Origin of the sequence: Corynebacterium sp. LK2590 (assembly GCF_040946105.1) — a bacterium.
In the GTDB taxonomy this organism is placed as follows: Bacteria; Actinomycetota; Actinomycetes; order Mycobacteriales; family Mycobacteriaceae; genus Corynebacterium.
This window is the reverse complement of record NZ_JAYWMH010000008.1, coordinates 1-57,311: the sequence shown is the minus strand read 5'-3', so window position 1 is coordinate 57,311 and position 57,311 is coordinate 1. Positions and strand designations below refer to the sequence as shown.

At 65.2% G+C, this 57,311-nt stretch carries 47 protein-coding genes, 4 tRNA genes, 1 CRISPR repeat array and 1 riboswitch; of the genes, 21 read left to right on the top strand and 30 right to left on the bottom strand.

The window, feature by feature from the left end; all coding sequences use genetic code 11:
- Positions 1–410 precede the first annotated feature (410 nt).
- The 6 genes from VVR85_RS10165 to amaP are packed head-to-tail and all read left to right on the top strand — an operon-like array spanning position 411 to position 3,496.
- The gene (locus VVR85_RS10165; RefSeq protein ID WP_368520843.1) at positions 411–824 is read left to right on the top strand and encodes an Asp23/Gls24 family envelope stress response protein; all 414 of its coding nucleotides are present in this window, start codon (positions 411–413) and stop codon (positions 822–824) included.
- Between the two features lie 6 nt (positions 825–830).
- Entirely contained in the window at positions 831–1,214 is a 384-nt protein-coding gene (locus tag VVR85_RS10160; protein WP_368520777.1) for a hypothetical protein, read from the top strand.
- A gap of 46 nt (positions 1,215–1,260) precedes the next feature.
- Complete coding sequence (locus tag VVR85_RS10155; protein ID WP_368520776.1) at positions 1,261–1,458, top strand: hypothetical protein; 198 nt, start codon at positions 1,261–1,263, stop codon at positions 1,456–1,458.
- Positions 1,458–2,378: an Asp23/Gls24 family envelope stress response protein gene (locus tag VVR85_RS10150; protein WP_368520775.1), complete on the top strand. Its 921-nt coding sequence runs from the start codon at positions 1,458–1,460 to the stop codon at positions 2,376–2,378. The genes VVR85_RS10155 and VVR85_RS10150 overlap by 1 nt, the downstream gene beginning before the upstream one ends.
- Positions 2,368–2,943 carry a DUF6286 domain-containing protein gene (locus tag VVR85_RS10145; RefSeq protein ID WP_368520774.1) on the top strand — a complete coding sequence of 192 codons (576 nt, stop codon included), beginning with the start codon at positions 2,368–2,370 and terminating at the stop codon, positions 2,941–2,943. The genes VVR85_RS10150 and VVR85_RS10145 overlap by 11 nt, the downstream gene beginning before the upstream one ends.
- On the top strand, positions 2,936–3,496 hold the full coding sequence (gene amaP, locus VVR85_RS10140) for an alkaline shock response membrane anchor protein AmaP (protein ID WP_368520773.1): 561 nt from the start codon (positions 2,936–2,938) through the stop codon (positions 3,494–3,496). The genes VVR85_RS10145 and amaP overlap by 8 nt, the downstream gene beginning before the upstream one ends.
- A 33-nt stretch (positions 3,497–3,529) precedes the next feature.
- Here amaP and VVR85_RS10135 read toward each other — a convergent pair whose 3' ends face one another.
- The 5 genes from VVR85_RS10135 to rpsL form a co-directional block, all read right to left on the bottom strand.
- Positions 3,530–4,267: a hypothetical protein gene (locus VVR85_RS10135; protein WP_368520772.1), complete on the bottom strand. Its 738-nt coding sequence runs from the start codon at positions 4,265–4,267 to the stop codon at positions 3,530–3,532.
- A 150-nt stretch (positions 4,268–4,417) separates the two neighbouring features.
- Entirely contained in the window at positions 4,418–5,608 is a 1,191-nt protein-coding gene (gene tuf / locus VVR85_RS10130) for an elongation factor Tu (protein WP_368520771.1), read from the bottom strand.
- Positions 5,609–6,034: 426 nt separating this feature from the next.
- Positions 6,035–8,164 carry an elongation factor G gene (fusA, locus tag VVR85_RS10125; protein WP_368520770.1) on the bottom strand — a complete coding sequence of 710 codons (2,130 nt, stop codon included), beginning with the start codon at positions 8,162–8,164 and terminating at the stop codon, positions 6,035–6,037.
- Between the two features lie 211 nt (positions 8,165–8,375).
- Positions 8,376–8,843, bottom strand: a complete 468-nt coding sequence (gene rpsG, locus VVR85_RS10120) for a 30S ribosomal protein S7 (protein WP_070768185.1) — start codon at positions 8,841–8,843, stop codon at positions 8,376–8,378.
- A 6-nt stretch (positions 8,844–8,849) separates the two neighbouring features.
- Complete coding sequence (rpsL, locus tag VVR85_RS10115; RefSeq protein WP_290224662.1) at positions 8,850–9,221, bottom strand: 30S ribosomal protein S12; 372 nt, start codon at positions 9,219–9,221, stop codon at positions 8,850–8,852.
- A gap of 556 nt (positions 9,222–9,777) precedes the next feature.
- Between rpsL and VVR85_RS10110 the strand changes: the two genes are divergently transcribed.
- Both VVR85_RS10110 and VVR85_RS10105 read left to right on the top strand, forming a co-directional pair.
- A complete protein-coding gene (locus tag VVR85_RS10110; RefSeq protein WP_368520769.1) occupies positions 9,778–11,601 on the top strand; it encodes a ribonucleoside triphosphate reductase in 1,824 nt (607 codons plus the stop codon).
- On the top strand, positions 11,582–12,271 hold the full coding sequence (locus VVR85_RS10105; protein WP_368520768.1) for an anaerobic ribonucleoside-triphosphate reductase activating protein: 690 nt from the start codon (positions 11,582–11,584) through the stop codon (positions 12,269–12,271). Before VVR85_RS10110 ends, VVR85_RS10105 begins: the two co-directional genes overlap by 20 nt.
- A gap of 30 nt (positions 12,272–12,301) precedes the next feature.
- On the opposite strand, the gene VVR85_RS10100 is transcribed toward VVR85_RS10105, so the two are convergent.
- The 4 genes from VVR85_RS10100 to VVR85_RS10085 all read right to left on the bottom strand — a co-directional run bounded on the left by VVR85_RS10100 (position 12,302) and on the right by VVR85_RS10085 (position 15,776).
- Positions 12,302–12,952 (bottom strand): hypothetical protein, encoded by a 651-nt coding sequence (locus tag VVR85_RS10100; protein ID WP_368520767.1) that lies wholly within the window; start codon positions 12,950–12,952, stop codon positions 12,302–12,304.
- 8 nt (positions 12,953–12,960) lie between these two features.
- Positions 12,961–13,731 (bottom strand): energy-coupling factor transporter transmembrane protein EcfT, encoded by a 771-nt coding sequence (locus VVR85_RS10095; RefSeq protein WP_368520766.1) that lies wholly within the window; start codon positions 13,729–13,731, stop codon positions 12,961–12,963.
- Positions 13,724–15,199 (bottom strand): ABC transporter ATP-binding protein, encoded by a 1,476-nt coding sequence (locus VVR85_RS10090; protein WP_368520765.1) that lies wholly within the window; start codon positions 15,197–15,199, stop codon positions 13,724–13,726. The genes VVR85_RS10095 and VVR85_RS10090 overlap by 8 nt, the downstream gene beginning before the upstream one ends.
- A complete protein-coding gene (locus VVR85_RS10085; protein WP_368520764.1) occupies positions 15,192–15,776 on the bottom strand; it encodes an ECF transporter S component in 585 nt (194 codons plus the stop codon). The genes VVR85_RS10090 and VVR85_RS10085 overlap by 8 nt, the downstream gene beginning before the upstream one ends.
- A riboswitch (TPP riboswitch) is annotated at positions 15,766–15,881 on the bottom strand. It overlaps the preceding gene by 11 nt.
- A 149-nt stretch (positions 15,882–16,030) precedes the next feature.
- On the opposite strand from VVR85_RS10085, the gene VVR85_RS10080 reads away from it, so the two are divergent.
- The 4 genes from VVR85_RS10080 to VVR85_RS10065 are packed head-to-tail and all read left to right on the top strand — an operon-like array spanning position 16,031 to position 19,382.
- On the top strand, positions 16,031–16,867 hold the full coding sequence (locus VVR85_RS10080; RefSeq protein ID WP_368520763.1) for an ABC transporter ATP-binding protein: 837 nt from the start codon (positions 16,031–16,033) through the stop codon (positions 16,865–16,867).
- A 15-nt stretch (positions 16,868–16,882) separates the two neighbouring features.
- A complete protein-coding gene (locus VVR85_RS10075) occupies positions 16,883–17,671 on the top strand; it encodes an ABC transporter permease (RefSeq protein ID WP_368520762.1) in 789 nt (262 codons plus the stop codon).
- An 8-nt stretch (positions 17,672–17,679) separates the two neighbouring features.
- Positions 17,680–18,741: a sensor histidine kinase gene (locus VVR85_RS10070; RefSeq protein ID WP_368520761.1), complete on the top strand. Its 1,062-nt coding sequence runs from the start codon at positions 17,680–17,682 to the stop codon at positions 18,739–18,741.
- Positions 18,738–19,382 (top strand): response regulator, encoded by a 645-nt coding sequence (locus VVR85_RS10065; protein ID WP_368520760.1) that lies wholly within the window; start codon positions 18,738–18,740, stop codon positions 19,380–19,382. The genes VVR85_RS10070 and VVR85_RS10065 overlap by 4 nt, the downstream gene beginning before the upstream one ends.
- Before the next feature lie 145 nt (positions 19,383–19,527).
- Here VVR85_RS10065 and VVR85_RS10060 read toward each other — a convergent pair whose 3' ends face one another.
- The 5 genes from VVR85_RS10060 to rplJ all read right to left on the bottom strand — a co-directional run bounded on the left by VVR85_RS10060 (position 19,528) and on the right by rplJ (position 29,582).
- The gene (locus tag VVR85_RS10060) at positions 19,528–23,520 is read right to left on the bottom strand and encodes a DNA-directed RNA polymerase subunit beta' (RefSeq protein WP_368520759.1); all 3,993 of its coding nucleotides are present in this window, start codon (positions 23,518–23,520) and stop codon (positions 19,528–19,530) included.
- A gap of 111 nt (positions 23,521–23,631) precedes the next feature.
- On the bottom strand, positions 23,632–27,129 hold the full coding sequence (locus tag VVR85_RS10055) for a DNA-directed RNA polymerase subunit beta (protein ID WP_368520758.1): 3,498 nt from the start codon (positions 27,127–27,129) through the stop codon (positions 23,632–23,634).
- Positions 27,130–27,420: 291 nt separating this feature from the next.
- Positions 27,421–28,404 (bottom strand): DUF3068 domain-containing protein, encoded by a 984-nt coding sequence (locus VVR85_RS10050; protein ID WP_368520757.1) that lies wholly within the window; start codon positions 28,402–28,404, stop codon positions 27,421–27,423.
- Between the two features lie 190 nt (positions 28,405–28,594).
- Positions 28,595–28,984, bottom strand: coding sequence for a 50S ribosomal protein L7/L12 (rplL, locus tag VVR85_RS10045; RefSeq protein ID WP_368520756.1), 390 nt, complete (start codon positions 28,982–28,984; stop codon positions 28,595–28,597).
- 76 nt (positions 28,985–29,060) lie between these two features.
- Complete coding sequence (gene rplJ / locus VVR85_RS10040) at positions 29,061–29,582, bottom strand: 50S ribosomal protein L10 (RefSeq protein WP_368520755.1); 522 nt, start codon at positions 29,580–29,582, stop codon at positions 29,061–29,063.
- Between the two features lie 361 nt (positions 29,583–29,943).
- Between rplJ and VVR85_RS10035 the strand changes: the two genes are divergently transcribed.
- The 4 genes from VVR85_RS10035 to VVR85_RS10020 are packed head-to-tail and all read left to right on the top strand — an operon-like array spanning position 29,944 to position 34,957.
- Positions 29,944–31,266 (top strand): deoxyribodipyrimidine photo-lyase, encoded by a 1,323-nt coding sequence (locus VVR85_RS10035; protein ID WP_368520754.1) that lies wholly within the window; start codon positions 29,944–29,946, stop codon positions 31,264–31,266.
- A 10-nt stretch (positions 31,267–31,276) separates the two neighbouring features.
- Positions 31,277–32,278 (top strand): pyridoxal-phosphate dependent enzyme, encoded by a 1,002-nt coding sequence (locus VVR85_RS10030; RefSeq protein ID WP_368520753.1) that lies wholly within the window; start codon positions 31,277–31,279, stop codon positions 32,276–32,278.
- Positions 32,271–33,593 (top strand): FAD/NAD(P)-binding protein, encoded by a 1,323-nt coding sequence (locus VVR85_RS10025; protein WP_368520752.1) that lies wholly within the window; start codon positions 32,271–32,273, stop codon positions 33,591–33,593. Before VVR85_RS10030 ends, VVR85_RS10025 begins: the two co-directional genes overlap by 8 nt.
- Positions 33,590–34,957 carry a Y4yA family PLP-dependent enzyme gene (locus VVR85_RS10020; RefSeq protein WP_368520751.1) on the top strand — a complete coding sequence of 456 codons (1,368 nt, stop codon included), beginning with the start codon at positions 33,590–33,592 and terminating at the stop codon, positions 34,955–34,957. Before VVR85_RS10025 ends, VVR85_RS10020 begins: the two co-directional genes overlap by 4 nt.
- Before the next feature lie 126 nt (positions 34,958–35,083).
- Here the strand turns inward: VVR85_RS10020 and rplA are convergent, their stop codons facing one another.
- The 7 genes from rplA to VVR85_RS09985 form a co-directional block, all read right to left on the bottom strand.
- Positions 35,084–35,791 carry a 50S ribosomal protein L1 gene (gene rplA / locus VVR85_RS10015; protein WP_368520750.1) on the bottom strand — a complete coding sequence of 236 codons (708 nt, stop codon included), beginning with the start codon at positions 35,789–35,791 and terminating at the stop codon, positions 35,084–35,086.
- A gap of 80 nt (positions 35,792–35,871) precedes the next feature.
- On the bottom strand, positions 35,872–36,309 hold the full coding sequence (rplK, locus tag VVR85_RS10010) for a 50S ribosomal protein L11 (RefSeq protein ID WP_290224617.1): 438 nt from the start codon (positions 36,307–36,309) through the stop codon (positions 35,872–35,874).
- Between the two features lie 235 nt (positions 36,310–36,544).
- The gene (gene nusG, locus VVR85_RS10005) at positions 36,545–37,474 is read right to left on the bottom strand and encodes a transcription termination/antitermination protein NusG (protein WP_368520749.1); all 930 of its coding nucleotides are present in this window, start codon (positions 37,472–37,474) and stop codon (positions 36,545–36,547) included.
- A gap of 129 nt (positions 37,475–37,603) precedes the next feature.
- Entirely contained in the window at positions 37,604–37,936 is a 333-nt protein-coding gene (gene secE / locus VVR85_RS10000; RefSeq protein ID WP_368520748.1) for a preprotein translocase subunit SecE, read from the bottom strand.
- 31 nt (positions 37,937–37,967) lie between these two features.
- Positions 37,968–38,043, bottom strand: a tRNA-Trp gene (locus VVR85_RS09995).
- A gap of 124 nt (positions 38,044–38,167) precedes the next feature.
- A tRNA-Met gene (locus VVR85_RS09990) sits at positions 38,168–38,239 on the bottom strand.
- Positions 38,240–38,292: 53 nt separating this feature from the next.
- Positions 38,293–38,365 (bottom strand) — tRNA-Thr (locus tag VVR85_RS09985).
- A 508-nt stretch (positions 38,366–38,873) separates the two neighbouring features.
- On the opposite strand from VVR85_RS09985, the gene VVR85_RS09980 reads away from it, so the two are divergent.
- A complete protein-coding gene (locus VVR85_RS09980) occupies positions 38,874–40,880 on the top strand; it encodes a M3 family metallopeptidase (RefSeq protein WP_368520842.1) in 2,007 nt (668 codons plus the stop codon).
- A gap of 72 nt (positions 40,881–40,952) precedes the next feature.
- Here VVR85_RS09980 and VVR85_RS09975 read toward each other — a convergent pair.
- Positions 40,953–41,037, bottom strand: a tRNA-Tyr gene (locus tag VVR85_RS09975).
- 98 nt (positions 41,038–41,135) lie between these two features.
- Positions 41,136–42,152, bottom strand: coding sequence for a polyprenyl synthetase family protein (locus VVR85_RS09970; RefSeq protein ID WP_368520747.1), 1,017 nt, complete (start codon positions 42,150–42,152; stop codon positions 41,136–41,138).
- A 115-nt stretch (positions 42,153–42,267) separates the two neighbouring features.
- On the opposite strand from VVR85_RS09970, the gene VVR85_RS09965 reads away from it, so the two are divergent.
- Entirely contained in the window at positions 42,268–43,530 is a 1,263-nt protein-coding gene (locus VVR85_RS09965) for a geranylgeranyl reductase family protein (protein WP_368520746.1), read from the top strand.
- Positions 43,531–43,535: 5 nt separating this feature from the next.
- Here the strand turns inward: VVR85_RS09965 and VVR85_RS09960 are convergent, their stop codons facing one another.
- The 7 genes from VVR85_RS09960 to VVR85_RS09930 form a co-directional block, all read right to left on the bottom strand.
- A complete protein-coding gene (locus tag VVR85_RS09960) occupies positions 43,536–44,228 on the bottom strand; it encodes a demethylmenaquinone methyltransferase (RefSeq protein ID WP_368520745.1) in 693 nt (230 codons plus the stop codon).
- Between the two features lie 11 nt (positions 44,229–44,239).
- Positions 44,240–45,439, bottom strand: coding sequence for a glycosyltransferase family 4 protein (locus VVR85_RS09955; RefSeq protein WP_368520744.1), 1,200 nt, complete (start codon positions 45,437–45,439; stop codon positions 44,240–44,242).
- A 56-nt stretch (positions 45,440–45,495) separates the two neighbouring features.
- Positions 45,496–45,939: a DUF3592 domain-containing protein gene (locus VVR85_RS09950; RefSeq protein ID WP_368520743.1), complete on the bottom strand. Its 444-nt coding sequence runs from the start codon at positions 45,937–45,939 to the stop codon at positions 45,496–45,498.
- Positions 45,940–45,952: 13 nt separating this feature from the next.
- Positions 45,953–47,614 carry a 2-succinyl-5-enolpyruvyl-6-hydroxy-3-cyclohexene-1-carboxylic-acid synthase gene (gene menD, locus VVR85_RS09945; protein WP_368520742.1) on the bottom strand — a complete coding sequence of 554 codons (1,662 nt, stop codon included), beginning with the start codon at positions 47,612–47,614 and terminating at the stop codon, positions 45,953–45,955.
- A gap of 21 nt (positions 47,615–47,635) precedes the next feature.
- Positions 47,636–48,286, bottom strand: coding sequence for a hypothetical protein (locus tag VVR85_RS09940; protein WP_368520741.1), 651 nt, complete (start codon positions 48,284–48,286; stop codon positions 47,636–47,638).
- 63 nt (positions 48,287–48,349) lie between these two features.
- A complete protein-coding gene (locus tag VVR85_RS09935; RefSeq protein ID WP_368520740.1) occupies positions 48,350–50,764 on the bottom strand; it encodes an excinuclease ABC subunit A in 2,415 nt (804 codons plus the stop codon).
- A 57-nt stretch (positions 50,765–50,821) separates the two neighbouring features.
- A complete protein-coding gene (locus VVR85_RS09930) occupies positions 50,822–51,847 on the bottom strand; it encodes an o-succinylbenzoate synthase (RefSeq protein ID WP_368520739.1) in 1,026 nt (341 codons plus the stop codon).
- A 238-nt stretch (positions 51,848–52,085) separates the two neighbouring features.
- Here VVR85_RS09930 and cas9 point away from each other — a divergent pair, with 238 nt between their 5' ends.
- The 3 genes from cas9 to cas2 are packed head-to-tail and all read left to right on the top strand — an operon-like array spanning position 52,086 to position 56,642.
- Entirely contained in the window at positions 52,086–55,409 is a 3,324-nt protein-coding gene (gene cas9, locus VVR85_RS09925; RefSeq protein ID WP_368520738.1) for a type II CRISPR RNA-guided endonuclease Cas9, read from the top strand.
- 2 nt (positions 55,410–55,411) lie between these two features.
- Complete coding sequence (cas1, locus tag VVR85_RS09920) at positions 55,412–56,332, top strand: type II CRISPR-associated endonuclease Cas1 (protein ID WP_368520737.1); 921 nt, start codon at positions 55,412–55,414, stop codon at positions 56,330–56,332.
- Complete coding sequence (gene cas2, locus VVR85_RS09915) at positions 56,313–56,642, top strand: CRISPR-associated endonuclease Cas2 (protein WP_368520736.1); 330 nt, start codon at positions 56,313–56,315, stop codon at positions 56,640–56,642. The genes cas1 and cas2 overlap by 20 nt, the downstream gene beginning before the upstream one ends.
- Before the next feature lie 51 nt (positions 56,643–56,693).
- A CRISPR array of direct repeats spans positions 56,694–57,241; the repeat unit is 36 nt; unit sequence GAAGTCTATCAGGGCTTTTGAGAACTGAACCCCAGC.
- Between the last annotated feature and the right edge of the window lie 70 nt (positions 57,242–57,311).

Below are 57,311 nucleotides of genomic sequence, written 5' to 3'. Positions count from 1 at the left end.
CGTCTTCCTCCTTCCCTGTGGGAACCCCGCCGTAGCTAAGTACTGCGGCCCTCCCGTCAGTCCGAAGGACACGCTGCCGTGTTAAAGCAACCCTTGTATTAAAGCACGTAGATTCGCTTTTTCCAAACCACTGCCCAAACAGTGCCAAAAATCACCTTTAAATAAAGATTTGTCTATCCCCGCATTAATAACGAGCCGGTTCCGCTAAATCTCCGTATACTTTGGGGCGTAAATAAAAGCCCATTATTGAAAGGGAAATAGCTGTGGCTAACAACACCGCAAACTCCGGCAAGAACTCCAACAACAACTCGGCTAACGAGACCAAGACTGACGTGACCAAGGTCCAGGATTCCGCTTCCCAGAACGCCCCGGCCCAGAAGGTCGGCGGCGAGGAGGTCTCCCAGCGCAAGGTGAACTCCAACCTGGAGACCGAGTACGGCACCACCACCATCGATGACGACGTGGTGGCCAAGATCTCCGGCATCGCCGCCCGCGAGGTCTCCGGCGTTTCCGCCCTGGGTGGCGGCGGCGCCCGCATGCTGGGCTCCATCCGCGAGTCCTTCGGCGCTTCCGAGGACGTCCGCCAGGGCGTGTCCGTTGAGGTTTCCGAGGGCACCGCTTCCGTCGAGGTCGCCATCATCGCCGAGTACGGCGTGGCCATCCACGAGCTGGCCGAGGCCATCCGCCGCAACATCATGAACGCTGTGGAGCGCATGACTGGTCTGAACGTTGACCGCGTCGACGTCATCGTCCACGACGTGAAGCTGCCGGAGGAAGACAACGACGACAACGAGCAGCAGGCCATCGCCGGCAACCAGGCGTAGTAACTCATGCCCAGCCCCCGTTCTCGCTTCCTCTTAGAGGCAGACCAGGCCCAAGGGCTAGCTGCAGCACTGGAAGGACTTCCCGGCGTCGCCGAGCTTTTCGGCGGACGCTTCGGGGAAGTCTCTCTGTATTTCCCGGGTCAACGCATCCCGGGCATCCGTCAACTGCACCAGCGCGACGACACGCAGATCGAAATCCAGGTGGTCGCGGATCTTTCCCGCACTAAGGATCTCCACGATCTGGCCGACCGCGTGCGCGACAAGGCCCGGGAAACCGTTCCCGAGCTGCAACGCGTCGACGTCCGGATCGCTGATGCTGTCCCGAACGCCTCCGCTGTAGCGAACGCGGATTCTTCCGCTGCCCCGTCGGCTACTGGCCCGACCTCGTAGACGAGCAAACAGCCCGACTTCTACTTTCCCAACGAAGGGTAAACCTATGAACAACTACACCACTTACGGCATCGTCGCCGGTGTTGTTTTGGCCTTCGCCATCATTCTGGGCAACCTGCCCCTGGTGCTGCTCGCGATCTTGTTCGGCGCCATCGGCGGCGTCATCGGCGCACACTTTGATGGCCGCATTAACCTGTCCGAAATCTGGTACAACATCATCGGCAAAGACAAGGGCCAAGGCTAATGACCGACACCCCGAACAACCCCACTGGGGCCGGGGCGGATAACGCTGGCGCGACGGATATCTCCATCCGCACTTTCGACAAGTTGGTCACGGCAGCCATCCGTTCCGTGCCCGGAACCTGCGACGTGGACTCGAAGCTCGCCGGTATCGCCGGCCGCGGCTTCCCGCGCGTGCAAACCCAGGTAGATTCCTACCGCCGCGTCCTCGCGGTGGAGGCTTCCATCGCGGTCACGTGGCCCGCGCCCGTAACCCAGGTGGCCGAGCAGGTTCGTGCCGCCATCGCGGAGGCCGCGCGCACCTACACGGACTACGAGACCACCCGGGTCAACGTCTCCGTGGGCACCGTGGTCCCGGGCGAGCGCATCGCGCCGACCAGCGTGGCCGCCCGCCCGCACGCCGCGGCGTTTAGCCCGCAGGTCAACCCGCACCGCATCTGGCAGCCGGAGACGGTACGCGGCATCGACAAGCTCGCGGAGATCCACTCCCCGGAGCCGGTCCGCCTGCGGTCCATCGACGCCGGCCGCGAGCCGGAGGTGCGTTCCGTGTCCGCGGACGCCTCCCCGTTCCGCCCGCGCCAGATTGCACAGCCGCGCGAGGCTCAGGTCACCAGCCCGGTGACCCCGGAGCCGGTTACCCCGCGCTCGGTGCAGTCCCCTGCCCCGGCACGCTTGCGCGCCCACGGCGAGGCCTTCGAGCACGAACCGCGCCCGGTGCGCACCGCGTCCAGCCAGCCGCTGCGCCGAATCGAGATCCGGCCCGCCAATCCGTCGCCGGCGCACGTCTACGCGCCCCGCCCGGAGCCGCTGCGCCAGATCGAGGTCACGCCGCTGCAGGTCCGCAGCCCCGAAATCGTCCCGTTCCATAAGCGCCGGAAGGCGCCTCAGCCGCAACCGCCGAAGGGAGGCTACGATGTCCGCTAATTCCGACAACCAGGAAATCGTCGGTCTGGGCCAGCAGCCCAAGGCCTCCCCCGCCGCGCGCGGCTGGGCCATCTTCCTGGGCCTGTTGTTGCTCGCGCTGGCCGTCATGGCCGGCCGGGAGACCTGGCTCGTGGCCACCGACGCCAACGCCAGCTCCTGGGTCACCCCGGTCACCGACCTGGTGGCGCGGGAGAACCTGGAGACCTGGATGATCTGGGCCGGCGTGGCCGCGGTCGTGGTGGGCCTTATCTTCCTCATCGTGGCCTTCAAGCCGCGCCGGAAGACCCACATGCGCCTCGAGTCCGAGCGGTCCTCGGTCTGGCTGCGCGCCGTGGACGTGGCCCGCCGCTCCAGCGCGGTGGCCCGCCAGGTCCCCGGCGTTGCGGCCGCCCGCACCCAGGCCACGGACAAGAACGTCAAGATCACCGTCAACGGCGACACCGAAGACCCGGCGCTGGCCCCGCGCGTGGAGGAAGCCGTCAGCCAAGCACTGCAGACGCTGGAGTCCACCCCGCGGGTCAGCGTGACCGTCGAGCCGGTCCAGGAGGTCGAAACCAATGTCTAGAGCACTAGCAACCGTTGACCGCCTGCTGTTCTTCCTGCTGGGCGTTATCCTCGTCGTGCTGGGCCTGTGGCCCATCCTGATGCACTTTGACGTCAGCTTCGCCAACCAGGCCGCCGAGTGGGTCAACCACGACGTCTGGGGCAGCCTCAGCGAACAGTCCTGGTGGGTCTACGTCTTGGCCGGCACGGCCGTCGTGGCCTTCATCCTGGGCCTGTGGATCATCGTGGCGAACTCGCGGCCGCACCGCTTCAACAAGCTGACCTCTTCGGCTTCCAACGACGAGGGCCAGGTGACCATGTCGATGAACCCGATTGCCGGGGGTATCGCCAGCGCCCTGGAAAACCTCGACGGCGTGGAGACCGTGGACCGGCGCGTGACCTACGACCGCAAGCGGCCGACCATCGCCTACACCGTCATCAGCAGCGCGGAAAAGCCCCTGGCGGACCTGCGCGCAGAGATCGAGCAGTGCGAGAGCGACTTCCGCCTGGCGTTCCCGGAGATGGACGTGGACACCACGTACAAGCTCCACTACTCCAAGCTGAAGGCGCGCTAGAAAGCCGCCGGGTCTAGGGCCGGCAAACTGGCCCTAGCACTCCGCGACGAGCACGTCCTCGATGGCGCCGAAGCGCGCCACCTCGCCGCCCGGCAGGCAGACAACCATCTGTCCGCCCGGGCGGCATTGTTCTATCTTCTCCCACTTCAGGCTCCGCTGCTGCAGGTCCCGGCGGCCGGCGGAATAGACCCGCAGACCGTGGCCGAGCACCAGCGTCTGGTCCTGGTCGGTCTTTATCACCCAGACGGTATCTCCCACCTCCCGGCGCCGCAGGGGCTTCTCCCGCGTGGCCGAGGCCAGCATCTCCTGCGCGTGGGCGATCTCTTCGTTCGCGACGCGCTGGAGGGACTCGCACACGCCCAGGCGGTGCTCTATCCCGTCCGCGTCCGCCACCACCAGCGGGCGCGCCGGCCCGGTCGGGCGCAGGCGCGAATAGTCCCAGACCACCGGCTGCAGGGCGCGGACCTGCCCGCCGTCTTCCCGGAAGGAGCGCACGACAATTCGTTCCGGATAGACCATCACGCGCGCGGTAGGCGCTTGCGTGGTCACCAGCCAGCTGCCCTGGGCCACCCCGCCCTCGGTAGGCAGCAGCGCCGGGCGCTCCCGCGCCATCTGCTCCAGAGCGGCGACCAGGTCCGCATCCGCAGTACCCCAGCCAATCCCCCGTTCTGCCAGCTGCGCGAAGATAGTGGCCAGGGACTCCTCCGGCCGGCCCTCCCAGGCCTCCTGGAGGGCGGCTAGCGTCTTTTCATTACGGGTTGGATCATGCACCCGTCCAACTCTATTACACCGCGCCTGGGAGCCTCCCCGCCCACCCTGAGCGGCGGCGCGCCACAGCCTGAAGACGCGAAAAAGCCGCCTCCCCTTTAGGGGAAGCGGCTTAATCTATTACGCCTTAGCGCGGCCCGTTAGGGGTATCGATTACTCGACAACCTTGGTAACGCGGCCAGCGCCGACGGTGCGGGAGCCCTCGCGGATAGCGAAGCGCAGGCCCTCGTCCATAGCGACCGGCTGGATCAGCTCAACGCTCATCTCAACGTTGTCGCCCGGCATAACCATCTCGGTGCCTTCCGGCAGCTTGATGACGCCGGTAACGTCGGTGGTGCGGAAGTAGAACTGCGGACGGTAGTTGTCCATGAACGGGGTGTGGCGGCCGCCCTCTTCCTTCTTCAGGACGTAGACGGAACCCTCGAACTTGGTGTGCGGGGTGTAAGCGCCCGGTTTGATGACAACCTGGCCACGCTCGACCTCTTCGCGCTTGGTACCACGCAGCAGCAGACCACAGTTGTCGCCAGCCTCGGTGTAGTCCATCATCTTGCGGAACATCTCGATACCGGTGACGGTGGTGGACATGGACTTGTCCCTGATACCGATGATCTCGACGTCCTCGTTGACCTCGAGACGGCCACGCTCAACACGGCCGGTCACGACGGTGCCGCGGCCGGTAATGGTGAAGATGTCCTCGATCGGCATCAGGAACGGCTTGTCGGTCTCGCGCTCCGGATCCGGGATGGACTCGTCGCAGGCATCCATCAGTTCAACGATGGACTTAACCCACTTCTCGTCGCCCTCGAGAGCCTTCAGAGCGGAGATGTGAACGATCGGAGCTTCCTCGTCGAAGTCCTGCTCGCCCAGCAGCTCGCGGATCTCCATCTCGACCAGCTCGATGATTTCCTCATCATCGACCATGTCGCACTTGTTCAGTGCAACGAGGATGTACGGAACGCCAACCTGGCGAGCCAGCAGAACGTGCTCGCGGGTCTGCGGCATCGGGCCGTCGGTAGCGGCGACGACCAGGATAGCACCGTCCATCTGAGCAGCGCCGGTAATCATGTTCTTGATGTAGTCGGCGTGGCCCGGGGCGTCCACGTGTGCGTAGTGGCGCTTCGGGGTGGAGTACTCAACGTGGGAGATGTTGATGGTAATACCGCGCTCCTTCTCCTCCGGAGCCTTATCGATCATGTCGAAAGCGAAAGCGGTGTTCTCTTCCGGGTACTCGTCAGCCAGCACCTTGGTGATCGCTGCGGTAGTGGTGGTCTTGCCGTGGTCGACGTGTCCGATGGTGCCGATGTTAACGTGCGGCTTCGAACGCTCGAACTTCTCCTTTGCCACTGTATGTCCTCCTGGACTATATGGTGGCTACGACCTTCGCAGCCACGTGGTTGACAGTTGCCATAGGCACGTGGGTTGTTACCGCGTGCTTATGACGCTTTCTTTACGTGCCAGTTACACGATCCTAGATTTATGCCGCGGATATTTCAAACTGCCCTCGCGGGAAGTCTGTCCGCGGAAGTTAGTGCGGACGTTATCTCTCGACAAGAATCTTTGCGGATCCTAGGTGAGCGGTAACGGCCGGCTCAGCCTGCAATATCGCGATGTTAACACTGCGATTCTACGAGGCTCAGCCCGACCGCTACCGGCCCGACCTAGTTCCTAGGAAGGGTCTGGCATTCCCTAGCGCAGAATACCAAACGCGCAAGCTTCCTAGGTTCTCGGGGTCGCTAAAACCCCAAGTGGTTGCCGGGGTGGGTACTACCCCTAGCTGGCGTTGCCGGTGCGCTCAGCGATGATCTCCTGGGCCACGCTGGAGGGAACCTCAGCGTAGGAGTCGAAGACCATGGTGAAGTTCGCACGGCCGGCGGTCGAGGAACGCAGGTCGCCGATGTAGCCGAACATCTCGGACAGCGGGACCTTGGCCTTGACGACCTTGGCGCCAGCGCGGTCTTCCATAGCGAAGACCTGGCCACGGCGGGAGCTGATGTCACCGTTAACGGTGCCCATGTATTCCTCCGGGGTGACGACCTCGACGGCCATCAGCGGCTCGAGCAGGGTCGGCTTTGCCTTGGCGACAGCTTCCTTCAGGACCTGGGAGCCGGCCAGCTTGAAGGCCATCTCCGAGGAGTCGACGTCGTGGTAAGCGCCGTCTTCCAGGGTGGCCTTGATGTTGACCAGCGGGAAGCCTGCCAGGTAGCCGTACTGCATGGCGTCCTGAATACCGGCGTCGACGGACGGGATGTACTCCTTCGGAACGCGGCCACCGGTGACCTCGTTGACGAACTTGTACTGCGGGTTCTCGCCCTCTTCCAAGGTCTCCGGATCCGGGTTGTACGGCTCGATGGAGACGATGACCTTTGCGAACTGGCCGGAACCACCGGTCTGCTTCTTGTGGGTGTAGTCCAGGGACTTCACCGGCTTCTTAATGGTCTCGCGGTAAGCAACCTGCGGGTTACCAATGTTGGCCTCGACCTTGAACTCGCGCTTCATGCGGTCAACCAGGACGTCCAGGTGGAGCTCGCCCATGCCGCCGATGACGGTCTGGCCGGTCTCTTCGTCCAGCTCGACGGTGAAGGTCGGGTCCTCGTCCGCCAGCTTCTGGATGGCGGTACCCAGCTTCTCCTGGTCGGCCTTGGTCTTCGGCTCGATGGAGACCTTGATAACCGGATCCGGGAAGTCCATGGACTCCAGGATGATCGGGGCGTCCTTGGCGCAGAGGGTGTCACCGGTGGTGATGTCCTTCAGGCCAATGATGGCGTAGATGTTGCCGGCCACGGCCTCATCCACCGGGTTCTCCTTGTTGGCGTGCATCTGGAAGATCTTGCCGATGCGCTCCTTCTTGCCCTTGGTGGAGTTGATAACCTCGTCACCGGGCTGCACGCGGCCGGAGTAGACGCGCACGAAGGTCAGCTGACCGAAGAACGGGTGAGCAGCGATCTTGAAGGCCAGACCGGAGAACGGCTCGTCCTTGGACGGCTTACGAGTCATGTCCTCGTCTTCATTGCCCACAGCGTGGCCGTGCACCTCGCCGACGTCCATCGGGGTCGGCAGGTAATCGACGACGGCGTCCAGCAGCGGCTGGACACCCTTGTTGCGGTAAGCGGTACCACACAGGACCGGGTAGATCTCGGAGTTGATGGTCAGCTTGCGGATGCCGGCCTTGAGCTCCTCGATGGTCAGCTCTTCGCCGCCGAAGTACTTCTCCATCAGCTCTTCGTCGGACTCGGCGACAGCCTCAACCAGCTTCTCGCGGTACTCGGCGGCCTTGTCCTTGAGGTCCTCCGGGATCTCCTCGATGGTCGGCTCAGCACCGGTCTCGACCTTGCCGCGCCAGGTGATGGCCTTCATCTCGAGCAGGTCGACGACGCCGTCGAAGTCATCCTCAGCGCCGATCGGCAGCTGCATAACCAACGGCTTAGCGCCCAGGCGGTCGATGATGGTCTGCACGGTGAAGTAGAAGTCAGCGCCCAGCTTGTCCATCTTGTTGACAAAGCAGATACGCGGAACGTCGTACTTAGCAGCCTGACGCCACACCTGCTCGGACTGGGGCTCGACACCTTCCTTACCGTCGAAGACGGCGACGGCACCGTCCAGAACACGCAGGGAGCGCTCCACCTCAACGGTGAAGTCCACGTGGCCCGGGGTGTCGATGATGTTGATCTGGTTGCCTTCCCAGAAACAGGTCACGGCGGCGGACGTAATGGTGATGCCGCGCTCCTTCTCCTGCTCCATCCAGTCAGTCGTGGAGGCACCATCGTGGGTCTCGCCTACCTTGCGGTTAATACCGGTGTAGAACAAGATACGTTCGGTCGTGGTGGTCTTACCAGCATCGATGTGGGCCATGATGCCGATGTTGCGGACCTTCTTCAGATCCTTAAGCACTTCTTGTGCCACAGTCTTTACCCCAACTCATAGTCGTTAAACGGATAGTTCTCGGTCAATTGTGCCACTATTAAGCCGCTTTAGCAGCACATGGGCGTCTAAAACACCCAAAGTGGCCTGCTAGACAAATGCCCGAGCAACGATTATCAAGTTATGGGCGCCGTGCGACGGCGCGAAAACTAGGTTGTCGTTACTCGGGCATATGTGTGCAGTCTGCTGGAAATTACCAGCGGTAGTGGGCGAAGGCGCGGTTGGCCTCGGCCATCTTGTGGGTGTCTTCGCGACGCTTCACGGAAGCACCCAGACCATTGGAGGCGTCCAGGATCTCATTGGCCAGACGCTCAATCATGGTGTTCTCACGACGCTGGCGGGTGAAGGTCACCAGCCAACGCAGGGCCAGGGTGTTGGCGCGGCCCGGACGGACCTCCACCGGCACTTGGTAGGTAGCGCCACCGACACGGCGGGAGCGAACCTCAAGATCCGGGCGGATGTTGCCCAGAGCCTTTTCCAGCGTGTCAACCGGCTCGGTACCGGTCTTCTCGCGGCACATTTCCAGCGCACCGTAGACGATACGCTCTGCGGTCGACTTCTTACCGTCCTTAAGGACCTTGTTGACCAGCTGAGTAACCTGCTCAGACTGGTAAACGGGATCCTTTACAACCGGACGCTTCGGAGCAGCATTCTTACGCATTTTTTATTACTGTCCCTTCTTCGCGCCGTAACGGGAACGAGCTTGCTTGCGGTCCTTGACGCCCTGGGTATCCAGCGCGCCACGGATGATCTTGTAACGGACACCCGGAAGGTCCTTCACACGACCACCGCGCACCAGCACCATGGAGTGCTCCTGCAGGTTGTGGCCCTCACCCGGGATGTAGGCGGAAACCTCGATGCCGGAGGTCAGACGAACACGGGCGACCTTACGCAGTGCCGAGTTCGGCTTCTTCGGCGTGGTGGTGTACACGCGGGTGCACACGCCACGACGCTGCGGGGAGCCCTTCAGCGCAGCAGTGGACACCTCGCTGCGCTTGCTGTGGCGGCCCTTGCGGACCAGCTGTTGAATAGTTGGCATATTTTCAGTCTTTCTGTTGACTTCTACGTCCGGCCGCCAGATAAGAGGACTAAACATGCAAAAATGAGGGCTCTTTTCCGGGGCCCTGCCGCACGTCCAGAACCTTTAACCCTAGCCGCGGCCAGTTTAAGGATCAGACTTCTTCGCCGCACATATACGACGAGACCTTTGGAACCTTACCGGATAACATCCCGAAAAGAAAAATCACCGCCGCGCCGAAACTCTGCCACACCGAAACGCCGCCGACCCGAAACCCTAGTGACAAAGTCCACGGAACTTTCCCCTCCCCGCCGAAGGGGTAGGCCGAACGGCGGACTGGGGCGGACGTCACGGCCACTACATGGCCCCCGGTTCGCGCAGCGAACTCTGAGCCCGAACCACAACATGTTGGGGTTGTGAGCTATCACTCCGGCATATATGGAGTTTTGGCTAACTCACACCGCCGAAATTACAGCTATGTTGTCCATCGAAAGCGCTTTTAAATGGCCCGCCCCGGGCACGCGGCACCGGCCCTGCCGCGACGGCATCACCGCTTCCCCTAACCGAAAGGACAGCCATGACTTCCCAGCGCCCCGCGCGCCCTGCGCAGCACACGAGAATCGACGTGCAGTCCACCCTGGACGAGTACCTCGAGCGCGCCGACTGGCGCATCCACGCCAACGCCAACCAGGACTACTCCCTAGGCGGGATGGTGCTCAACACCTCCGGCAAGGTCACCGCTAACTACTGGCTCAACCACGTCTTTTCCCCCGCGGCCGGTCAAGCGCACCGGGCCGGCGATCTCCACATCCACGACCTGGACATGCTCTCCGGCTATTGCGCCGGCTGGTCGCTGCGCCAGCTGCTAGAGGAAGGCTTCGGCGGCGTGCCCGCCACGGTCAGCTCCGCCCCGCCCAAGCACCTGTCTGCCGCGTGCGGCCAGGCCGTGAACTTCCTGGGCACGCTGCAAAATGAATGGGCGGGTGCGCAGGCCTTCTCCAGCTTCGACACCTACATGGCCCCCTTCGTGCGGTTTGACAACTTGAGCTACGAGCAGGTGAAGCAGACCCTGCAGGAGTTCGTCTTCAACCTCAACGTTCCCTCGCGCTGGGGCACGCAGACGCCCTTTACCAACCTCACCTTCGACTGGACCTGCCCGGCCGACCTGGCGGATATCACCCCGCTCATCGGCGGCGAGCCCGTCGACTTCCGCTACGGGGACCTGCAGGCGGAGATGGACCTTATCAACCGCGCCTTCCTGGAGGTCATGTCCGCCGGGGACGCCGACGGCCGGCCGTTTACCTTCCCCATCCCTACCTACAACATCACCGAGGACTTCGACTGGGACAGCCCGAACGCCCAGGCCCTGTTCACCATGACCGCGCGCTACGGGCTGCCCTATTTCCAGAACTTCCTCAACTCGGATCTGGATCCCGGCATGGTGCGCTCCATGTGCTGCCGGCTGCAGCTCGACCTGACGGAGCTGCTCAAGCGCGGCAACGGCTTGTTCGGCTCGGCGGAACTGACCGGCTCCATCGGGGTGGTCACCCTCAACTGCGCGCGGCTGGGCTACCTCTACCGCGGCGACGAGGAGGCGCTGCTGGCCCGCGTGACCGAGCTGGTCGACCTCGCCGTGGATACCCTGGAACGCCGCCGCGCCTTCGTCCAGGAAAACCTGGACCGCGGCCTCTACCCGTACACGCGGCGCTGGCTGCCCAGCCTGGACAACCACTTCTCCACCATCGGCGTCAACGGCTGCAACGAGATGATCCGCAACTTCACCCAGGACGCCTACGACCTCACCGATCCGCAGGGCCACGACCAGGTCGCGCGCCTGCTGGACCACGTCAACGCCCTGCTGACCCGGGCCCAGGAGCGCACCGGGCACCTCTACAACCTGGAGGCCTCCCCGGCCGAGGGCGCCACCTACCGCTTTGCCCGTGAGGACAAGGAGCGCTTCCCGGGCATCCTGCAGGCCGGCACCGCGGCGCAGCCCTACTACACCAACTCCTCCCAGCTGCCGGTGGCGCATACCCCGGATCCCTTCGCCGCCCTGGCCGCCCAGGAGGATCTGCAGTCCAAGTACACCGGCGGTACCGTCCTGCACCTGTACATGGGCTCGGCCATGTCCTCCGGCGCCGCCTGCGCCAAGCTGGTCAAGCGGGCGCTGAGCACCTTCCGTCTGCCGTACATCACCATCACGCCGACGTTTTCCATCTGCGCCTCGCACGGCTATATCTCCGGCGAGCACCCACAGTGCCCGGAGTGCGGCGAGGCTACGGAGATGTGGACCCGCGTGATGGGCTATTTCCGGCCCGTGTCCAGCTTCAACACCGGCAAGCAGGGCGAGTTCCACGAGCGCGAGTACTTCGCGGAGTCTTATGTCGGCCAAGGCAATTAATCCCCCGGGCGCCTCCGCCGGGCCGGCCAACCCCTCGCTGCCCGTCGCGGGGGTCATCCCCTTTTCCACCTGTGACTGGCCGGGCAAGCTTACGATCACGGCCTTCGTGCAGGGCTGCCCGCTGCGCTGCCGCTACTGCCACAACCCGGCGCTCCAGCCGCTCGGCGGCAGCGGCGGCGACCAGGGCTTCGAGGAGGTGCTCGACCTCCTGCACGCGCGCAGGGGGCTTATCGATGCCCTGGTCATCTCCGGCGGGGAGCCGCTGGCCGTACCGGGGCTGGCCGATGCCATCCGCCGCACCCACGCCGCCGGTTTCCCGGTGGGGCTGCACACCAGTGGCTATAGCCCGGCGCGGCTGCGGCGCCTGCTGGCGGATCCGGACACCCGGCCGGACTGGATAGGCCTGGACGTCAAGGGCCTGCCCGGGGACTTGCCCGCCGTGGCCGGGGTAACACCCGCGGTAGCTCACCGGATGTGGCAGAGCCTGGATATCGCCGCGGACGCCGCCCACGCCCACGGCATGGGGCTGCAGCTGCGCACCACCTCCTGGCCCGGCTCCGCGGTAGAAGGCCATCTGCCGGAGCTTAAGGCCGCGGCGCGGGCGCGGGGAAGCGAGCTGGTGGTCCAGGCCGCCCGCGGCTGCGATGCCGAGGGCTATTACCGCGGTTAGGCGGCTAGCGCGGCGGGCTTTCTGCCTCCGCTAGTCTTGCGCCGGGGTCCAGTCCCAGTGGACGTCGAATTCGATTCCGGCGGCCTCGAGTTCTGCGAAGTGTTCCTTTTCTTGGTCCTCCCAGACCTCGAACCACTCGGCGTAATACGGATCGCGGCCCAGCGCGCGCTCTTTGCGCTCTTCGCGCGGCCCGGTGACCCAGACCGCCACGACGCTGCCGCGCTCGCGGGCGGTGGCCAGGGATTCCGGGGTTACCGAGCCCACGCCCTCGACGATGAGGTCGTCGCGTGCGTCTAGGCTCATCCATTCGCCGGGGGCGTTGGCTTCCCAGTCCCAGCGCCAGTAGCCGGGGTTCATCTGGCGCAGGACGTGCTCGTAGACCATCTCCGAACCACGGTCCAGGCCGTGCCAGCCCGGGTAGAACTCGTCCAGGTGTACGACCTGGCAGTTATCGCGCTCGGCCAGGCGGGCCGACAGCCAGGTCTTTCCCGCCCCCGACGGGCCGTCGATGAGCACGGTGACGGGCTTCATCGGCCGCTTGGTCTCAGCGGCGAGCTGCAAAACCCGCGCGACCACGTGGGCCTGCTGCCGGTCGATGCTCAAGTGTTTTAGCGCCGCCGCGGACGGGAAGGGCTCGTCCACGACGCCACTAGCAGGTTGCTCGGGCTGGTCAGAGGGCATAGAAGCTATCACAATCCAAAAAATCGCCAAGAGTTCGTGATTACCGAAACTACCACCGGGACGGCCGCGAGTACTACGGCACCGGCCATGACCAGCCAGTCTTGGGTGCGCAGGCGGGATTCGCGGGCCCAGGTCCGGCTCCTGCCGTGCGGCGGGGTGCGGCCGAAACCGCGGGCCTCCATCGCCGTGGCGAGCTTGCCGCCGCGCCGCAGGGCCACGACCAGCAGGCCGAAGGACATCGAGGCCATGTGCGCAATCCGGCCGCGGTCGGTCAGCCCCCGAGCCCGGCGGGCCCGTTCCATGGACGCCCAGTCGTCTTTGAAGAGGGTGGCCATGCGCACGCCGGCCACCGCGCCGATGACAAAGCGCGCGGGCAGCCGCAGCACCTGGGCCAGGCCGTCGCCCAGCTCCGTCGGGTCGATGTCGCGGGCCAGCACCACCACGGGCAGGGCCACGGCCAGGACACGGATCATCACCGCGATGGCCAGCTCGACCGAGTTCTCCGTGACCACCGCCAGCCAGACGGAGAAGTACTCCTTCCCGCCCGGCCGGCCGTAGAGCAGCATGGAGATGCCCGACAGCGGGGCGATAATCAGCAGGGGCCAGGCCAGCCGGATCAGCCGGGGCCAGGGCACCCCGCACAGCGGGGCGAGCAGCACCGTCAGGCCCAGGGAGACGGTCGCGCTGACCCAGTCCAGGCTGAGCAGCAGCGGCGTGGTGATGATGACCATCAGCGCCAGCCGGGTCACCGGGTTGACAGTCGCCAGGATATTAGGCATTCCGCCCCTCCCCTCGCCGGCGGCCGCGGGCGCGACTGGCTGGCACGCTGGGCGCGGCCTCGGGGGCCGTGACGCGGATGCGGGCATCGCCCAGCGCCGCGATGAACATCTCGTCGTGGGTGATGGAGGCGATCGTGGTGCCGGCGTCGACGAGCTCGCGCAGCATGACGACTAGCTCGGCGAAGGTAGACGGATCCTGGCCGAAGGTGGGTTCGTCGAGGAGGACCACCGCCGGCGCGGTCACCAGGGCGGTGGCCACGGACAGGCGGCGCTTCTCCCCGCCGGAGAGCGTGAACGGGTTGGCCTCCAGCAGGTGCCCGAGCCGGAGGCGCTCCACCAGCTCGTCGATGCGCGCGGTCGGCACCTCCTCGCCCATCACCGTTGGGCCCACGCGCAGCTCCTCGGCCACGCTGCGGGCCACGAATTGGTGTTCCGGGTTCTGGAAGACGTAGCCAATGCGGTGCGCCAGCTGCCGCGACTTCCACTTGCGCGGGGTGGGCGGCAGCCCGCGGGCGACCACCTCCGACATGCCGATCTGGCCGCTGACCGGGGCGAGCAGGCCGGCCATGGTCATCAGCCAGGTGGTCTTGCCGGAGCCGTTCGGCCCGGTAATCACGGTGGAGGCCCCGGCCGGGATCTCGTAGCTGCGCGGCGGGCCGAAGCGGGTGACCAGCTCGCGCGAGAACATCGCGGCCGGCGCGTGCGGGGCAACCGGCCGGGCTTCCGGCAGACCAGTCACCGCCCGGGCGGCGGCCACGTCCGCGACGGTGGAATCCGCGCTCACGCGCCCGTCGCTGAGCATAATCGCGCGGTCCAGCAGGTCTTCCCAGCCGGAGTAGTTGTGCTCAACCACGACGAGCGTCGCGCCGGTGGCCTCGACGGTCTCGCGCACCGCGGCGATGACGTCCCGGGCACCCTGCGGGTCCAGGTTGGCCGTGGGCTCGTCGAGCAGGATGAGACCCGCGCCCATGGCAATGATCCCGGCCAGCGCCAGGCGCTGCTTCTGCCCGCCGGACAGGCGCTGCGTCGGGTGGTCCAGGCCGACGTCCAGGCCCACCACGTCCAAGGCGTGGCGCACCCGGCGCCAGATCTCTTCCCTTTCCACGCCGAGGTTCTCGCACCCGAAGGCGACGTCATCGCCCACGCGGGAGGCGATCACCTGCGCGTCCGGGTCCTGGAGCACCAGCCCCACCGGGACGGTGCGCCCGGGCGCCTCGCGGTGGCCGGCGGCGTCGTAGAGCGTCAGCTCGCCGGTCTGCTCGCCCTCGTCATCGCCGCCCAGCACGCCCGCGAAGGCGGCCAGCAGCGTCGACTTGCCGGAGCCGGAGTCCCCGCACAGCAGGACCCGCTCGCCCGGTGCGATATCGAGCTCAATATCTTTGAGCGCCGCCCGGTTGCGCCCGGCGTGCTGCCAGCCAAAGCCCCGGGCCGCAAGTCCCGTCGGGTGGCTGGCAGCGAGACTAGGCACGGGCTTCCCGGCCTACCGCAAACCGGTCCAGGGCGCCGGTGCGCGCCAGGGCGCGGACCAGGTAGTAGCCGAGCACGCCGGCCAGGATGGCGCCGGAGATCATCAGGCAGGACAGGTAGATGAGGTTGAATTCCAGCGACTTGGCCAGGTTGGCGGACGTGAACAGCTCCAGGATGAACGCGCCGATTCCCGCGCCGATGCCGGACAGCGCCGCCACCGGCAGCTTGAAGTTCCGGTAGGCGAAGATCGCCAAGACGATCTCGACGCCCAGGCCCTGGGCCAGGCCGGAGTAGAGCGTCTCGATGCCCCACTGGCTGCCCAGCGCCGCGGAGACCGAGGCCGCCAGGACCTCGACGAAGATGGCCGCGCCCGGCTTGCGAATCACCAAGCCGCCAATGACGCCGCCCAGCAGCCAGATACCGGTGGCCAGTCCCCCGAACCCCGGTGTGAGGCTATCCATGGCCATGAACCACGCGTACCCCACGGTGTTCCACAGCAAGAAAATCAGACCGCAGGCCACACCCAAGATGGATGCAACCACGATGTCTACAACACGCCAATGAAGCCTATTCGGCATTTTTCCTCCCTCGCGCCGGCATTACCCGGATCAGGTTCTACGGTTCGGCCCCAAGGCCATCTCAGCCGCTGGACATTGCCTCCAGCAGCTCCCGCGTTTGTTTAGTTGTACAGGCGTTTAGCATAGCAAGCCCCTGCGCACGACAAAATCACCTGCACGGGCGGGGGTAGAGACCCCGACCCCTGACATTTGTCATGCCTATGTCTGGATCTTTGGCCTACGCACCCCTTGTCCTTCTCGCCGATACTCGGGGCATGCACGCGAGCACGAACAACAAGCCCACCCCAGCTATTGAGATTCAGCACCTGACTAAAGCCTTTGGGCGCGGCAAGAAGCGGGTCAACGCCATCCGGGACCTTGACCTAACCATCCCCGCTGGGGAAGTTGTGGCCTTGGTAGGCGCCAATGGCGCGGGCAAGACAACGCTTTTCGACATGGTGCTAGGACTGACGGAACCAACCAGCGGCGCCATCGAACTCTTCGGCGGGCCGCCCGCCCGGGCCGCGAAGACGTCCCGCGTGGGCGCGGTGCTGCAGTCCGGCGGGCTTCTCCCCGACATCACGGTCGAGGAGACCGTACGCGCTATAGCCGGGCTGCACCCGCGGTCCGCTCCACTAGATGAGGTCGAGCGCGAAGTCATGGAGGAGACCCGGCTGACTGAGATCCAGGACCGTAAGGTCCGGTTGTGCTCCGGCGGGGAGCAGCAGCGCGTGCGTTTCACGCTGGCCATCCTGCCCCGCCCCGACCTCCTCATCCTGGACGAGCCGACCACCGGTATGGACATCTACGCCCGCCACGAATTCTGGCACACCTTGCGCCACCAGGCACGAGAAGGCCAAACCATCATTTTCGCCACCCACTACCTCGAGGAGGCCCAGCGCTACGCCGACCGGGTGGTCATCCTCCAGGACGGCCGAGTCACCGCCAACGGCACCGTCGCGGAAGTCCAAGGCGGCTACCCGAGCCTCGACGAGGCGGTACTGCGCTACATCGCCCCGGATTTCACCGCCGACCTCAACGCCGGTCTGCGGCCGGAGGAAACCAACGCGAAGAACTCCGAAGTCACGGCCTGGCCTACGCGACGGGCCTAGAAAGGAATTACAGGAATGACCACTACCGCAGCCGCTGCCGCGCCTGTCCGCTCCCTGACGGCGCTAAACCTCAAGCGCGCCTCCCGGGACTTCACCAACCTCTTTTTCACCGTCTTCATGCCGGTCGGCTTCTACCTGCTCTTCGGCGCCCTGCAGGACTATTCGTCCATGCCGGACTTTGCGCACGGCAACCCTAAAGCCTTCGTCATGGTCTCCATGGCGCTCTACGGCGCGGTCATCGCCGCGACCGCGGCGGCCGGCGGCACGGTCGTTGAAAGCCGCAGTGGTTGGGGCCGCCAACTAGCGCTTACCCCCACCACCCCGGGTCATTACCTGACCGCCCAGGTGCTGTCCTTGGTGCTGCGCTGCACCCTCCCCGTGGTGGCTGTTTTTATCGCCGGCGCCCTGACCGGTGCCACCATGACCGTGAGCGCGTGGGCCGCCTGCTTCTTTGTCTGCATCGCCGTTTCCCTGCCCTTCGGCGTCTACGGCATGGCCTTTGGGGAGCTTTTCCGCTCCGACAGCGCGATTACGATAGCCTCCACGCTCATCGTGGTCTTCGCCTTCGCCGCCAACATGTTCATGCCGCTGAGCGCCGGTATGCTCGATTTCGGGCGCTTCACGCCCCTCTACGGCGCCAACGCCCTAGCCAACTACCCCCTCACCGACGGGGTACAAATAATCTCCGACGAACCTTACTACCACGAAGAAGCCCTCCCCAACGCCCTAGCAAATATTGCCGCCTGGACTGCTATCTTTGTAATCACCTTCATACTGCTCAACCGCCGCCAGAAGGGACGCTAAACCGCCTCATGCACTTCTCCCGCAGCGACGCCACCAAGAGCAGCATCTGGCTGGTCTTCCTGCTGTTTTCCTTCGTGCCCTTCCTGTTCTCAGGACTCAACGGCACTGCCCTAGCAAGCGTCGCTGCCGGCTTTGCGTTTTTCGCCCTCGCCTACGCCCTAGGCTCCGGCTACCACGCATCAGTGCCCCGCCGGCGCCTGCCCCTCTTCGTGCTCGTCTGGTGCGCCGTCCTGCTGATCGGTCCGCTAGCCCTCCTGCCGCTGATCGGCTGGTACGTGCTGGTCTTCCTGCCCTATTTCATGGCCGTCTTTCTCTACGTCACGCCTGGGATGACCGGCTACGCCATGGTCGGTTGCGGAGCCGGTTTCACAGTGATCCTCCTGATCGTCTTCCAGCCGCCGAACGCCTTCGCCTTGGCCGGCCTCGCCTTGTGCACCCCGGCGTTCATGGCGCTCAACAAGAGCCTCGAGGATAGAAAGGCCGCGGAGCGCAGCGCCGAGAGCCGTCTCCGGCTGGCGCGCGAGCGCGAGGCCATCGCCAGCGACATCCACGATCTGTTGGGGCAGTCCCTGACCGTCATCAACCTCAAGTCCGAGCTGGCCCGGCGGCAGCTCCAGTTCGCTCCGGAAAAGGCCGAGGAGGAGCTGCGCGCCATTAGCGAGCTGACGCGATCGTCCCTGGACGAGGTACGCGCGACCGTTACCGCTCTGCGCCAGCCGCAGCTGGCGGTGGAGCTAGCCAATGCCGAAAATGCGCTGCACGCCGCGGGCATCGCCGCCCGCGTCCCGGAGCCCTCCCACGCCCAGGAGATCGCCGCTAAGCACCAAGTCTTGTATGCCTGGGCGGTACGAGAGGCCACGACCAATATCCTCCGCCACGCCGGGGCCCGCCGGGCCTGGATCGAGGTCACGCCCACGCGTCTCGTCGTCGGCGATGACGGCATCGGCCACACCATCTCCCCGGGCAACGGGCTAGCGGGCCTGCGCGCCCGGGTCGAAGATGCCGGCGGGACGTTGAGCATCACTTCCCAACCAGGCCGGGGCACCCGGATTGAGGTGGAAATGCCGTGACTAAAGACTGTGGAGCCAAGGCCCCCATCAAGGTTTTCATCGCCGACGACCAGCACCTGGTCCGCGGGGCGCTCGCCGCGCTGCTGAGTCTGCAGGGCGACCTCGAGGTCGTGGGCGAGGCCGCCGACGGCGCGCAGATCGTCTCCCAGGTACGCCAGTGCCGGCCAGACGTGCTCATCATGGATATTGAGATGCCCGGCACCAGCGGCCTGGAAGCGACCAAAGAGCTGCGCGACGCAGGACTGCTGGGAGCCGGCAAGGCCCACGTTCTTATCGTCACCACCTTCGGACGCACCGGCTACTTGCAGCGCGCACTGGCCGCCGGGGCCTCCGGCTTCATTATGAAGGACACCCCGCCGGATTCCCTCGCCGACGCCGTACGCCGCATCCACGCCGGCCATCGCGTTATCGATCCGGGGCTGGCGGAGCGGGCCCTTTTCAGCCCGCCCAACCCGCTCACCCAGCGCGAGGTAGAGGTCTGCCACGCCGCGACTGAGCACCACAGCGTGCGCGACATCGCCGCGGCCCTGCATTTGAGCGAGGGCACCGTGCGCAATCACCTGTCCGCCATCATGACCAAGACCGCCACCGGCAACCGGCACGCCGCCGTTGCTGCGGCCGAGGACAACGGCTGGCTCTAGCGGCCCTCCCTCGGGCCGGGCGTCAGAGGCCCTGGCGGGGTTAAGGACGGCGCACAAAGACAGCGGCCCCGCGGCCTCCCGTGAAGGAGGTGCGGGGCCGCTGTGCAGACCGAATGTGTGCGGTTAGACCGCGGGAGTACTTCCTCTAGAAGAAGTCCTCCTCCAGCGGGACAGAGGCGCCGGTGAACTCACCGAAGCTGTCGTCGCTGTAGATGGTATCGCTGTAGGTCGGGATGGAGTACGCCGCGTTGCGGGCGGCCTCCGTCGGCTTCACAGTGATGTTGCGGTAGCGGGAAATACCGGTACCGGCCGGGATCAGCTTACCGATGATCACGTTCTCCTTGAGACCGATGAGCTTATCGGAGCGCTTGTTGATAGCGGCATCGGTAAGCACGCGGGTGGTCTCCTGGAAGGAGGCGGCGGACAGCCAGGACTCGGTAGCCAGGGAGGCCTTGGTGATACCCATGATCTCACTGCGCAGCTGTGCGGGCTCGCCGCCCTCGGCCACCTGCGCGGCGTTGATCTGCTTGGCCTCGGACAGGTCCACCAGGGTGCCCGGCAGGAACTCGGTCGAGCCGGCGTCGATCACCGTGCCACGGCGCAGCATCTGGCGGATGATGATCTCGATGTGCTTGTCGTGGATGGCCACACCCTGGGTCCGGTACACGGCCTGGACCTCGTCGATGAGGTGCTTCTCCACGCCACGGCGACCCAGGACCTCCAGGACGTCGTGCGGGTCGGCCGCACCGCGCATTAGGCGCTCGCCGGTGACGACGTGGTCGCCGTCGCGCAGGGAACGCTCGATCATGGCGTCCGGGTTGGACTCCATCGGGCGGCGCACCTGGGCCAGGCCCTGGCGCTTCGACAGCTTCTCGTAGACCACGTTGTCCGAACCATCGTCCGGGGTGATGGTCAGGGTCCAGAAGTTGCCCTCGTCCGACAGGGACACGGTGCCGTCCACGGAGGCGATCGGGGCGCGGTTCTTCGGGTTACGGGCCTCGAAGAGCTCCTGCACACGCGGCAGACCGCCGGTAATATCGCCGCCGACACCGCCCTGGTGGAACGTACGCATGGTCAGCTGGGTACCCGGCTCACCAATCGACTGGGCGGCCACGATACCGACGGCCTCGCCGATATCGACCAAGTGGCCGGAAGCCATGGACTTGCCGTAGCACTTAGCACAGACACCAGCCGGGGTCTGGCAGGTCAGCACGGAGCGGACCTTGATCTCCTGCACGCCAGCCTGGACCAGCTTGTTGGTCAGGCTCTCGGTCAGGTCGGAGCCGGCCTCAGCCAGCACGTTGCCGTCGGCGTCCTTGACGTCGGTAGCCACTACGCGGCCGGAAGCGGAGGTCTCCCACAGCTCGTGAACCGCGTACTGGCCCTCGGCGACCTCGGTGCCGATCGGCACGCGCACGCCCTGGCGGGTGCCGCAGTCGTCCTCGCGGACGATGACGTCCTGGGCCACGTCGACCAGACGACGGGTCAGGTAGCCCGAGTCGGCGGTACGCAGTGCGGTATCCGCCAGGCCCTTACGGGAACCGTGCGAGTTGTTGAAGTACTCCAACACCGACAGGCCTTCACGGAAGGAGGTCTTAATCGGACGGGTGATGTAGTCACCCTTGGAGTTCACGACCATGCCCTTCATGCCGGCCAGCGTCCAGATCTGGCGCATGTTACCGGCCGCACCGGACTTAACGATCATCGGGATCGGGTTGTCATCCGGGTAGAGGTTCTCCACCGCGTTACCCACGGTGTCGGTAGCGTCCTTCCAGAGCTCAACCAGGCGGTCGTAGCGCTCGCGCTCGGTCAGGGCGCCCTGCTCCCAGTACTTGCGCTCGATCCGCTCGGCTTCCTTCTCGTAGGACTCCAGGATCTCGGTCTTGTTCGGCAGAACCAGAACGTCGGACATCGTGATGGTCACGCCGGAACGGGTAGCCCAGTAGAAGCCGGCGTCCTTCATCTTGTCCAGGACCTGAGCCACGGTGATCATCGGGTACTTGACGGCGAGATCGTTGATCACGTCGCCCAGCAGCACCTTGTTGCCGGACCCGCCCTTACGGACCATGACGCCCTCGAGGTACGGGTAGTTCCACGGCAGCAGCTCGTTGAACATGATGCGGCCGATGGTGGTCTCCGCCAGCCAGGCCTGGCCGCGCTCCCAGCCATCCGGGAACTGCTCGGCCTCGATGTCCTCCGGCGGACGCAGGTGGTCGATGCGCACCTTGATCGGGGCCTGCAGGCCCACGACACCACGGTCGCGCGCCATCAGGGCCTCCGCGTAGGAGGAGTAGACGCCGGTGGCCGGCTTGTCGGTCTCCGCCTCGTGGAAGCGGCCCTCGCCGCCGATCTCGTCCTCGGCCTTGTCCATGGTCAGGTAGTACAGACCGGTGACCATATCCAGGCGCGGCATAGCCAGCGGCTTACCGGAGGCCGGGGACAGAATGTTGTTGGAGGCCAGCATCAGCACGCGGGCCTCGGCCTGGGCCTCGGCGGACAGCGGCAGGTGGACTGCCATCTGGTCACCGTCGAAGTCGGCGTTGAAGGCCTCACAAGCCAGCGGGTGCAGCTGAATGGCCTTACCCTCAACCAGCTTCGGCTCGAAGGCCTGGATACCCAGGCGGTGCAGGGTCGGCGCGCGGTTCAGCAGCACCGGGTGCTCGGAAATGGCCTGCTCCAGCACGTCCCAGACCTCGGAACGCTGGCGCTCGACCATGCGCTTAGCGGACTTGATGTTCTGCGCGTAGTCGTTTTCCACCAGGCGCTTCATGACGAAAGGCTTGAACAGCTCGAGCGCCATCAGCTTCGGCAGACCGCACTCGTGCAGTTTCAGCTGCGGGCCGACGATAATAACCGAACGGCCGGAGTAGTCCACGCGCTTACCCAGCAGGTTCTGACGGAAGCGGCCCTGCTTGCCCTTGAGCAGGTCAGACAGGGACTTCAGCGGGCGGGAGCCCGGGCCGGTGACCGGACGGCCGCGGCGGCCGTTGTCGAACAGGGCGTCCACGGACTCCTGCAGCATGCGCTTCTCGTTGTTGACGATGATCTCGGGCGCGCCCAGATCGATCATGCGCTTGAGGCGGTTGTTGCGGTTGATCACGCGGCGGTACAGGTCGTTCAGGTCGGAGGTGGCAAAGCGGCCACCGTCCAGCTGGACCATCGGGCGCAGCTCCGGCGGGATGACCGGGATAGCGTCCAGGACCATGCCGGCCGGGTCGTTGCCGGAACGCAGGAACGCGGCGACGACCTTCAGGCGCTTCAGAGCGCGCATCTTCTTCTGGCCCTTGCCGTTGTTGATGGTCTCGCGCAGGACCTCAGCTTCGGCCTCCAGGTCGAAGTTGCGGATGAGCGTCTGGATGGCTTCCGCGCCCATGCCGCCGGTGAAGTAGTCCTCGTAGCGGTCGACGAGCTCTTCGTAGATGTTCTCGTCGATGATCATCTGCTTCGGAGCCAGCTTGACGAAGGTGTTCCAGATTTCGTCCAGGCGGGCGACCTCGCGCTCGCCGCGCTCGCGGATGTGCTGCATCTCCTTGTCCGCAGCGTTCTGGACCTTGCGGCGGGCGTCCGCCTTGGCGCCGGCTTCCTCCAGCTCGGCCAGGTCGGCCTCGAGCTTGGACGCGCGCTCGGCGATTTCTGCCTCGGTGTCGTCCTCCACGTCCTTCTTCTCGAGCAGCATCTCGCCCTCGAGGGTGGACATGTCGTTGTGGCGGGCCTCTTCATCCACGGAGGTGATGATGTTGGCCGCGAAGTAGATGATGCGCTCCAGATCCTTCGGAGCGAGATCCAGCAGGTAGCCCAGGCGGGACGGGACACCCTTGAAGTACCAGATGTGGGTAACCGGAGCGGCCAGCTCGATGTGGCCCATGCGCTCACGGCGGACCTTGGACTTGGTGACCTCGACGCCGCACCGCTCGCAGATGATGCCCTTGTAGCGCACGCGCTTGTACTTACCGCAGGCGCACTCCCAGTCGCGGGTCGGCCCGAAAATGCGCTCGCAGAACAGGCCGTCCTTCTCCGGCTTCAGGGTTCGGTAGTTGATGGTCTCGGGCTTTTTGACCTCGCCCTTGGACCAGCGACGGATGTCTTCAGCGGTGGCCAGACCAATGCGGAGCTCGTCGAAGAGGTTTACGTCGAACACGTAAATTCTCCCTTTCATCCTCGTTTAACGAGGAATTGTTGGCATTTGAAAAAGTAACTTGTTTCCTTGCCCGCCGCTGGGTATACCAGCGGCGGACCTAAAGCAGAGTCGCTAGGCGATGTCGGCGGCGGAACCCTCATCGCGGGACAGGTTAATGCCCAGCGAGGAACCGGATTCCATGTCGTCTTCATCCGAGCCGGAAAGCTCCATCGGCGTGCCGTCGGTGGACAGGACCTCCACGTTCAGGCACAGCGACTGCAGCTCCTTGAGCAACACCTTGAAGGATTCCGGGATGCCCGGATCCGGGATGTTCTCGCCCTTCACAATGGCCTCGTAGACCTTCACGCGGCCGACCACGTCGTCCGACTTGATGGTCAGCAGCTCCTGCAGGGTGTAGGCCGCGCCGTATGCCTGCATGGCCCACACCTCCATCTCGCCGAAGCGCTGGCCACCGAACTGGGCCTTACCACCCAGCGGCTGCTGGGTAATCATGGAGTACGGACCAGTCGAACGGGCGTGGATCTTCTCATCCACCAGGTGGTGCAGCTTGAGCATGTACATGTAGCCGACCGAGATCGGGTACTTGTACGGCTCGCCGGAGCGGCCGTCGAACAGCGTGGCCTTGCCCTCGCCGTCGACCAGGACGTCGCCGTCGCGGTTCGGGCGGGAGGACGCCAGCAGGCGGGAGATCTCTTCGTTGGTCGCGCCGTCGAAGACCGGGGTGGCGGTCAGCGAGTCGGCCGGGACGTCGTAGAGCTCTTCCGGCAGGGTCTTGAGCAGCTCGGCGTTAGCCGGGTCGTCGACGTCGACCTTCCAGCCGGCGTGTGCCAGCCAGCCGAGGTGGACCTCGAGGACCTGGCCGATGTTCATACGACGCGGAACACCGTGGGTGTTCAGGATGATATCGACCGGGGTACCGTCCGCCATGAACGGCATGTCCTCCGGCGGCAGGATCTTACCGACAACGCCCTTGTTGCCGTGGCGGCCGGCCATCTTGTCGCCGTCCTGGATCTTGCGCTTCTGGGCGACGTAGACGCGGATCATCTCGTTGACGCCCGGGGCCAGGTCGTCATCGTCCTCGCGGCTGAACCGAGCCACGCCGATAACCTTGCCGACCTCACCGTGCGGGACCTTCATCGAGGTGTCGCGCACCTCGCGGGCCTTCTCGCCGAAGATGGCGCGCAGCAGGCGCTCCTCCGGGGTCAGCTCGGTCTCACCCTTCGGGGTGACCTTACCGACCAGGATGTCACCCGGGCGGACGTCGGCGCCGATGCGGATGATGCCGCGCTCGTCCAGATCGCTGAGCACGTCCTCGGCCACGTTCGGGATCTCGCGGGTGATTTCCTCGGCACCCAGCTTGGTGTCGCGGGCATCGATCTCGTGCTCCTCGATGTGCACGGAGGTCAGGATGTCCTCTTCGACGATGCGCTGGTTGAGGATGATGGCGTCCTCGTAGTTGTGGCCTTCCCACGGCATGAACGCCACGAGCAGGTTGCGGCCCAGCGACATCTCACCGTTGTGGGTACCCGGGCCGTCGGCCAGCACCTGGCCGGCCTCGACGCGCTCGCCCATGGACACCAGCGGGGTCTGGTTGTAGTTCGTGCCCTGGTTGGTGCGCTCGAACTTGCGCAGCATGTAGGTGTCGCGCTGGCCCTCGTCGTCCATGATGGTGATGAGGTCCGCGGTCACGTCCTCGACCACGCCGGCCTTTGGGGTGATGACCAGATCGCCGGCGTCGTAAGCCGCGCGCTGCTCCATGCCGGTGCCCACGTACGGGGACTCGGAGCGCACCAGCGGCACTGCCTGGCGCTGCATGTTCGCGCCCATCAGTGCACGGTTAGCGTCGTCGTGCTCCAGGAACGGAATCATGGCGGTAGCCACGGAGACCATCTGGCGCGGGGAGACGTCCACGTAGTCGACGCCGGAGGCGTCGGTCACGGCGATGTCGCCGTCGCGCTGGCGGACCTCGATACGGTCGCCGATGATGTTGCCCTCGGCGTCCTGCTCGACCTCGGCCTGGGCGATGGAGAAGCGATCTTCCTCGTCGGCGGTCAGGTACTCGACTTGGTCGGTGACCTTGCCGTCGACGACCTTGCGGTACGGGGTCTCGATGAAGCCGAAGGAGTTCACGCGGGCGTAGGAAGCCAGCGAGCCGATCAGGCCAATGTTCGGGCCCTCCGGGGTCTCAATCGGGCACATGCGGCCGTAGTGGGACGGGTGCACGTCTCGCACCTCGATGCCGGCGCGCTCACGGGACAGGCCGCCCGGGCCCAGCGCGGACAGGCGGCGCTTGTGGGTCAGGCCGGACAGCGAGTTGTTGTGGTCCATGAACTGGGACAGCTGCGAGGTACCGAAGAACTCGCGGATAGCTGCCGAGACCGGGCGCACGTTGATCAGCGAGGTCGGCGTGATGGACTCCGCGTCCTGGGTGGTCATGCGCTCGCGCACGACGCGCTCCATGCGGGACAGGCCCACGCGGACCTGGTTCTGGATCAGCTCGCCCACGGTGCGCAGACGGCGGTTGCCGAAGTGGTCGATGTCGTCGGTGTTGATGGAGATCATCTCACCGTTCGGCGCCTTCATCTCGCGCTCACCGACGTGCAGGCGCACCAGGTACTCCAGCGCGACGGCGATGTCTTCCTCGGTCAGGGTCATCAAGCCGTCGTGGTCGCCGCCCAGGCCCAGCTTGCGGTTGACCTTGTAGCGGCCGACCTTGGCCAGGTCGTAGCGCTTCGCACGGAAGAAGGAGTTGTCCAGCAGGGACTGAGCAAGCTCGCGGGTCGGCTGCTCACCCGGGCGCTGCTTGCGGTAGATCTCCAGCAGGGCCTCGTCCGTGTTGGCAACGCCATCGGACTCGAGGGTGGACATCATCAGCTCGGAGAAGCCGAAGCGCTCGCGGATCTGCTCTTCGGACCAGCCCAGGGCCTTGAGCAGCACGGTGACCGGCTGGCGGCGCTTGCGGTCAATGCGCACGCCGACGGTGTCGCGCTTGTCCACGTCGAATTCGAGCCAGGCGCCGCGGGACGGGATGACCTTCACGGAGTGCAGCGGGCGCTCCGTGGACTTATCGATGGTCTGGTCAAAGTACACGCCCGGGGAACGCACGAGCTGGGAGACGACAACACGCTCGGTGCCGTTGACAATGAACGTACCCTTGTCGGTCATCATCGGGAAGTCGCCGATGAACACCGTCTGAGACTTAATCTCCTGGGTGTCATTGTTGATGAACTCTGCGGTCACGTAGAGCGGCGCCGAGTAGTTGATGTCCTTTTCTTTACACTCGTCGACGGTGTTCTTCACCGGCTCGAAGCGCGGCTCGGACAGCGACAGGGACATATTGCCCGAGTAGTCCTCGATCGGGGACAATTCCTCTAGGATGTCCTCCAGGCCAGAGGTAACGCGCGCGTCGTCGCCGCGTTCAGCCTGCTGGCGCTCACGCCACTCCGGCGTGCCGATGAGCCATGCAAAAGAATCAAGTTGTAAGTCAAGGAGGCCCGGAACCGCAATCGGCTCGCTAATCTTAGCGAACGAATAACGCTTCGGGGCTCCAGGGATATTGGCCACTGACTTGGTCTGGCGGGAGACTGCCAAGATGGGTCCTTCCAGCACCTCACGCGGATCACTTCCCCGCCTGGGAGGGGCGAGCAAGCAAAACCGCTGGTAGATTTAGCATTCGGTCTGCTGTGGAATCAGCGGGCTCAGGTAGCACAAAATCACCTTGTCAAGTCGCTTTACCATCACCACGTGCCAAGGCTAAATGTGCACTGGGGATCCGGATTCCAGCGCAACGAAACAGCCTATATCAATTCCGGCGATTTGTAAAGACGCGCGCGATCGTCTATGTGCCCACCCGGGTTCCTAGTCGCGAACGCCGAGGGCCACGCGGTCTGAGCCTTAGCCTCAGAGGGCCCGCTTAACCTTCTGGCCGCGCGGACCGAAAACCCCGAAGACTCCCAGCAGCCCAATGATGGTTAAGACAACGCCTAGGCCGAGGCCAATCCAGCGCGCGATATTCGCGACCTGCGGATCCGGAATCTGGCCGGCCTGCCCGATGAGCTGGGCGCGATCCTCGTCGGAGGTGGAGGCCTGGAAGACGAAGGCGTCCTCGCGGCGTTCGCCCTCCCGAGTGCCATAGTAGTCGTCGATGTCTAGGTCCATGCCGACCACCATGCCCGTGGCGTGGTCGACGTAGATGCTGCGCTTGCCGGAATGGAACAGGTAGCCGGGCTCCGTGCCGCCCTCGGGCGTCTCGAACTGGGTGGTGTTACCCATCCCCGCGTACAGCGTGGCGACATTGACCGGGGCGATCTCCTGGTCGTAACGGTAGATCTCCCGGCCGTCTATCTCCTGCTCCTCGGCGAAGACGGCGTCTTCTGCCTTCCGCAGGGTCGGATCGAAGACCGGGTAGGTGGTCTTTTCCGCCTCCGACGGGAATTTCAGCCAGTAGCCGTCGATGGCCACCTCCGCCGCCGGCGAGGCGATCGTGTGGTTCAGGCGGGCCTTGTCCTGGGCCGCACCGCTGACGCGGTCGATGGGGAAATTCCACACCTGGGCGCTGACCAGGTTCTCAACGTCGCCGGCGTCGGCCTCGGTGCCGCGCACGGTGGTCTGCCCGACCCGCAGGGAGGCGTCCTCCTTGCCGGAGGGATCCACGGTGTCGTAGTGCAGCTGGTAGGCCAGCGGGCCCTCGTAGGGCTGCGTCCCTTCTTCGCTTGTGGTCTGCGCCCGCCCGTCCGGGTCGCTGAAGCTAAACGTGGTGTGCTCGGCGTCCAGCGGCAGCTTGGCCCGCAGGTCTAGGAAGACAGGCGCGAGCGCGCCCGCGGCGATCAAAGCGATGCCGAGGCCTAGAACGATCACGGAGATGATGCGGGATTTGGGCAGCATGGTACAGCATCTTACAACCCAGCAATTGCTGGTTGATAATGAAACACCCGGTTTCCGGCGTGCGAAAGCTGCCCGGAAGGGGGTGAGAACATGAAAAACCTCCGCCTGCTCCCGCGGTGATGCGGGGCAGGCGGAGGTGGTTTAAGCCTTGAGGAGGCTTAGGCCGAAGCCGAAGTGAGTCTGATTGAGACTACTTCAGCTCGACGGAAGCGCCAGCCTCTTCCAGCTTGGTCTTGGCGGCCTCGGCGTCGTCCTTGTTGGCGCCTTCCAGGATGGCCTTCGGAGCGGACTCAACGAGCTCCTTGGCTTCCTTCAGGCCCAGGCCGGAGACGATCTCGCGGACAGCCTTGATGACGCCGATCTTCTTGGCGCCAGCGTCGGTCAGAACGACGTCGAACTCGTCCTTCTCCTCAGCAGCAGCGTCGCCACCGGCAGCCGGAGCGCCCGGAGCAGCAGCGGCAACCGGAGCGGCAGCCTCAACGTCGAAGACCTCTTCGAATTCCTTGACGAACTCGGAGAGCTCGATGAGGGTCATTTCCTTGAAAGCTTCAATGAGCTCGTCCTTGGTGAGCTTAGCCATGATGGCCATCCTTTCTGTGTGGAACCCAGACGGTTCCGAATTGTGGTGTGTACGTGGTGCGTAGATTTACGCGGGTTTAAGCTTCTGCTTCCTTCTTGTCCTGCAGCGCAGCAGCGGTGCGGACCATCTTGGTTGCAGGAGCGTTGAATACAGCCGCAGCCTTTGCCATAGAACCCTTCATGGCGCCAGCCAGCTTCGCGAGAGTGGTCTCGCGGTTGTCCAGCTCGGCGATGGCCTGGACCTGCTCCGCGGTAAGCGCGTTGCCGTCCATGTAGCCACCCTTGACGACGAGTGCCTTGTTGTCATCAGCGAACTTCTTGATGACCTTCGCAGCATCCACTGCCTCGCCCTTGATGAACGCAATAGCGGTCGGGCCAGTCAGCAGATCGTCAAGACCCTCGATGCCGGCTTCAGCGGCAGCGATCTTGAAAAGGGTGTTCTTGGCGACGGAGTAATCAACGTCAAAGCCCAAGTCATTACGCAGTTCCTGCAGCTGAGATACGGTCAGGCCGCGGTACTCGGTCAGCACGACAGAGTTAGCACCGTCCAGCTTTTCCTTCAGCTCTTTCAGGTCTGCAGTATTTTTTGGGTTTGCCATTTGATTCTCGCCTCCTTCCAAAACATCTCTTTTGTTTTCCGCCGGGGCCCTCCGCCGCCCTTACCGCCAGCCCCTTATGGGTTGGGCGATTAAAGGACAACAAAAAGCCCCGTGCAAGAGCACAGGGCGCGGGCGAAAGGACGTGCTTTCGCTTAGTGTCGCAAAGTGTCTCCTGCGTGGGCCGCTCCCAACGGGTGGGAAACCTTCGATCCATTCCTGGATGACCAACGGTCTTCGGTGAACTTTGTACGGGCGCCGCCGAACTCGAGGTGATTCGAGCGCGCAACGCCGTTCAAACTTCGTCGGTTAGCCTAACAGCGGCCCAGGTAGAAAACCAAATTCCGCGTCTATCATCGCACCCATGACGTGTGTGATGTGGTTTCGCGACGATCTCCGCCTTTCCGATAACCAGGCCCTGACCTGGGCCAGCGAGCAGGGCGAGGTGGTCGCCCTCGTGGTAGATGAACCGGCGCACCCAGGCACCCGCCAGCTCGGCGGGGCCGCCAAGTGGTGGCGCGAGCGTTCCCTGTCGAGCCTGCGCGAACGCCTCGCGGAATACGGCGTGCAGCTGCTGCGCCGCAAGGGCGACGCCCGCACCGTCGTGCCCGAGTTCTGCGCCGAGGTCGCCGCCACTTCCGTTTCCTGGACCCGCCGCTACCACCAACCGTTGCGGGAGGTCGACGCGGCGGTCAAGCAGGCGCTTTCCGATGCCCGCGTGAACGCCACCTCCCACCCCGGACACACCCTGGTCGAACCATGGGAGGTGCTCACCCTCAAGGGTGAGCCCTACCGGGTCTACACGCCGTTTGTCAAGGCCGCCCGCCAGCAGCTGCGTGACGACGATCCCCTGCCCGAGCCCACCCTGCGCGGCGCGCCGGCCCCCGCCGATAAGGAAGCCGGCACGCCCCACCAGGCCGCCTGGGAGGACAAGCTCGCCCAGTATTGGACACCAGGGGAGCCGGCAGCCCGCGCCAAGCTGGCAGCCCTCGACCTCACCGACTACGCGAAGTGCCGCGACTTCCCCTCCAAACAGGTCACCAGCCTGCTCTCCCCACACCTGCGTTTTGGGGAGATCTCCCCTCGCGAAGCATGGGTGGCGGCCGCCGAACTACCCGGTTCCGCGAAATTCCACTCCGAGTTGCTGTGGCGGGACTTCGCCTGGCACCGGCTCTACCACCTGCCGGACCTCGCCACCCGCAACGTGCGAAAGCGGTTCGACGGCTTTGACTGGGCATCGGAAAGCGAGCACCTGCCCGCCTGGCAGCGCGGGGAGACCGGGATTCCCTTGGTCGATGCCGGCATGCGAGAGCTGTGGGAGACCGGGTACATGCACAACCGCGTGCGCATGGTGGTGGGTTCCTTCCTGACCAAGAACCTAGGCATTCATTGGCGCCGCGGGGAGGAGTGGTTCTGGGAGACGCTTGTCGACGCCGATCCCGCCTCCAACCCCTTCAATTGGCAGTGGGTGGCCGGCTGCGGTGACGACGCCGCGCCCTTCTTCCGCATTTTCAACCCGTTGACGCAGGAGCAGAAGTTCGATCCGGATGGGGAGTACGTCGCCCGCTGGACGCCGCCGTTGTCTCCCCCTCCCATCGTGGACGTAAAGGAATCGCGCCAGGCCGCCCTAGAGGCCTACGCGGACATGAAGGAGCAAGCAGCTGCAGGCTCCGCGGATTCGCACTAGCATTGGGGAAATGACCACCCCACCACCGTGCAGTTCGACCCGCCCGCCGATTGGCAACACCCCCTTGATGCGCCTTGACCGGTTGCACGAGCGCGAGGACGTCCACATCTATGCCAAGCTCGAGCAATTCAACCTCGGCGGTTCAGCGAAGGATCGCACCGCCCGCGCGCTTCTCAACGCAGCGCTGGAGGCCGGCGAGGTTGGGCCGGGTTCCACGCTCGTGGAATCCTCCTCCGGCAACCTCGGCATGGCCCTTGCCCGGCTCGCCCCGCTCGAGGGAATGCACTTTCACTGTGTGGTGGATCCGCGCGTCAATCGCAGCACCGTGGCCACAATGCGCGCCTTCGGGGCGACGGTGGAGATGCTCGAACACCCGGATCCGGAAACCGGGGATTGGCTTTCTGCCCGCCGCAGCCGCGTGCAGGAGCTGCTGCGCGAGATCCCGCGCTCGCACAACCTCAACCAATACGCCAACCAGGCCGCCTTCCATGCCCACGCCGAGGGAACGATGCAGGAAATCCTCGAACAATTGGGCGCAGCGCCCTCTCACCTGATGGTGGCCATGAGCACCACGGGCACCCTCGGCGGGTGCGTGCGCAAACTCGATGAGGTGGGGGCGGATACCCGCACCATCGGGGTGGATGCCCTGGGTTCTGTGCTCTTTGGCGGTACCCGCGGCACCCGCTTATTGCCCGGCTACGGCGCCGGGGTGGTCACCGATCTTTCCACCGCCTTCACCCCATCCGAGGTGGTGCGCGTGCCGGACCTCGACGCGGTCGTCGGCGCCCGAACCCTCGCCTTCCGCGAGGGGTTGTTGCCGGGCGCTTCGGGCGGCGCCGTGGTCGCCGCGGCGCTGCGACGCATCCCCGAGCTAGAGCCGGGTTCACGGTTGGTGCTGATTCTTCACGATGCCGGCCACGCCTACCTCGAAACCATCTACAACGACGAGTGGGTCGCCGAGAACTTCCAAATCTCGCCGCCCAACTGCGCGCGAAGGTGGAGGCATGAGTAGGAACGTAGCGATCATCGGCGGCGGCCCTCGCAGCCTATGGGCGGTCGAGGAGCTCATAGACCGCGCCCGAGCGGAACTTACGGTCACGGTATTCGACCCGCACCCCGCCGGCGCGGGTGCGGTGTACCGCCCGGATCAACCCACGTGCTGGCGGTTGAACGTCTCCTCGTCCATCGTGCGCAGCTCTGTGGAAACCTTTGGCGAGTGGTGCACCCACCGCGGCATTCCCGCCGAGGAATTTCCCCCGCGGGCCGTCGTGGGTCAATTCCTGGCAGATGCCTGGGCCGCCGCCGTACACCGCAGCCCCGCTAACCTGCAGCTGCGCCATCTCCCCCGCCTCGTTCACGCCGTGCACCAGGATGCCGATGGGCGCTACCAAGTGATCGTGAGCGGCGAGCCCGAATCCGCCGCCGAGATCGCGCAGGCACGCTTCGACGAGGTATTAGTCTGCACGGGTCACGCCCACGATCACCCGACGGCCCTCCACCACCGGCCCAGCGCCGTGCCGGTCACCGGGTTGTACTTCGGCGCCGACCTCCCCACCAGCCCTAGGCGAATCGGCACCCGCGGCGCAGCGCTGAGCTTTATCGACGTGTGCCTGCGCTACCCGGAGGCCGAGACCATCTACCCCGTCTCCCGCAGCGGCCGCTTCATGGAGGTCAAACCCCCGCTCCCTGAGTTCCCCTCTTACCTGCACGCCGCGGCCCGCACCGCCGGCTCCGCCGCCGAAGTGCGGAAGGTGCTGATCGATGCCGCCCTCACCCTGGGTGATTTTGCCGCCGCGCAGCTGCACCACGTGCTGGACGGCGAGGACTTCACCGGTGACGCCGTTGCCGAATTCCATCATTCCCTCCGCGTCGCCCGCGGGGACGCACCGCTCCATGCGGCCGGAGCCATCGGCGTGGCCTTCCGCGGCCTGTTCAATAACTTCGTCGACCACCACGCCCACGACGGGGTCATCCCCGGGTTCGCGGAGCTCGCCCGCACCCTCGAGCGGGTGTCGTTCGGGCCGCCACCCATCACCGCGCAAGTGCTCGCCGATGCCCTCGATTCCGGGCAGGTGGATACCACCTACCTCGCCCGCCCCGAAACGATCGACGAGTGGATGGGCGGCTCGACCGGCCCCGCCCCGGACATCGACCTGCTCATCGACGCCACCATCGCCCCACAGGGCCGCCCGACCCCCTTTTCGGACGTTCCGGGCGTGGTAGAAATTGGCCGCAGGAACGAAAAGATCCTCCCTGGCCACGATTCCTTGAGCCGCGACAACCACACCGACATCCCCCGCTGGGCGGAGAAAGTAGGAAAGCCATGACCTCCCACCCGCACTCGCCGCTGCCCATCCACGGTACCGTCCCCTTGGCCGCGCGCCTCGAGCCGTGGATGCGCGATCTGCTCGCCGATCCCTCCCAGGTAGCCGAGCTCACCCAGCGCTTCGGCTCGCCGGTCAACGTCCTGGATACTTCCGCCCTGCGCCGCAACGCCGCCGAGCTCGTCGATGCCGGCTCCCACCTTGGCGTTGAGACCAAGGTCTTTTTCGCCCGCAAGGCCAACAAGGCTCTGGCCTTCGTCGCCGCCGCGCGGGAGGCCGGGCACGGCGTGGACGTAGCCAGCCTCGATGAGCTGCGCCAAGTCCTCGCTGCCGGGGTCGCGCCCCAAAAGATCATCCTCAGCGCCGCCATCAAGAACGAGGAGCTGCTGCGCACCGCGGTTAAGGCCGGGGTGGTCATCTCTTGCGACAACATGGGGGAACTAGCAAGCATCGGCAAGCTTGGCCCCGCCAAGGTCGCCCCGCGACTCGCCCCCAACCCGCAGCACCTGCCGCCCACGCGCTTCGGCGAGCGTTTAGAAACCTGGCTCCACGCCGACTGGCCCGCGAACGTAACGGTGGTCGGCGTGCACGTGCACCTGCACGGTTACTCCGAAGCCGACCGGCGCACCGCGCTCGGCGAGGCCGTCGCCCTGATCGAGGCTATGCGTGCACAAGGCCACCCCGCCTCCTTCATCGATATTGGTGGCGGCGTGCCCATGAGCTACCTGGAATCCCCACAACAGTGGGAGCACTACCTGAGCCGCATCGACCAGCAGCGCGCTGGCGAGGGTGAGCAATTCACCTGGAAGTCCGACCCGCTGCGTAACACCTACCCGTTCTGGCAAAGCCCCACCCGAGGAGAATGGCTCCGTGCGCTGCTCAGCGGCGAGGTAGCAGGTTATGGCACTGCCGCCACGGCGCTGTCCTCTCGCTCCATCGCCCTCCACTTGGAACCAGGGCGCAGCCTCCTCGACGGCTGCGGGATGATCCTCACCACCGTGTTCTTCCTCAAGCAGCGCTCCGACGGGCTGCCGCTCATCGGCGTGGCCATGAACCGCACGCAGTGCCGCACCGCCGCGGATGACATCCTGCTGGACCCCTTCCTCGTTCCCACCGGTCAGGGCGAGCGCCACCCGCGCACGGGTTACCTGGTGGGCGCCTACTGCATCGAGGACGAGATCATCATGCGCCGCAAGATGGACTTCCCACAGGGCGTGGCCGTAGGCGATACCATCGCCATTCCCAACACCGCCGGGTACTTCATGCACATCCTTGAATCCGCCTCGCACCAGATTCCCTTGGCCAAAAACGTCGTCCGTGACGGCGGCGAGTGGATCCTCGACGCAATCGACGAGCCTGCCGCGTAGGGCGGGACGCGGCGCCGAAGCGGAATGGAAGGCCCCCGGCGCGGCGTCGGAAAGCGGGGCGGGCTACAAAACGCCAAAAGGCGCCACGCTCACTGTGAGCATGGCGCCGTGACGCGAGGCGGGGATTTACTCCGCTGCGTAGTCCTTCACCACGGAGGCATCGACAGGGATGCCGGGGCCGGAGGTGGTGGAGATGGTGGCGCGCTTGATGTACACGCCCTTCGCGGAGGAAGGCTTCAGGCGCTGGATCTCGTCCATGAGGGCGCCGTAGTTCTCAGCCAGCTTCTCCGCGTCGAAGGAAGCCTTGCCCAGGATGGCGTGCAGGTTAGCAGCCTTGTCCACGCGGAAGGAGATCTTGCCGCCCTTGACCTCGGAGATGGCCTTAGCCACATCGTTGGTCACGGTGCCGGTCTTCGGGTTCGGCATCAGACCACGCGGGCCCAGGACGCGGGCCACGCGGCCGACCTTGGCCATCTGGTCCGGGGTGGCGATGGCCACGTCGAAGTCCAGGTTGCCGGCGTTGACGGCCTCGAGCAGCTGCTCGGTGCCGACGATGTCGGCGCCCGCCTGCTCAGCCTCGGTAGCCTTCTCGCCCTCGGCGAAGACGGCCACGCGGACGTCCTTACCGGTGCCGTTCGGCAGGGAGACGGTGCCGCGGACCAGCTGGTCGGCCTTGCGCGGGTCAACGCCCAGGCGCAGGACAACGTCGACGGTGGCGTCGAAGTTCTTGGAGGAGGTCTCCTTGGCCAGCTTGGCGGCCTCTAGCGGACGGTACAGGCGGGAAAAGTCAACCTTTTCCGCGGCGGCCTTGTAAGCCTTGGATTTGGTGCTCATTATTAGCAGTCCTTTTCTTGAATAAAGGGTGGTGTGGTCTTTGGCGGGCCGGAGCTAGCCCTACCACATGCAGTTGTTTCTTAGGCCGGCGCGCCGTCGACGGTGATGCCCATGGAGCGGGCGGTACCGGCGATGATGCGGGCGCCGTTCTCGATGTCGCGGGCGTTCAGATCCTCGAACTTGGTCTGAGCGATTTCCTTGCACTGATCCCAGGTGACAGAGCCAACCTTGTCGGTGTGCGGAACGCCCGAGCCCTTCTTGATGCCGGCGGCCTTGAGCAGCAGCTTCGCTGCCGGCGGGGTCTTCAGCTTGAAGTCGAAGGAACGATCCTCGTAGACGGTGATCTCCACCGGCACGATGTTGCCGCGCTGGTTCTCGGTTGCGGCGTTGTAAGCCTTGCAGAACTCCATGATGTTGACGCCGTGGGCACCCAGTGCCGGGCCAACCGGCGGGGCCGGGTTAGCGGCGCCAGCCTCGATCTGCAGCTTGATGAAGCCAGAAACCTTCTTCTTAGCCATCGAATTACCTCTTTCCTAGTTACCGGCACGCCCGCCACGATGAATAACGGGTGCCGTCCGGATGCTTCCCCTCTTTCGGTTCGGCCACCGGGGATGAACGAATAACGGCGTATGCGGCACTTGGCCACACACGCCGGTCAATATTACGGGACGGGCCCTGTCAGACCCAAATCCCGGTTTGTCTCCGCGCTGGCGAGACACGGAGCTCCGCGCCAGCGGGAGACTGGGGTGAGTTTTAGTTGATGCGCTCGATAGCGGTCGGCGACAGCTCGACCGGGGTCTCGCGACCAAAGATGGAGACCAGGCCCTGCATCTTGCCGGTCTCCTCGTCGATCTCGGAGATGGTCGCGGACACGGAGGCCAGCGGGCCGGACAGGATAGTCACGGCCTCGCCCACCTGGAAGTCGTGGGCGATCTTCTTCTTGGCTTCCTTCTCCGGCATGGCCACGACCTGCTCGCCCTCGGCGGCGTTGGCGGCGGCCTCGCCGGTCTTCGCGGCGGTGTCGTTCGGCATCAGGAACTTAGCAACCTCGCGCGGCTTGACCTCGGTGGCGTTACCCTCGTTGCCCACGAAGGAGGTAACGCCCGGGGTGTCGCGGACCACGGACCAGGCCGCGTCGTTGAGCTCCATGCGGACCAGGACGTAGCCCGGCAGCAGCTTGCGCTTGACGATCTTCTTCTTGCCGTCCTTGTTGGCCTCGAGCACCTGCTCGACCGGGACGATGACCTCGAAGATGGAGTCCTCCACGCCCAGGGTCTGGGCGCGCATGTCGAGGTTGGTCTTCACCTTGTTCTCGTAGCCGGAGTAGCACTGGATGATGTACCACTTGCCGTCGCGCTTCTTCAGCTCGGAGGTAAAAGCGCGCAGACGGCGACGGTAGTCCGCCTCCGGGTCGACCTCTTCTTCGCCCGCGGCGCCTTCCTCGGCCTGGCCCTCAGCCGGCGCGGCGTCGGCGGCCTCGGCGGTAGCGGCGCCGTCCACGTTCTCGGCGCCCTCGGCCACGGCCGGGGCCTCGCCTTCGCCGGCCTCGGCAGTAGCGGCGTTGTCCGCGCTCTCGACGTTCTCGACGCCGTCCGCGTTCTCGGCGGCGTCGGCAGCCTTGTCCTGGATGCTTTCCAACAGGGCCGACTCGACGGAGTTCTCGAGGTTGTTGTCTTCGCTCACTGGATTCTTCCTCACCTTGGGGTTTCGCGTGCCACCGATTATAGGCGGTGGGCTAATAAATTATCCCGCCCTCCCCATCATCAGGAAGCGGCGGGACTAAGCTTTCTAGCTTGCTGTTTACCTAGTGTACTAAGGAGTCAGCACCCACTCAACTCCGAGGCCGGTCAGCGTGTCGACGCTCCAGACCAGAGCGGTCAGGACGATCAGGAAGCCGAAGGTCACCAGGGTGTACTGGACCATTTCCTTGCCGGTCGGCCAGACGACCTTCTTGACCTCGGTAACAACCTCGGGAAGGAAGGAGGCCACGCCATTGCCCGGCTTTTCATCCTGCGGGCGCGCGGTAGCGACCTGGCCGCCGTGCTTCTTGGCGTAGTCAGCAGAGGAGGTCGTGGAGGCGCCGGAGCGCTGACGCTTGCCGGTGGGGCGCTGTGCGCCAGCATCTGGCCGCTGATTATCGCTCACGACGTCTAAACTCCTCGCTAGAAAATAAGTTTGGCAGGGGCGACAGGACTCGAACCTGCAACCTACGGTTTTGGAGACCGTTGCGCTACCAATTGCGCCACGCCCCTAGGCGTACTGCTTTTAAAACAGCACGGACTACCCTACCAGAGTAGCGGGTTAATAAATAAACCGCCCTCATTTTCGGTGGAGATCGGTAATAAAAAAGCGCCCGAGGGCGCTTTTTGTTCCCGGTAGCGATGGCGAGAATTGAACTCGCGACACAGCGATTATGAGTCGCTTGCTCTACCACTGAGCTACACCGCCAAGTGACCGCTTCCTTAAAGGGCACTGTTGGATAATACCCTAGAAACGAACAGAGCCCCCTGACAGAATCGAACTGTCGACCTTTTCCTTACCATGGAAACGCTCTGCCGACTGAGCTAAGGGGGCACAGCCTCGTTAAGACAAGCGGTAATTCTTACCGCCCCTCTCGCGTTGAAGCCTTGATAACAATAACCCGATTCCTAAAACTTTCACAAATCGGCAGCACAGACGCTATTTTTACAGCTTCTAAAAACGCCTGTTTTCGCCTTGGTTGCGCCCCTCTTCCGGCCACTGCCGAGCGCGGGCGGGGACACGTCCCGGAAATCCCCGCGCCGCGCTGCGTCCGCCCCGGCGTCACGGGTCGCCCCAAAGTCCGTGTAGCGCGGGTCACAGTTGTGCTAGCTTTGATGTAATTTAGCGCCCCTGCCCCAGGCTGCGGCGTAGCGTGGTGGCCTTGCCGTTGCGGCTGCAGCGCCGGCTACGAAGGCCGGTGTTTGCCCAGGCTGGAAAGCTGCTTGCCGCGCCGCCGTCGTAGAAAGGAAAGATTGTGTCTCACCAACCCTCCCGCCCCGCCGATTCTGATTCCGCGGCCCAGGCTCGCACCGCGGATCCCGCGGAGCTAGCCGCCAATCCGCTGCTTGAGCCCTCGAAGCTGGATTACCAGCTGCCGGATTTCGCCGCGATTTCTTTTGCGCACGTGCGCCCGGCCTTCGACGAGGCGCTGCGCCGGCACGACGCGGAAGTGGCCGCTATCGGCGCGGCGGAGCCCAGCTGGGAGAACACGGTGGAAGCGCTGGAGCGCTCCGGCCGCGACCTCGAGCGGGTGGTCAGCTACTTCGCGAACCTGCTGGGCACCGACTCCACGCCGGAGATGCAGGAGCTGGCCGGCGAGCTCTTCCCGGAGCTCTCGGCCCACTTCGACGCCGTCTACCAGAACGATGAGCTCTACGCCCGGCTGAAGGCGGTCACCGCGCCGGAGGATCCCGAGTCCCAGCGCTTGCTGGACTACCTCCTGCGCTCTTTCGCCCGCCGCGGCGCGGATCTGGACGCCGCCGGCAAGGAGGAGCTGACGCGCCTGAACCAGCGCCTGTCCGCGCTGTCGGAGGAATTCGGCCGCCACCTGCTGGACGACACCAAACGCCTGGCCGTGGGCTTCGACAGCGCCGAGCAGCTACGCGGCCTGCCGGAAGAACGCGTGGCCGCGGCCCGGGACTACGCCGCCCAGGCGGGCCGCACCGGCTTTGTGCTGCCGCTGGAGCTGCCCACCCAGCAGGCCGAGCAGGCGCGCCTGGCAGACCCGGCCTCCCGGTTAAAGCTCTGGGAGGCCTCCCAGCAGCGCGGGACGGAATCCAACGGCGCGGTGCTGACCGAGATGGTGCGGCTGCGCGCCCGGCGCGCGGAGCTTTTGGGCTATGCCACGCACGCGGACTACGTCATCGCGGAGGAGACCGCGGGTACCGCGGACGCGGCCCGGCAGCTGCTGGCGGACCTGGCGCCGGCGGCCGCGGCCAACGCCGCCGCCGAGGGCAAGCTGTTGAGCGAGGAGGCCGGCTTCCACGACGCGGACTTCGGCCCGGCGGACTGGCCCTACTGGCAGTCCCGGGTGCGCGAGCGCGACTACGCCCTCGACGAGGAGGAGCTGCGCAAGTACTTCCCGCTCAACCGGGTCTTAAGCGACGGGGTCTTCCAGGCCGCGCACATGCTCTACGGTGTGACGGTCCACCCGCGCCCGGACTTGGTCGGCTACGCCCCGGACGTGGACGTCTGGGAGGTCGTGGATGCCGACGGCACCGGCCTGGGCCTGCTGCTGACGGACTACTTCACCCGCCCCTCCAAGCGCGGCGGGGCCTGGATGAGCACGTTCGTGGAGCAGTCCCGCCTGCTTGGCACCCGCCCGGTGGTGGTCAACGTGATGAACCTGTCCAAGCCGCCGGCGGGCCAGCCGGTGCTGCTGAGCCAGGACGAGCTGCACACGGTCTTCCACGAGTTCGGCCACGCCCTCCACGGCCTGCTCTCCGACGTGCGCTACCCGACCTTCTCCGGCACGAACGTGCCGCGGGACTGGGTGGAGTTCCCCAGCCAGATTAATGAGAACTGGGCGCTGGATCCCCGCCTGGTGAAGGCCTATGCCTTCCACGTGGACACCGGCGAGCCCATCCCCGACAAGACGCTGGAGGCGCTGGGCCGCGCCCGCGAGTTCGGTCAGGGCTTCGCCACGGTGGAATACCTCGCCGCGGCCGTCATCGACCTGGCCTGGCACAGCCTGCCGGCCGCCGAGGCGGAGAAGCTGGTCGCCACCCCGGAGGCCATCGCCGACTTCGAGCAGGAGGCCCTGGCGAAGGTGGGCCTGGGAGAGACCGGGATCGCCCCGCGCTACCGCTCGACGTATTTCAACCACATCTTCGCCGGCGGCTACTCCGCGGGCTACTACTCCTACCTGTGGGCCGAGGCCCTCGACGCCGACGGCTTCGAGCTCTTCCGCGACGCGGAGTCCCTGCGCCAGGCCGGGCAGGCCTTCCGCGAGCAGATCCTGTCCGCGGGCGCCTCCCGCGATTTCACCGACGCCTTCCGCCAGTGGCGCGGGCACGACAAGGACATCCGCCCGCTGCTTGTCCGCCGCGGCCTGGCCGGCTCCCGCTAGGAAAGAAGAACTCGTCCCGGATCCGCGGGCACAAGAAAACTCCCCTTCACGAAAGTGAAGGGGAGTTGTTGTTGGTGCCAGGTAGAAGATTCGAACTTCTGAAGGCAATGCCGGCGGATTTACAGTCCGCTCCCTTTGGCCGCTCGGGCAACCTGGCGTGCACCTTGGTGCGAGTAGTTACTCTACTACGAAACCCCCTGCCCGACACAAATCGGCAGGCAAGGGGGCTATCGCGACGAGTTTTGCGGGCAGGCCTTAGCCCACGCGCTTAACGGTGTAGCTGGCCAGCTGGCGCAGCGCCGTGGTGGCGGAGTTGTCCGGCAGGCGGTCCAGTTCGGTATCCACCTGGTCCAGGTAGTAGCGCACGTCGTCCAGGGCCTTCTGACGGCCGGCGGACTGGCGCAGCAGGTCGATGGCGCGCTCGACCGTGGCGTCGTCCTCCAGCGGGCCGGTGAGCAGCTCGCGTAGCTGCTCGCCCGCGGGGCTGTCTTCCTCCAGGGCGTAGAGCACCGGCAGGGTGAATACGCCCTCGCGCAGGTCGGTGCCCGGGGTCTTCCCGGATTCCTCCGGGTCGGAGAAGATGTCGATGATGTCGTCGACGATCTGGAAGATCATGCCGACGGCACTGCCGATGCGCTTGAGAGCCTGCGCGTGCTCTGGGGCGGCGCCGGCGTGGTAGGCACCCAGGTAGCCGGCGGAGGCGATGAGCACCGCGGTCTTTTCCTCGATAACGGCGCGGTAGTGCTCGATGGCGTTCGCCTCGCCCGCCCCGATGGTCTCGCGCATCTGGCCGGTGACCAGAGTCTGGAAGGTCTCCGCGAAGTGCTCGACGGTGTGGGTGTCCAGCTGGCTCATCAGGCGGGAGGCGTGCGCCAGCAGGGCGTCGCCGGCCAGGATGGCCACGGAGTTGTCCCAGCGGGAGTTGGCGGATTCCACGCCGCGGCGGCGCTCTGCCTCGTCCATGACGTCGTCGTGGTAGAGGGTAGCCACGTGCACCATCTCCACGGAGGTGGCCGCCTTGACCACCCGGGCGGAGCCGGGCTCGGGGCCGTATTCGCTGGCTAGCAAAGCCATGACGGGGCGGAAGCGCTTGCCGCCGGCTTCCGCGAGGTAGAGAGCCTTTTCGTGGACGAAATCCTCTCCCTGAGTAATCTCAGTGCGCAGCAATTCTTCGACGGCTGCCACGCCTGCCCCCACGCGCTGGTTCAGCTGGGGGTCTCCCAAGTCCACGGACTGCGAGGAGCCACGGGACGATGTAGGGCCGTTGGTCATGGAGGCGATCCTTGGGGTCGATACTCTAATTTAACTCCCTCAACCGTAGTCCAATACTCGTTTTTAGACATAGTCGAGGGGTCGGCGGGCAAGCGCGCATGCGACAATAGGGGGCATGTCGGCACAGACTCAGCACATCCCCGCATCTTCCCCACTCACTTGCGACGTGGCGGTCATCGGCGCCGGGCCGGCCGGTTCGGCCGCCGCCATCCACGCCGCCCGCGCCGGCTACGAGGTGCTGCTTGTCGATGCCGCCTCTTTCCCCCGCGACAAGACCTGCGGCGACGGGCTCACCCCGCGGGCCATGCACCAGCTGGACCAGCTGGGCATCACGGTCAACCCGGGCTACCGCAACCTGGGGCTGAAGCTGCACGGCTACGGCGGGCACGTCACCGCCCCCTGGCCGAGCACGTACCCGTGCGCGGAGGGCTCGGCCCTGCCGCGCCACGACTTCGACAACCTGGTCTTCGAAGCCGCCGTCGCCGCCGGCGCCACTCCCCTGCTCGGCGCGCCGGCCACCGACCCGCAGCTTGCCGGCAACCGCGTGGAGTCTTTCCAGGTGGGCGAGCAGACGGTGCGCCCGCGCTGGGTCATCGTGGCCGACGGGGTGCGCTCCACCTTCGGCAAGCAGCTGGGCCGGACCTGGCACCGCGGGGAGGTCTACGGCATTGCCGCGCGCTCCTACTGCGACAGCCCCTTTGCGGACGAGCCCTGGATGCACTCCCACGTGGAGCTGAAGGACAACGACGGCACCGTCCAGCCCGGCTACGGCTGGATCTTCCCGCTGGGGACCGAATCCGGCCAGGTCAACCTGGGCTGCGGGGCGCTGTCCACGGACAAGCGTCCGGCCAAGATCAACACCAAGAAGCTGCTGGAGCACTACGCCGAGCAGCAGCGCGCCGACTGGCAGCTGGGCCCCACCCAGGCGGTGACCTCGGCCCTGCTGCCCATGGGCGGGGCGGTCTCCCACGTGGCGGGCGACAACTGGATGCTCATCGGGGACGCGGCCGCCTGCGTGAACCCGCTCAACGGCGAGGGCATCGACTACGGGCTGGAAACCGCCCGGAGCGCGGTGGAGATGCTGGGCCCGAAGGACTTCACCCTGGCCTGGCCGGACCGGCTGCGCGCGGATTACGGCGAGGCCTTCGTCCTGGCACGTACCGCCGCCCGCCTTTTGACCTACCCGCAGTTCCTGCCCGTGGTCGGCCCGGTGGGCCTGCGCGGGCCGGTGGGCCGGGCCCTCATGCCTGCGGCCGCGCGCCTGATGGGCAACCTGGTCACCGAGCAGGACCGCGATCTCATCGCCCGCGCCTGGCAGCTAGCCGGCCACACCGTTTCCAGCGCCCGGCGCGGCTCCCCGCTCTGGGACGCGGCTTAAAAGGTTTATTCCTCCGGCTTGGTGGCCGAGTGCAGCGCCACGATGCCGAGTGTGAGGTTCTGCCAGCCGGCGTTAGACCAGCCGTTGGCGTTGATGGCCTGGGCCAGCTCCTCCTGGTCCGGCCAAGCGCGGATGGATTCTGCCAGGTAGATATAGGCCTCCGGGTTGGAGGAGACCACGCGGGCGATGGGCGGCAGCAGGCGGGTCAGGTACTCCTTGTAGACCGTGCCGAAGACCGGCACCACGGGCTTGGAGAACTCCGCGACCGCCAGGCGCCCGCCGGGCTTGGTCACGCGCGCCATCTCCCGCAGTCCCAGCTCGAAGTCGTGGATGTTGCGCAGGCCGTAGGAGATGGTCACCGCGTCGAAGGTGTTGTCCGCGAACGGCAGCTGCATGCCGTCGCCGGCCACCTTGGGCACGTTGCGGTCGCGGCCGGCGGCCAGCATGCCACGGGAGAAATCGCACGCCACGCACCAGGCGCCGGACTTGGACAGCTCCACGGTGGACACCGCGGTGCCGGCGGCCAGGTCGAGGACCTTCTCGCCCGGCTGCAGGTTGAGGCGCTCGCGGGTGCGCTTGCGCCAACCGGCGTCCTGCCCGAAGGACAGGACCGTGTTGGTCAGATCGTATTTCTCCCCGACCGCGTCAAACATGTGCGCGACGTCGAAGGGTTGCTTGTCCAGATTTGCCTTAGCCACGGCTGTCTAGTCTAGGCCACTCGGGCGCCGAGGGCGCGCGCGGCCCAACGCGGCAGCTCCGGGCGCTGCCCCAGGATGGTCAGCGGCACCCGGCGGGTCTCCTCCAGCACCTCGGCGTAGTAGCCCATGAGCTGTTCGCACAGCCCCTCCCAGGTCTTGGTGCGGATGGACTCCCGGGCATTGGCGCACAACTCCGCGTGGATCTCCGGGTTGAGCAGGGCCTCGGCCGCGCGCGGCAGATCCTCGATGAAGGTGTCCACGTCCAGCAGCAGCCCGTTGTAGCCCTCGTCGATGAGGTCGACCGGGCCGCCCGCGCGCGGGCCGATGGTCGGCACGCCCGAGGCCTGGGCCTCCTGGATGGACTGGCAGAAGGTCTCGAACTCCCCGGCGTGGACGAACAGGTCGAGGCTCGCGTACGCGCGCGCCAGCTCCTCGCCCTTCAGGGCGCCGGTGAAGACCGCGGTGGGCAGCTGGGCCTCCAGCAGGGGACGCTCCGGGCCATCGCCCACGATGACCAGCTGGATATCGTCTCGGTCGTTGAGCGCGCTGAGCCGGTGCACGCCCTTCTCGGCGGCCAGGCGGCCCACGAAGCCGACGATGTTCTTCTTGCCGCTGGCATCCCAGCTGCGGCGCAGCTTCTCATCCCGCTTGGAGGGGTGGAACAGCTCCGCGTCCACGCCGCGGCCCCAGCGGCGGACGTTACGCACGTTGTGCTTTTCCAGGTCCTCGATGGTGGGCGTGGACGGCGCCAGGGTCATCTGGCAGGAGTTATGGATGATCCGCAGCCACTCCCACACGCCGTGCGCCAGGGCGGAGGCGTGGTATTTGGTGGCAAAGCCTGCCACGTCGGTCTGGTAGAGCGCCACGGCCGGGATGCGCAGCTGCCGGGCGGAGAAAGCCCCGGCCGCGCCCAGGACGAAGGGGCTGGCCAGGTGGATGATGTCCGGCTGGAACTCGCGCAGGCTGCCGAGCACCTCCGTGGTCGGCACGCCGACGGGCAAGGAGTCCACCAGCGGCACCCGCACGGTGGGCACGCGGCGAATGCGGAAACCCAAGTAGTCTGCGATCTCTTCCTGGCCGTCCCGCGCGCCCGGCGCGACCACCAGGGCCTCGTGCCCGTTGGCGTGCAGGTGCTCGAGCACGCGCAGGACCGAGTTGGTCACGCCGTTGACGTTCGGGAGGAAAGATTCCGCAACAATGGCTACTCGCATACGCTCATCCTTGTTCATCAAACTCAACCGCTGGTGGCCCGGGCGCGAACTTGAGGTTAATTTTTATTAACACCCCGGGTTGCCCGGTTTAACAACCACCACAATACGGCAGCCGCCGCCGTGGACACGGCCCACACGGACAGCGCCGGAATGACCGCCAGGGTCCACTCGCGGCCCTCCACCTTGACCAGTTCCGGGTCGGCGGTGGAATAAGACACCCACACGCGCTGCCCCTCGCCCAGCCCGGACGGATAGAGCAGCCCGGTCTCCGGGGAGTGGTAGAGCCCGGACTCATCCTGGAAGTCGACGGTGGTGCGCAGCCAGTCGATGTCCGTGACGGTCGCCAGGGCCCGCCCCGGGTTCTGGTTGATCTCCCGGTCGTTGAGCCAGGGGCCTATCACCAGCGCGATCAAGGCGACGATCATCACGGCGTAGGCGCCCAAGATGAGCTGGCGGCCGCGCCGGCGCAGGATGGCGGGACGGTGGCGTCTCTGCTGCATGGGGTGGGTCTACCTATTCGCCCGCGTGGGAACGGATGGCCGCGTTCAGACCGCGGCGGGTTTCCCGGGTCGTGCGGGCCTCGACCACGGTCACGCCGGCGGAGTATTCCTTCAGCTCCGCCAGCACGTCGAGGAGCTCCTGCGGGGTCTCGGTGCGGCGGTAGTCGGCGCCGTAACCGCGGACCAGGGACTCGATGTCCGCCTCGTGCGGGGTGCCGAAGGCCTGCTCGAAGGAGCCGCGCAGGCCCTCCTGGCCGACCTCGAGGGTCTCGAAGATGCCGCCGCCGTCGTCGTTGGCCACCACGATGGTCAGGTTTTCCGGGCGCGGGTTATCAGGCCCGATAAGCAGCGAGGAGGCGTCGTGGAGGAAGGTGACGTCTCCCAGAAGCGCCACGGTGCGCGGGGCCCGCGGCAGGTCCGCGTGCAGGGACTGGCCGGCCAGCGCGATGCCGACGGCCTGGGCCACGGTGCCGTCGATGCCGGCGACGCCGCGCTGGGAGTAGGTCTCCACCCCGTCGAAGGGCAGCCCCACCAGGGAGGCGTCCCGCACCGGGTTGGAAGCGCCCACCACGAAGTAATCGCACACCGCCAGGGTGTCGGCGACGGCGGCGGCCGCATGCAGGCCGGTGAATCCGTAGTCCTCGTTCTCCAGCGCGGAGCGCACCGCCTCGGCGCCGACCTCGGCCGCGCCCTGGCAGATGCGGTACCACTCGCGGCTGACCTCGCCGGTGACCTTCACCCGGGTGCCGCGGCGGGCGTGCTCCCCGCGCGGGTTGGTGAAGTCCGCGGTGCGCGAGAGGGTCACCAGCTCGATGTCCGGATCATTGATTAGCGCCAGCACCGCGCGGTGCAGGGTCGGGTGGCCGACCACGATGACCTGCTCGACCTTGGTGTTGACCACGTAGTCGTTCGCGCTGACCTGGGCGCGGCGGAAGATGTGCGCCGCCGCCGAGTGCACCGGGTGGTACGGCGCCGGGGCGCTGGGCTCGGCGATGGTGGGCACGTCTTCCAGGCCCTCCACTGCCCAGGCCTCGTCGCCGGCGATGACCAGGGTGTTGCGGCTCAAGTCGATCTCCACCTCGCCGTGGTCGACCCAGCCCGCGCTCGATGCCCGCGGCGCGCTCGCCGGGGCAGCGCCCGGCTCCGGCAGCTGCTCGCCCACCAGCGGGTTGTCCAGCGCGACGTTGATGTGCACCTGCTGGTCGCGGGCGAAGCGCTCGCCGATTTTGGCGGCGTCTTCGACCGTGGTGATCTGGGTGGTCTCGGCGTAGCGGCCGAAAATCCCCTGCTGCTCGATGGTCTGGGAGGCACCCGTGCCGACTAGGCGCGCGGGGCGGTCGGCCGAAATCACGACCAGCGGCAGGTGCCCGTAGGAGGCTTCGATCATCGCGGGCAGCGTGTGCGCCACCGCGGTGCCAGAGGTCATCACGACCCCGACCGCGCGGCGCTGGACGCGGGCCATGCCCAGCGCCAGGAAGGCGGCGGCGCGCTCGTCCAGACGGGTGTGGACGCGGATGCCCGGCTGGGCAATCAGCGCCAGCGACAGCGGCGCGTTGCGGGAGCCCGGGCAGATGACCACGTCGGTGAGGTGATTAGCTAGTTCGCTTGCGACTGCCCGCGCCACCTCGGTGGCGTCGGTCGCGCGGGCGGAGGAATTGTCTTGCGTGCCAGTCATAGTGGCTAAGTCTAGCTGCCTCTACTGGTTTTCCAGTGCTCCGCCTTCGCCGAAGAGATCCTGCAGCCAGCCCTCGACATCCATGTCTTCGGTGTTCTCCGGCAACAGCTCATCCGGCACCTCCGACGGGATCAGATCCCGGCCGCGGTCCCGGAGGCTCTCGCCCTCGCCGGAGCTGTCCGTGGTGGTCTCGGTCTCGGTGACGGTGGTCGGCTGCTGCGTGGTGTGGGTGACCGTCTCGGTCACCGGCTCCGGCGCGGGCTTGTCCGCTTCGCTGGCGGCGTTGCGCCACAGGAAGAACAGCGCGCCGGCGGCCACCAGCGCCAGGACGGCCAGCGCACCCAGGACCCCGGCCAGGCCTGAACCGGACTTCTTCTCGCGCGGCGGCTCGTAGTCGCTGACCGGCTGCTGGTAATTGCCCTGGTAGTTATCTTGGTAGCCACCCTGGTAGTTGCCGGGCTGCCCCGCGTAGGTTTCTTGGCCCGGCTGCTGGTAGCCGGCCTGGTACTGCTGCGTCTGGGGCTGGTTCGGGTCGTATTCGCCCGGGAAGTACTGACGCGGGCGCTCCTGGCCGCCCTGCGGCTGTTGACCCTGCGGCTGCTGGTTGCCGCTGTTGGGGACGCGGCCGATATAGCGCGTCTCGTCGTCGGAATTATCGTAACGATTAGGCATAACTCCCATTAGTACCGGATCGGGGCGCGCCGAGTACAGCCCCGCCCCGGCGCACCCGCCCCACTAGACCGCTGCGCGCAGGGCCTTGCCCGTGGGCGTATCCAGCCGCGCCAGCTCCGCCGGAGCGGCGTCCGCCACGATCTGTCCGCCCTGGCTGCCCGCGCCCGGGCCCATCTCCACGACGCGGTCGGCCTGGGCGATAAAGGACAGGTCGTGCTCCACCACCACGACGCTGTTGCCAGCGTCCACGAAGCGGTTGAGCTCGGCGCCCAGCAACGCGGCGTCCTGCGGGTGCAGGCCCGTGGTGGGCTCGTCCAACAGGTACATGGTGTGGCCGCGGCGCGAGTTGCGGGAGCGCTGCAGCTCGGTGGCCAGCTTGATGCGCTGGGCCTCGCCGCCGGACAGCTCCGGCGCGCCTTGGCCCAGCTGCAGGTAGCCCAGCCCGACGGCCTGGAGGGTCTCGATGGCACGCGCCACCTTGGCCTCGGCCTTATCATCAGCGTCGAAGACCTCGCTGGCCTGGTCCACGGTCAGGGCCAGGATGTCGGCGATGGTGTACCCGCGCCAGGTCGCCTCGAGGGTCTCCGCGTTGTAGCGGGCCCCGCCGCAGTCCGGGCAGGTGGTATAGGCACCGGGGAGGAAGACCAGCTCGACCTCGATCTTGCCCGCGCCCTGGCAGGTCGGGCACTGCCCCTGCTTGGTGTTGTAGGAAAAGCGGCTGACCGTCCACTTGCGCTCGCGGGCGTAGTCGGTGCCGGCAAAGAGCTTGCGGACCGCGTCGAAAAGCCCGGTGTAGGTGGCCAGGGTGGAGCGCGGCGTGCGGCCGATGGGCTTCTGGGTAATCTGCACCACGCGCTTGAGCTGGTCGAGTCCGTCAACGGAGTCGATGGACCACCCGCCGGCTTCCTCGGTGTCCGTCACCGCGGTCAGCTCCTCGCGCAGCTTGCCGGCCAGAACGGTGCTGACCAGTGTGGACTTGCCCGAGCCAGACACCCCGGCGACCACGGTGAACTGGCCCAGCCCGAGGCTTAAGGTGAGGTCGTCCATGTTGCGGGCCTGGACGCCGCGCAGCTCCAGCTGGCCGGTGGCCTCGCGCGGGGTGTTCTTCGGCTCGCGCTTCCGGTGGCGCAGCGCCCGCGCGGTCGGCGAGTCGGCCTGGTCCATGAATTCGTCCACGGGGCCGGAGAAGACAATCTCCCCGCCGCCGCTGCCGGCCTGCGGCCCGACGTCGACGATCCAGTCGGCCTGGGCCACCAGGTTCATGTCGTGCTCGACCAGCAGGACGCTGTTTCCCTCGGCGAGGAAGCGCTGGCACATCTGCGCCACCGCGGCGCGCTCCTGCGGGTGCAGGCCCGCCGAGGGCTCGTCGAGCACGTAGGCCACGCCGAAGAGCCCGGCGCGCAGCTGCCCGGCCAGGCGCAGGCGCTGCAGCTCGCCGGCCGACAGCGTGGCGGTGGGCCTATCCAGGCTGAGGTGGCCCAGCCCCAGTTCCACCGCGGAGGCCAGCGTCGGCACCAGCTGCTTGAGCAGCAAGTCCTCGGCCGAGTTTTCTTCCGGAGCACGCTCGCGCAGCTCGGCGTGCAGCTGGTCGAGCGGCAACGCGTTGGTGACATCGATGGGCCGGCCCGCGTAGGTGACCTCGAGCGCCCGCGGGTTCAGCCGGCGGCCGTGGCAGGTGGGGCAGCTGCGCGATTCCATGAAGGACAGGGTGCGCCGGCGCAGGGTGTCCGACTCGGTCTCGGCCAGGGTCTTGTTCAGGTACCCGGCCACAGAGCGCCACGTGCCCTGGTAGTTGCGCTGGATCTGGTCGACCCCGCGGTGCGGCTTGACCGTCACCACGGGCCGCTCGTCGGTAAAGAGGATCCACTGCCGATCCTTCTCGGGCAGATCCTGCCACGGGCTGTCCAGGTCGAAGCCCAGTTCCTCCAGGATGTCGTGGAAGTTCTTGCCGGCCCAAGCCCCCGGCCAGGCGGCGATGGCGCCGTCCTCGATGCTCAAAGTCGGGTCCGGGACCATGGAAGCCTCCGTCGGGACGTGTTCGACGCCCTGGCCCTGGCAGGTCGGGCACATGCCCTCCGGGGTGTTCGGGGAAAAGGAATCCGAGTAGAGCCCCTCCGGGTTGTTGCCGGCGCGGGAGTACAACAGGCGCAGCGTATTCGCCATCGCGGAGACCGTCCCGACGGTGGAGCGCGCCCCGCCGCCGGAGGTCGATTGCTGCAGCGCCACCGTGGGCGGCAGGCCCGTGATGGATTCGACCTGCGGGTCCACGGCCGAGCCGATAAGCCGCCGGGCGAACGGCGCCACGGACTCCAAGTACCGCCGCTGGCCCTCGCCGTGGATGGTGCCAAAGGCCAGCGACGACTTACCCGAACCGGAGACCCCCGTGACCGCAACCAACCTGCCGCGCGGCAAGTCCACGTTGACGTGGCGCAGGTTGTGCAGGTGGGCGTCTCGGACCGAAATCATTCCTTCCGTCATGCCATCCAGCCTACGTCCAGAAAGCTAACAGCAGCGCGGCCCACCGCAAGTGCCCTATTAGTCCTCCTGGGCCGGCAGGAACTCCCAGGCCTGGCGCAGGCGCTCGAACCACCAGTCGCGGCGGTCCGCCGGGGCGGCCAAGGCGGCCAGGCGGTCCGGCTCCGGGACGGCGGCATCTACCTTGAGGTGCCCGTCGACGATCTCCCGGGGCGCGGTGACGTCCTCGAGGAACAACGAGCCAGTCGCCAGACCCGCTGCGGCCGGGGCGACGTCAATGTCCTCGTCATCAGCAATCTTGGGCAGCGCCGCCACGGCCGCCAGGCCCATACTGATGCCGACAGAAGTATCCAGCGCGGAGGCCACCGTGATGTCCATGTGCCTAGCGCGCAGCTCGCTCGCGATGCTCAGCACCCGGCGCACGCCACCCAGCGGCGCGGGCTTCACGACGGCCACGTCCGCGGCCTTCAGCTCGGCCACGCGGAACGGGTCCTCGACCTTGCGGATGGACTCATCCGCGGCCACGCGCACGAAGATGCCGCGGCGCATGAGCTGGTTGCGCACCTCGGCTAGTTCCTCCGCGGTCTGGCACGGCTGCTCCATGTAATCCAGCGGCATGAGGTGCTGCGCCGCCTCCACCGCCTGGTCCACGGTCCAGCCGCAGTTGGCATCCACGCGCAGCACCGGCGTGGCCCCCGTGGCCGCCACGTGCTCACGCACGGCCGCCACACGAGCGATGTTATCGTCCAGGGTCTGTCCCTTCTCCGCCACCTTAATCTTGAAGGTGGTGCAGCCCGGGTAGCGCTGCATGACCTCCGGGACCTGCTCCGTCGGCACCGCCGGGATCGTGCCGTTGACCTCAACCGTGTCCCGCAACGGCACCGGGAAGCCCTGATAGGCGGCCTCCAAGCCGGCCTGCAACCAGTGCGCGGATTCTTCCGGCCCGTATTCCAGGAAGGGCGCGAACTCACCCCAGCCCTTCGGCCCGTCAATGAGCAGCGCTTCCCGGCTGGTCACCCCACGGAACTTCACCGCCATGGGCAGCTGGACCACGTGAGCGCGGTCTAAAACATCATCAAGATTCATGTCCCCAGCCTACTGGGCAGGTACCAAGAGCCGGGTGGGTAGGTACCGGCGCTGCGCCAAGGGGAGAAAATGTGGTGAATATATCAAGAAATTGTGTTGCCAAATACGCTGTCTAGACATAAAGTCTTTAGTGAGAATTGAACCTCAGTAAGGACCGACTCGTTATCGGTACCGATTGCTCCAGCCGATGCCTTCGGGCATCGGCTTTTTACTACCCGAAAGGCCTTGTCCCCCTACCATGACGACTCCCCAGAAATACCGCGTAGGCATCGATGTCGGCTCCTACTCGGTCGGTTGCGCCGCCATTGCTATCGACGACGCCGGATTCCCCACGGAAATCCTCAGTGCTGTGTCATTCATCCATGACTCGGGTCTGGATCCCGATTCTCAGAAAACCGCGATCACTCGTCTCGCCGTCTCCGGTGTCGCTCGACGCACGCGCCGCCTGTACCGCCGACGACGCCACCGCATGATTAAGCTCGAGAAATTCCTCGAAAAGCAGAGCTGGACCACCCTCCCCTTCGAGAGCTACTCCGACCCCTACCTGCCATGGAAAGCACGCGTCGAACTAGCCAACGGCTTCATCGCCGACGAAGCCGAGCGGGGCGAGAAGCTGTCCATCGCGATGCGACACATTGCCAATCACCGCGGCTGGCGTAATCCGTATGTCAAGACCGTCTCCCTCTACTCCCCCGGCGAGCCTAGCGACGCCTTTGAAGCTATCCGCGAAGAGCTCGAGGCAAAGACCGGCAAGAAGATCCCCGCGGACGCCACCGTTGCCCAGCTGATCTCTTTTGCACAGCTCGGCGTAGATCGCATCCGTGGCGGCGGGAAGAAGAAAGACCAAGCCAAGGAAAAAGCCGGCCGTGGTGACGAGGTGAAAACCGCGGTGATTTCTGCACGCCTTCAACAGGTCGATCACGCGCGCGAAATTAACGAGATCTGTAAGACCCAGAAGATTGACGACACCCTTCGAAAAGAGCTCATCAATCACGTTTTCGCGGCCGAGTCCCCGAAGGGCGCGCAGGTCGGCCGTGTGGGCAAGGACCCGCTCCAGCCCAAACTGGATCGTGCGCTCAAAGCTTCGGATGCCTTCCAGCGCTACCGTATCGCCGCGCTCATCGGAAACCTGCGCATCCGCAATGGCTCGTCCAAGGACGAGCTCACTAAGGAGCAAAAGCTGCTGGTCTTTGACCACCTAGTCAACTTGGATCCGAAGAAGACTCCTTCTTGGTTGGACGTCGCAGAGATCCTGCAAATCGACCGCGGCGAATTACTCGGCACGGCGACGATGACCAACGACGGCGAACGCGCAGGAGCAAAGCCTCCGGTGCACGACACCAACCGCACCATCTTGTCCAGCAAGGTCAAGGCTTTGGCGAACTGGTGGAAGGGCGCAAACGACGCCGAGCGGGCGGCCATGCTGAAGTCTTTGTCCAATGCTGAGGTGGACGATTGGGACTCCGCCGAAGGCGCCCTGGTCCAGGCTTTCTTCGCTGAGCTCGAGGAAACTGAGCACGAAAAGCTTGATCAACTGCACCTGCCCATGGGCCGCGCTGCCTACAGCGAGGACACCTTGGTTCGCCTTACCCGACGCATGCTCGAGGACAATCTCGACCTCCACCGCGCCCAGCGCGAAGAGTTCGGTATCCCCGAGGATTGGGCACCACCTGCACCACCGATCGGGGAACCGGTAAGAAACCCCGCTGTGGACCGCGTCCTCAAGACGGTCGCGCGTTGGCTCAATGCCGCGACCAACGAGTGGGGTGCGCCCGAGTCTGTCGTTATTGAGCACGTCCGCGATGGCTTCGTCAGCCGTGCCAAGTCGATCGAAATTGACCGTGACATTAACCGACGGACGAAGCGCAACTATGAGTTGCTCTCGAAGATGCAGGAAAACCTCGGGATGGAGGGCAAACCGCGAAAGTCCGACCTGTGGCGGTACCAGTCTGTTCAACGCCAGAACTGCAAGTGCGCCTACTGCGGCGACACGATTACCTACACCAACTGCGAGATGGACCATATCGTCCCGCGCGCTGGTGAGGGCTCGACGAACACTCGTGACAATCTCGTGGCGGTCTGCCACCGCTGCAACCTGTCGAAGAAGAATGTTCCCTTCGCAGTATGGGCCGAATCTTCTTCCATCCCCGGCGTCAGCGTGAAGGAAGCACTCGAACGCACCCGCCACTGGGTCGAAGACTCCGGTCTGACGAAGCGTGACTTCAACAAGTTCCGCGACAGCGTGTGCCAGCGATTCAAGCGCACGGCAGTCGATGAGCCTATCGACAACCGCTCCATAGAATCCGTCGCTTGGATGGCAAACGAACTCCGGGCCCGCGTGGCGCAGACCTACACTGCTAGCGACACCGCGGTGAGTGTATACCGCGGCCAGATCACGGCTGAAGCTCGTGGCGCCTCCGGTATCTCTCGGAAGCTTCGGTTTATCGATGGGACCGGCAAATCCCGTTTGGACCGCCGTCACCATGCCGTGGACGCTGCAGTGGTCTCCTTCGTGCAAAACTATGTGGCTGAAACTCTCGTGCTGCGCAGCAACAAGCGTGAAGCAGCAAAGCTCACAGGCGAAGCCGAACAGTGGAAGGAATTCACCGGCATTGATGACGCGCACCGCGCAGCCTGGCGCCAATGGTTGCCCCGCATGCAGAAGCTAGCCGCCCTACTGCAGCAGGCGCTGGATGAAGATCGCGTTGTCGTCACCTCGAATTTGCGACTGCGATTGGGCAACAGCCGCGCTCACGAAGACACGATCGGCAAGCTGAAGAAGATCCCGCTCGGGTCTGAAATCAGCATCACCGACATCGACCGCGCCTCGACGGAAGCGCTCTGGTGTGCTCTTACCCGCGAACCAGACTTCGATCCCAAGGAAGGACTGCCCGCTAACCCTGACCGCCGAATCCGAGTCAACGGGACGTGGTTCAGCGCTAAAGACAACGACACGGTTGAGGTCTTCCCCGTCGGGGCGGGCGCTATCAAGGTACGCGGCGGTTACGCTGAGCTCAGCCGTTTCCACCACGCGCGCATCTACCGCGTCCCGAGCGGAAAGAAGCACGCTTACTGCATGCTGCGCGTCTACAACACGGATTTGGTCCGACACCGCAACGAGGATCTCTTCAGCGTCGAGCTCAAACCGCAGACCATGTCTGTACGCCAGTCCGAACCCAAGCTACGTAAGGCCCTAGCCGAAGGAACCGCCGAATACCTGGGCTGGATTGTGGTCGACGACGAGCTAGTCATCGACACGTCCAAATTCAACACCGGGCAGGTCGCCGGTATGCAGAACGAGCTCGGTCAAGTCCGACGATGGAGGTTGGACGGGTTCTTTTCTAATTCAAAGCTGAGGCTTCGGCCATTGCAATTGAGCGCCGAGGGCCTCGACAATGCTGCCTCAGATGACCTGAAGAAAATTATCGACCGCCCTGGTTGGCTACCGGCAGTAAACAAAGTTTTCCATGATGGCAGCGTAGTCGTTGTTCGCCGTGATTCCTTGGGTAGGCCCCGGTTAACTAGTTCTGCGCATCTCCCTGTCACTTGGAAGGCTGACTGATCATGAAATCGGGATGGCGAGTCATCGACTGTATCGGCCTCGAAGGCTCTCTTGGATACAGACGCGGGCAGATAATTGTCCGGCAACCTGAAAAAGAGTCGGAGGTCGCCATCCCGCTCGCACAAGTAGCTGTAGTGCTCATCGGTTCGAAAACGAGCGTGTCAGGAGCTGTCGTCATGAAGCTCAGCGAATACGACATCTCGTTAATTGTGTGCGATTGGCGACAGGTTCCAGTAGCTGGCGCTATTCCGTGGCATGACCACACGCGGGTGGGTATTCGCCAGCGCTGCCAGGCAGAGCTTTCGCTTCCAAGGAAGAAGCAAGCATGGGCACGAGTCATTTCAGCAAAGATCTACGGCCAAAGCCGGACTGCGGAGGCAATCACGGGGTATCCTTCTGCAAAACTCAATGAACTTGCCGGCAAAGTCCGTTCCGGAGATCCCGATAACCACGAGGCACGGGCTGCACGAATTTACTGGTCCTTGATTTCCGATGGACAGGGCTTTTCTCGAATTCCGGGAGCAGGTGAAGCAGGATGGAATAGCGCACTCGATTATGCCTACACTCTTCTGCGAGGGTACGGCATACGAGCTATTACAAGCGCAGGTCTGGCGGGGACACTCGGCCTCTTCCATCGCGGCCGCAGCAACGCCTTCGCCCTAGTCGATGATCTCATGGAGCCTTTCCGACCGATGGTTGACCAGATAGTCTTCAGCACAGTGACTCCTGCGGAGGACTTAACTCCATGGATCAAACAAACGCTTTCGATTCGTATGACAGGAAGCTTCAACGGAGACGGGAAGTCTCTTCCCACTGTTTTCAACGAATTCGCCCAGCACTATGGGCTTTACGTCGAAGGTGAAGTCAAGTCTCTCAAGGTACCTCAGTGGAAGGGGCTACTAGATGCCGGCGAAGGGCAGTGAACCAGTGTGGTGCGTCGTAATGTTTGATCTCCCAGTCAAGACAAAAAAGGAAACTCGAGACGCCAACAAATTCCGTAATCACCTCTTGGACCTCGGCTTCTGCCGAGCTCAACTGAGCGTCTATGTCCAGTATTTCCCTTTGGCTTCTCGAGTGGCAGCGACGGTAAAACAGATAAAAACGGAGCTACCTTCGGGGGGAGATATCCGAATACTTTCGGTCACTGATGCCCAATGGTCTAAAGTCATCCGATTCTCGAAAGAAAAAGAGGTCCCTGCGGACACTACTCCTAGCCAGCTCGTCATATTTTAGTCCAAGATCACCAAAATAGACCCAGGTAAATGGGCTTTTCCAAGCCCACCTGAAGTCTATCAGGGCTTTTGAGAACTGAACCCCAGCTTCGAGTCCGACGCCACGGGAGTCGGCAGAAGTCTATCAGGGCTTTTGAGAACTGAACCCCAGCGTTGCGTGATGTTGTAGGTGTGTGCTACGAAGTCTATCAGGGCTTTTGAGAACTGAACCCCAGCTTGACGGGGCAGTTTTCGGCGGGCACGCGAAGTCTATCAGGGCTTTTGAGAACTGAACCCCAGCGGTGCCGTGACGCTTCTTATCGTCATTAGAAGTCTATCAGGGCTTTTGAGAACTGAACCCCAGCTGGGCGCCCCACTCGATGCCGAGGGCGTGAAGTCTATCAGGGCTTTTGAGAACTGAACCCCAGCCGCGCCACAGGCGGGTCTCGGCGATCTAGAAGTCTATCAGGGCTTTTGAGAACTGAACCCCAGCATGAGCACTTTTTGCCGGTCTACCAACTGAAGTCTATCAGGGCTTTTGAGAACTGAACCCCAGCAGGCACGGGTGGAGTCGCGTCCTGCGTTGAAGTCTACCAGGGCTTTTGAGAACTGAACCCCAGCGTTTGGGGCTTCTAGAAATAGAAGATGACCCCCAAGATTCCTTGAGGGCCAGAGCCTATTTGCCTTGCGG

Excerpts from the sequence above, each read along its gene's own strand:
- VVR85_RS10160 (WP_368520777.1), top strand. The coding sequence starts at position 831 with ATGCCCAGCCCCCGTTCTCGCTTCCTCTTAGAGGCAGACCAGGCCCAA.
- VVR85_RS10155 (WP_368520776.1), top strand. The coding sequence starts at position 1,261 with ATGAACAACTACACCACTTACGGCATCGTCGCCGGTGTTGTTTTGGCC.
- VVR85_RS10150 (WP_368520775.1), top strand. The coding sequence starts at position 1,458 with ATGACCGACACCCCGAACAACCCCACTGGGGCCGGGGCGGATAACGCT.
- VVR85_RS10145 (WP_368520774.1), top strand. The coding sequence starts at position 2,368 with ATGTCCGCTAATTCCGACAACCAGGAAATCGTCGGTCTGGGCCAGCAG.
- amaP (WP_368520773.1), top strand. The coding sequence starts at position 2,936 with ATGTCTAGAGCACTAGCAACCGTTGACCGCCTGCTGTTCTTCCTGCTG.
- rpsG (WP_070768185.1), bottom strand. The coding sequence starts at position 8,843 with ATGCGTAAGAATGCTGCTCCGAAGCGTCCGGTTGTAAAGGATCCCGTT.
- rpsL (WP_290224662.1), bottom strand. The coding sequence starts at position 9,221 with ATGCCAACTATTCAACAGCTGGTCCGCAAGGGCCGCCACAGCAAGCGC.
- VVR85_RS10110 (WP_368520769.1), top strand. The coding sequence starts at position 9,778 with ATGACTTCCCAGCGCCCCGCGCGCCCTGCGCAGCACACGAGAATCGAC.
- VVR85_RS10105 (WP_368520768.1), top strand. The coding sequence starts at position 11,582 with ATGTCGGCCAAGGCAATTAATCCCCCGGGCGCCTCCGCCGGGCCGGCC.
- VVR85_RS10100 (WP_368520767.1), bottom strand. The coding sequence starts at position 12,952 with ATGCCCTCTGACCAGCCCGAGCAACCTGCTAGTGGCGTCGTGGACGAG.
- VVR85_RS10095 (WP_368520766.1), bottom strand. The coding sequence starts at position 13,731 with ATGCCTAATATCCTGGCGACTGTCAACCCGGTGACCCGGCTGGCGCTG.
- VVR85_RS10085 (WP_368520764.1), bottom strand. The coding sequence starts at position 15,776 with ATGCCGAATAGGCTTCATTGGCGTGTTGTAGACATCGTGGTTGCATCC.
- VVR85_RS10080 (WP_368520763.1), top strand. The coding sequence starts at position 16,031 with ATGCACGCGAGCACGAACAACAAGCCCACCCCAGCTATTGAGATTCAG.
- VVR85_RS10075 (WP_368520762.1), top strand. The coding sequence starts at position 16,883 with ATGACCACTACCGCAGCCGCTGCCGCGCCTGTCCGCTCCCTGACGGCG.
- VVR85_RS10070 (WP_368520761.1), top strand. The coding sequence starts at position 17,680 with ATGCACTTCTCCCGCAGCGACGCCACCAAGAGCAGCATCTGGCTGGTC.
- VVR85_RS10050 (WP_368520757.1), bottom strand. The coding sequence starts at position 28,404 with ATGCTGCCCAAATCCCGCATCATCTCCGTGATCGTTCTAGGCCTCGGC.
- rplL (WP_368520756.1), bottom strand. The coding sequence starts at position 28,984 with ATGGCTAAGCTCACCAAGGACGAGCTCATTGAAGCTTTCAAGGAAATG.
- rplJ (WP_368520755.1), bottom strand. The coding sequence starts at position 29,582 with ATGGCAAACCCAAAAAATACTGCAGACCTGAAAGAGCTGAAGGAAAAG.
- VVR85_RS10035 (WP_368520754.1), top strand. The coding sequence starts at position 29,944 with ATGACGTGTGTGATGTGGTTTCGCGACGATCTCCGCCTTTCCGATAAC.
- VVR85_RS10030 (WP_368520753.1), top strand. The coding sequence starts at position 31,277 with ATGACCACCCCACCACCGTGCAGTTCGACCCGCCCGCCGATTGGCAAC.
- VVR85_RS10025 (WP_368520752.1), top strand. The coding sequence starts at position 32,271 with ATGAGTAGGAACGTAGCGATCATCGGCGGCGGCCCTCGCAGCCTATGG.
- VVR85_RS10020 (WP_368520751.1), top strand. The coding sequence starts at position 33,590 with ATGACCTCCCACCCGCACTCGCCGCTGCCCATCCACGGTACCGTCCCC.
- rplA (WP_368520750.1), bottom strand. The coding sequence starts at position 35,791 with ATGAGCACCAAATCCAAGGCTTACAAGGCCGCCGCGGAAAAGGTTGAC.
- rplK (WP_290224617.1), bottom strand. The coding sequence starts at position 36,309 with ATGGCTAAGAAGAAGGTTTCTGGCTTCATCAAGCTGCAGATCGAGGCT.
- VVR85_RS09970 (WP_368520747.1), bottom strand. The coding sequence starts at position 42,152 with ATGACCAACGGCCCTACATCGTCCCGTGGCTCCTCGCAGTCCGTGGAC.
- VVR85_RS09965 (WP_368520746.1), top strand. The coding sequence starts at position 42,268 with ATGTCGGCACAGACTCAGCACATCCCCGCATCTTCCCCACTCACTTGC.
- VVR85_RS09955 (WP_368520744.1), bottom strand. The coding sequence starts at position 45,439 with ATGCGAGTAGCCATTGTTGCGGAATCTTTCCTCCCGAACGTCAACGGC.
- VVR85_RS09950 (WP_368520743.1), bottom strand. The coding sequence starts at position 45,939 with ATGCAGCAGAGACGCCACCGTCCCGCCATCCTGCGCCGGCGCGGCCGC.
- menD (WP_368520742.1), bottom strand. The coding sequence starts at position 47,614 with ATGACTGGCACGCAAGACAATTCCTCCGCCCGCGCGACCGACGCCACC.
- VVR85_RS09940 (WP_368520741.1), bottom strand. The coding sequence starts at position 48,286 with ATGCCTAATCGTTACGATAATTCCGACGACGAGACGCGCTATATCGGC.
- VVR85_RS09935 (WP_368520740.1), bottom strand. The coding sequence starts at position 50,764 with ATGACGGAAGGAATGATTTCGGTCCGAGACGCCCACCTGCACAACCTG.
- VVR85_RS09930 (WP_368520739.1), bottom strand. The coding sequence starts at position 51,847 with ATGAATCTTGATGATGTTTTAGACCGCGCTCACGTGGTCCAGCTGCCC.
- cas9 (WP_368520738.1), top strand. The coding sequence starts at position 52,086 with ATGACGACTCCCCAGAAATACCGCGTAGGCATCGATGTCGGCTCCTAC.
- cas1 (WP_368520737.1), top strand. The coding sequence starts at position 55,412 with ATGAAATCGGGATGGCGAGTCATCGACTGTATCGGCCTCGAAGGCTCT.
- cas2 (WP_368520736.1), top strand. The coding sequence starts at position 56,313 with ATGCCGGCGAAGGGCAGTGAACCAGTGTGGTGCGTCGTAATGTTTGAT.